This is a genomic window from Pseudomonas sp. BW7P1, assembly GCF_024981055.1.
In the GTDB taxonomy this organism is placed as follows: domain Bacteria; phylum Pseudomonadota; class Gammaproteobacteria; order Pseudomonadales; family Pseudomonadaceae; genus Aquipseudomonas; species Aquipseudomonas bananamidigenes.
In genome coordinates, this window is sequence record NZ_CP103374.1 from 5,782,843 (window position 1) to 5,840,513 (window position 57,671).

Annotated in this window: 45 protein-coding genes and 1 pseudogene (2 of these 46 only partly in view); 26 read left to right on the top strand and 20 right to left on the bottom strand. The window is 61.5% G+C overall.

Translation table 11 applies throughout. The annotated features are described in order from the left end of the window. The 5 genes from NWV16_RS26160 to NWV16_RS26180 all read right to left on the bottom strand — a co-directional run. Window positions 1-2,030: the 5' portion of a sarcosine oxidase subunit alpha gene (locus tag NWV16_RS26160; RefSeq protein WP_260521290.1), read on the bottom strand. Its footprint begins 988 nt before the window's first position; only the first 2,030 of its 3,018 coding nucleotides appear in the window; the start codon lies at window positions 2,028-2,030; its stop codon lies beyond the left edge, outside the window. After that, entirely contained in the window at window positions 2,027-2,356 is a 330-nt protein-coding gene (locus NWV16_RS26165; RefSeq protein WP_085709160.1) for a sarcosine oxidase subunit delta, read from the bottom strand. Before NWV16_RS26165 ends, NWV16_RS26160 begins: the two co-directional genes overlap by 4 nt. A gap of 15 nt (window positions 2,357-2,371) precedes the next feature. Beyond that, window positions 2,372-3,622 carry a sarcosine oxidase subunit beta gene (locus NWV16_RS26170; protein WP_260521291.1) on the bottom strand — a complete coding sequence of 417 codons (1,251 nt, stop codon included), beginning with the start codon at window positions 3,620-3,622 and terminating at the stop codon, window positions 2,372-2,374. Between the two features lie 20 nt (window positions 3,623-3,642). Then, a complete protein-coding gene (gene glyA / locus NWV16_RS26175; RefSeq protein ID WP_260521292.1) occupies window positions 3,643-4,896 on the bottom strand; it encodes a serine hydroxymethyltransferase in 1,254 nt (417 codons plus the stop codon). Between the two features lie 159 nt (window positions 4,897-5,055). Continuing rightward, window positions 5,056-5,766: a conjugal transfer protein TraX gene (locus NWV16_RS26180; protein ID WP_260521293.1), complete on the bottom strand. Its 711-nt coding sequence runs from the start codon at window positions 5,764-5,766 to the stop codon at window positions 5,056-5,058. Window positions 5,767-5,893: 127 nt separating this feature from the next. On the opposite strand from NWV16_RS26180, the gene NWV16_RS26185 reads away from it, so the two are divergent. The 5 genes from NWV16_RS26185 to NWV16_RS26205 all read left to right on the top strand — a co-directional run bounded on the left by NWV16_RS26185 (window position 5,894) and on the right by NWV16_RS26205 (window position 10,286). Then, a complete protein-coding gene (locus tag NWV16_RS26185; RefSeq protein ID WP_260521294.1) occupies window positions 5,894-6,934 on the top strand; it encodes a low specificity L-threonine aldolase in 1,041 nt (346 codons plus the stop codon). 123 nt (window positions 6,935-7,057) lie between these two features. Beyond that, window positions 7,058-7,882: an NAD(P)-dependent oxidoreductase gene (locus NWV16_RS26190; RefSeq protein WP_260521295.1), complete on the top strand. Its 825-nt coding sequence runs from the start codon at window positions 7,058-7,060 to the stop codon at window positions 7,880-7,882. Window positions 7,883-7,972: 90 nt separating this feature from the next. Beyond that, entirely contained in the window at window positions 7,973-8,458 is a 486-nt protein-coding gene (locus NWV16_RS26195) for an Hcp family type VI secretion system effector (RefSeq protein WP_260521296.1), read from the top strand. A 26-nt stretch (window positions 8,459-8,484) separates the two neighbouring features. Then, window positions 8,485-9,903: a hypothetical protein gene (locus NWV16_RS26200; RefSeq protein WP_260521297.1), complete on the top strand. Its 1,419-nt coding sequence runs from the start codon at window positions 8,485-8,487 to the stop codon at window positions 9,901-9,903. Then, window positions 9,900-10,286: a hypothetical protein gene (locus tag NWV16_RS26205; protein ID WP_260521298.1), complete on the top strand. Its 387-nt coding sequence runs from the start codon at window positions 9,900-9,902 to the stop codon at window positions 10,284-10,286. Before NWV16_RS26200 ends, NWV16_RS26205 begins: the two co-directional genes overlap by 4 nt. Window positions 10,287-10,352: 66 nt before the next feature. On the opposite strand, the gene gbcB is transcribed toward NWV16_RS26205, so the two are convergent. Continuing rightward, on the bottom strand, window positions 10,353-11,453 hold the full coding sequence (gbcB, locus tag NWV16_RS26210; RefSeq protein ID WP_065260212.1) for a glycine-betaine demethylase subunit GbcB: 1,101 nt from the start codon (window positions 11,451-11,453) through the stop codon (window positions 10,353-10,355). A gap of 280 nt (window positions 11,454-11,733) precedes the next feature. Here gbcB and gbcA point away from each other — a divergent pair, with 280 nt between their 5' ends. Next, on the top strand, window positions 11,734-13,026 hold the full coding sequence (gene gbcA, locus NWV16_RS26215) for a glycine-betaine demethylase subunit GbcA (protein ID WP_065260211.1): 1,293 nt from the start codon (window positions 11,734-11,736) through the stop codon (window positions 13,024-13,026). A gap of 110 nt (window positions 13,027-13,136) precedes the next feature. On the opposite strand, the gene NWV16_RS26220 is transcribed toward gbcA, so the two are convergent. The 9 genes from NWV16_RS26220 to NWV16_RS26260 all read right to left on the bottom strand — a co-directional run bounded on the left by NWV16_RS26220 (window position 13,137) and on the right by NWV16_RS26260 (window position 28,658). Next, complete coding sequence (locus tag NWV16_RS26220) at window positions 13,137-14,381, bottom strand: metallophosphoesterase (RefSeq protein ID WP_260521299.1); 1,245 nt, start codon at window positions 14,379-14,381, stop codon at window positions 13,137-13,139. A gap of 25 nt (window positions 14,382-14,406) precedes the next feature. Beyond that, window positions 14,407-16,275 (bottom strand): hypothetical protein, encoded by a 1,869-nt coding sequence (locus NWV16_RS26225; protein ID WP_260521300.1) that lies wholly within the window; start codon window positions 16,273-16,275, stop codon window positions 14,407-14,409. A 162-nt stretch (window positions 16,276-16,437) separates the two neighbouring features. Continuing rightward, window positions 16,438-19,890, bottom strand: coding sequence for a GMC family oxidoreductase N-terminal domain-containing protein (locus tag NWV16_RS26230; RefSeq protein WP_260521301.1), 3,453 nt, complete (start codon window positions 19,888-19,890; stop codon window positions 16,438-16,440). A 986-nt stretch (window positions 19,891-20,876) separates the two neighbouring features. Further along, a complete protein-coding gene (locus NWV16_RS26235) occupies window positions 20,877-21,647 on the bottom strand; it encodes an electron transfer flavoprotein subunit beta (RefSeq protein WP_260521302.1) in 771 nt (256 codons plus the stop codon). A 9-nt stretch (window positions 21,648-21,656) separates the two neighbouring features. Beyond that, on the bottom strand, window positions 21,657-22,877 hold the full coding sequence (locus NWV16_RS26240) for an electron transfer flavoprotein subunit alpha/FixB family protein (protein WP_260521303.1): 1,221 nt from the start codon (window positions 22,875-22,877) through the stop codon (window positions 21,657-21,659). Next, window positions 22,877-24,841, bottom strand: a complete 1,965-nt coding sequence (gene dgcB, locus NWV16_RS26245) for a dimethylglycine demethylation protein DgcB (RefSeq protein WP_260521304.1) — start codon at window positions 24,839-24,841, stop codon at window positions 22,877-22,879. The genes NWV16_RS26240 and dgcB overlap by 1 nt, the downstream gene beginning before the upstream one ends. 155 nt (window positions 24,842-24,996) lie before the next feature. Beyond that, window positions 24,997-27,057, bottom strand: coding sequence for a dimethylglycine demethylation protein DgcA (gene dgcA / locus NWV16_RS26250; protein WP_260521305.1), 2,061 nt, complete (start codon window positions 27,055-27,057; stop codon window positions 24,997-24,999). Between the two features lie 15 nt (window positions 27,058-27,072). Then, complete coding sequence (locus NWV16_RS26255; protein ID WP_003228980.1) at window positions 27,073-27,603, bottom strand: DUF5943 domain-containing protein; 531 nt, start codon at window positions 27,601-27,603, stop codon at window positions 27,073-27,075. A gap of 77 nt (window positions 27,604-27,680) precedes the next feature. Beyond that, entirely contained in the window at window positions 27,681-28,658 is a 978-nt protein-coding gene (locus tag NWV16_RS26260; protein WP_123588985.1) for a dipeptidase, read from the bottom strand. Between the two features lie 234 nt (window positions 28,659-28,892). On the opposite strand from NWV16_RS26260, the gene NWV16_RS26265 reads away from it, so the two are divergent. The 3 genes and pseudogenes from NWV16_RS26265 (at window position 28,893) to NWV16_RS26275 (ending at window position 29,978) form a co-directional block, all read left to right on the top strand. After that, complete coding sequence (locus NWV16_RS26265; protein WP_260521306.1) at window positions 28,893-29,294, top strand: lysozyme inhibitor LprI family protein; 402 nt, start codon at window positions 28,893-28,895, stop codon at window positions 29,292-29,294. A 16-nt stretch (window positions 29,295-29,310) separates the two neighbouring features. Next, window positions 29,311-29,529 (top strand): annotated as a pseudogene (locus NWV16_RS26270) (helix-turn-helix domain-containing protein); the annotation flags it as partial. Between the two features lie 32 nt (window positions 29,530-29,561). Next, window positions 29,562-29,978 (top strand): DUF3010 family protein, encoded by a 417-nt coding sequence (locus tag NWV16_RS26275; protein WP_260521307.1) that lies wholly within the window; start codon window positions 29,562-29,564, stop codon window positions 29,976-29,978. Here the strand turns inward: NWV16_RS26275 and NWV16_RS26280 are convergent, their stop codons facing one another. Continuing rightward, complete coding sequence (locus NWV16_RS26280) at window positions 29,979-31,151, bottom strand: hypothetical protein (RefSeq protein ID WP_260521308.1); 1,173 nt, start codon at window positions 31,149-31,151, stop codon at window positions 29,979-29,981. A gap of 68 nt (window positions 31,152-31,219) precedes the next feature. Further along, a complete protein-coding gene (locus NWV16_RS26285; RefSeq protein ID WP_065260197.1) occupies window positions 31,220-32,164 on the bottom strand; it encodes a GlxA family transcriptional regulator in 945 nt (314 codons plus the stop codon). A gap of 192 nt (window positions 32,165-32,356) precedes the next feature. Here NWV16_RS26285 and choX point away from each other — a divergent pair, with 192 nt between their 5' ends. The 7 genes from choX to aac(6') all read left to right on the top strand — a co-directional run bounded on the left by choX (window position 32,357) and on the right by aac(6') (window position 38,221). Then, window positions 32,357-33,301, top strand: a complete 945-nt coding sequence (gene choX, locus NWV16_RS26290; protein ID WP_260521309.1) for a choline ABC transporter substrate-binding protein — start codon at window positions 32,357-32,359, stop codon at window positions 33,299-33,301. A gap of 107 nt (window positions 33,302-33,408) precedes the next feature. Next, entirely contained in the window at window positions 33,409-34,296 is an 888-nt protein-coding gene (locus NWV16_RS26295; RefSeq protein ID WP_085697783.1) for a 3-keto-5-aminohexanoate cleavage protein, read from the top strand. 141 nt (window positions 34,297-34,437) lie between these two features. Then, on the top strand, window positions 34,438-35,403 hold the full coding sequence (locus NWV16_RS26300; protein WP_260521310.1) for an L-carnitine dehydrogenase: 966 nt from the start codon (window positions 34,438-34,440) through the stop codon (window positions 35,401-35,403). A gap of 129 nt (window positions 35,404-35,532) precedes the next feature. After that, the gene (locus NWV16_RS26305) at window positions 35,533-36,009 is read left to right on the top strand and encodes a thioesterase family protein (RefSeq protein ID WP_102685739.1); all 477 of its coding nucleotides are present in this window, start codon (window positions 35,533-35,535) and stop codon (window positions 36,007-36,009) included. A gap of 24 nt (window positions 36,010-36,033) precedes the next feature. After that, window positions 36,034-37,197, top strand: coding sequence for a gamma-butyrobetaine dioxygenase (locus tag NWV16_RS26310; protein WP_260521311.1), 1,164 nt, complete (start codon window positions 36,034-36,036; stop codon window positions 37,195-37,197). A gap of 261 nt (window positions 37,198-37,458) precedes the next feature. After that, window positions 37,459-37,719, top strand: coding sequence for a hypothetical protein (locus tag NWV16_RS26315; RefSeq protein WP_085688602.1), 261 nt, complete (start codon window positions 37,459-37,461; stop codon window positions 37,717-37,719). Window positions 37,720-37,774: 55 nt separating this feature from the next. Further along, window positions 37,775-38,221, top strand: coding sequence for an aminoglycoside 6'-N-acetyltransferase (gene aac(6') / locus NWV16_RS26320; RefSeq protein WP_260521312.1), 447 nt, complete (start codon window positions 37,775-37,777; stop codon window positions 38,219-38,221). Here aac(6') and NWV16_RS26325 read toward each other — a convergent pair whose 3' ends face one another. Then, complete coding sequence (locus tag NWV16_RS26325; RefSeq protein WP_065260190.1) at window positions 38,222-39,325, bottom strand: GlxA family transcriptional regulator; 1,104 nt, start codon at window positions 39,323-39,325, stop codon at window positions 38,222-38,224. Window positions 39,326-39,882: 557 nt separating this feature from the next. Continuing rightward, window positions 39,883-41,259: an L-serine ammonia-lyase gene (locus NWV16_RS26330; RefSeq protein WP_260521313.1), complete on the bottom strand. Its 1,377-nt coding sequence runs from the start codon at window positions 41,257-41,259 to the stop codon at window positions 39,883-39,885. A gap of 434 nt (window positions 41,260-41,693) precedes the next feature. Here NWV16_RS26330 and NWV16_RS26335 point away from each other — a divergent pair, with 434 nt between their 5' ends. From NWV16_RS26335 to choV, 3 genes are all read left to right on the top strand, one after another. Beyond that, complete coding sequence (locus NWV16_RS26335) at window positions 41,694-42,638, top strand: choline ABC transporter substrate-binding protein (RefSeq protein WP_260521314.1); 945 nt, start codon at window positions 41,694-41,696, stop codon at window positions 42,636-42,638. Window positions 42,639-42,704: 66 nt separating this feature from the next. Further along, window positions 42,705-43,550 (top strand): choline ABC transporter permease subunit, encoded by an 846-nt coding sequence (gene choW / locus NWV16_RS26340; RefSeq protein WP_065260187.1) that lies wholly within the window; start codon window positions 42,705-42,707, stop codon window positions 43,548-43,550. Then, entirely contained in the window at window positions 43,547-44,725 is a 1,179-nt protein-coding gene (gene choV / locus NWV16_RS26345) for a choline ABC transporter ATP-binding protein (protein ID WP_260521315.1), read from the top strand. The genes choW and choV overlap by 4 nt, the downstream gene beginning before the upstream one ends. A 193-nt stretch (window positions 44,726-44,918) precedes the next feature. Here the strand turns inward: choV and betT are convergent, their stop codons facing one another. After that, window positions 44,919-46,916: a choline BCCT transporter BetT gene (gene betT / locus NWV16_RS26350; protein WP_065261011.1), complete on the bottom strand. Its 1,998-nt coding sequence runs from the start codon at window positions 46,914-46,916 to the stop codon at window positions 44,919-44,921. 425 nt (window positions 46,917-47,341) lie between these two features. Between betT and betI the strand changes: the two genes are divergently transcribed. The 7 genes from betI to dbpA form a co-directional block, all read left to right on the top strand. Continuing rightward, window positions 47,342-47,944: a transcriptional regulator BetI gene (gene betI / locus NWV16_RS26355; protein WP_065261010.1), complete on the top strand. Its 603-nt coding sequence runs from the start codon at window positions 47,342-47,344 to the stop codon at window positions 47,942-47,944. A gap of 79 nt (window positions 47,945-48,023) precedes the next feature. Then, window positions 48,024-49,496 carry a betaine-aldehyde dehydrogenase gene (gene betB / locus NWV16_RS26360; RefSeq protein ID WP_065261009.1) on the top strand — a complete coding sequence of 491 codons (1,473 nt, stop codon included), beginning with the start codon at window positions 48,024-48,026 and terminating at the stop codon, window positions 49,494-49,496. A 210-nt stretch (window positions 49,497-49,706) separates the two neighbouring features. Next, complete coding sequence (betA, locus tag NWV16_RS26365) at window positions 49,707-51,410, top strand: choline dehydrogenase (protein ID WP_260521316.1); 1,704 nt, start codon at window positions 49,707-49,709, stop codon at window positions 51,408-51,410. Between the two features lie 282 nt (window positions 51,411-51,692). Beyond that, entirely contained in the window at window positions 51,693-53,135 is a 1,443-nt protein-coding gene (locus NWV16_RS26370; RefSeq protein WP_260521317.1) for a TldD/PmbA family protein, read from the top strand. Next, window positions 53,135-54,472 (top strand): TldD/PmbA family protein, encoded by a 1,338-nt coding sequence (locus NWV16_RS26375; protein ID WP_260521318.1) that lies wholly within the window; start codon window positions 53,135-53,137, stop codon window positions 54,470-54,472. Before NWV16_RS26370 ends, NWV16_RS26375 begins: the two co-directional genes overlap by 1 nt. A gap of 200 nt (window positions 54,473-54,672) precedes the next feature. Continuing rightward, window positions 54,673-56,100 (top strand): multidrug transporter subunit MdtD, encoded by a 1,428-nt coding sequence (gene mdtD / locus NWV16_RS26380; RefSeq protein ID WP_260521319.1) that lies wholly within the window; start codon window positions 54,673-54,675, stop codon window positions 56,098-56,100. A 280-nt stretch (window positions 56,101-56,380) separates the two neighbouring features. Then, window positions 56,381-57,671, top strand: the 5' portion of a protein-coding gene (dbpA, locus tag NWV16_RS26385) for an ATP-dependent RNA helicase DbpA (protein WP_260523587.1). Its footprint extends 47 nt past the window's final position; only the first 1,291 of its 1,338 coding nucleotides appear in the window; it begins with the start codon at window positions 56,381-56,383; the stop codon falls past the right edge of the window.

Genomic DNA, 57,671 nt, shown 5'->3' on the forward strand with positions numbered 1-57,671 from the left:
TCGATCTTGCCCAGGGTCGAAGCGTCCAGCAGACCGACGCTGTCGCGCACGGCCTTGCACTCGCGCTTGATGGCGGCATGCATGTCTTCGCCGTTTTTCGGGAAGTACCACGGACGTTTCCACTGGCCGACGTCTTCGAACTCGGCGCCGTTTTTCAGGTGCCACTGATGCAGCGCGGTGTAACGCACAGGCTCGAAGATGTGCCCACAATGACGACCCGCCACCGCACCGAACGTCACCGGCGTGTAGTTCGGACGGAACATCGTGGTGCCCATCTGCGGGATGGTCACGTTCAGCGAACGGGCGGCAATCGCCAGGCCGTTGACGTTGCCGAGCTTGCCCTGATCGGTGCCAAAGCCCAGCGCGGTGTAGCGTTTGACGTGCTCGACCGACTCGAAACCTTCGCGCGTTGCCAGCTCGATGGCGGCGGCGGTCACGTCGTTCTGCAGGTCGACGAACTGTTTCGGCGCCCGGGAAGTCCCCTTCTCGTGCGGCACCTGGAACAGCGCCAGCGTCGGTTCTTCGTGGCGGCTCAGGGCTTTCGGCAACACACCTTCCACGGTCTGGAAACCGGCTTCTGCTGCGGCGCGTACGCCACCTTCAAAACCGTCGGCCAGGGAATCGCCTAGACCGTAGACACCGTTGACGCCACCGACGCACACGCGTTTCTGTGGTGCTTCCCCCGGTACAAAACCGAGGATGTCTTCGCGCCAGATCGGTTTGCCGCCGAGGTGCGAAGCCAGGTGCACCACCGGGCTGTAGCCGCCGGAGCTGGCGATCACGTCGCAGTCCAGCCACTCGCCGGGACTGGTCACGGCATGGCCTTTCACATCGATGGCCGCCACCCGGGCAGCGGTCACGCGCTTGCTGCCACGGGCCTCGATCACGGCGCTGCCGGTGAGGATACGAATGCCTTTGGCACGCGCTTCTTCCACCAGCGCACCCCGTGGATTGCTGCGGGCGTCCGCGATGGCCACCACTTGCAGGCTGGCGTCGAGCCAGTCCAGCGCCACGCGGTAGGCGTGATCATTGTTGGTGGTCAGCACCAGCTTTTTACCCGGTGCCACGCCGTAACGGCGCACGTAAGTCGAGACTGCACCGGCCAGCATGTTGCCCGGCACGTCGTTGTTGCCGTAGACCAGCGGACGCTCGTGGGCACCGGTGGCCAGCACCACACGCTTGGCGCGGACGCGGTGGATGCGCTGGCGCACCTGGCCGATCGGCGCGCGGTCGCCGAGGTGATCGGTGAGGCGCTCATGAATGGTCAGGAAGTTGTGGTCGTGGTAACCGTTGACCGTGGCGCGCGGCAACAGCAGCACGTCCGGAGTGTTCTTCAGCTCGGCCACCACACTGGCGACCCACTCCACGGCAGGCTTGCCGTCGAGGCTTTCGCGGGAGTCGAGCAGACTGCCGCCGAACTCTTCCTGTTCATCGGCGACGATCACCCGCGCGCCGCTGCGCGCAGCGGCCAGGGCAGCGGCCAGACCGGCCGGGCCGGCGCCGACGATCAGCACGTCGCAGTGCTGGTTCATGTAGTCGTAGGTGTCCGGATCGACTTCGGTCGGCGAACGGCCCAGACCGGCAGCCTTGCGAATGTACTTCTCGTACGTCATCCAGAACGATTGCGGGTACATGAAGGTTTTGTAGTAGAAACCCGGCGGCATCAGCTTGCCGCCGACCTTGCCGAGAATCCCCATCATGTCGTTGTTGACGCTCGGCCAGCCGTTGGTGCTGGTGGCGACCAGGCCCTGATACAGCGCTTGCTGCGTGGCGCGCACGTTAGGGATCTGGGTGGCTTCGGTGGCACCGATCTGCAGCACGGCGTTCGGTTCTTCGGCACCGGCGGCGAAGATGCCGCGAGGACGCGAATACTTGAAGCTGCGGCCGATGATATCAACGCCGTTGGCGATCAGCGCCGAGGCCAGCGAGTCACCCTCGAAGCCTTTGTAGCTCTGACCGTTGAAGGTGAAGCTCAGCACTTTGTTGCGGTCGATCCGTCCACCGTTGGACAGGCGATTGGTCTGGCTCATACCTTCTCTCCCAGCGCCGGCGTGGCTGTTTTCGCAGGGTCAGCCTTGTCGGTGAATTGCGGCTTGGTGCCGATCTTGTAGGTTTCGAGAATCTCGTAGGTCACGGTGTCGCGGGTGACGTTGAAGTACTGGCGGCAACCGGCGACGTGATCCCACAACTCGTGATGCAGACCGCGCGGGTTGTCGCGGAAGAACATGTAGTCGCCCCACTCCTCGTCGGTACAGCTGTTCGGATCCAGCGGGCGCGGGATGTGCGCCTGGCCGGAGGCGTGGAATTCCTCTTCGGAGCGCAGTTCGCCGCAGTGAGGACAGAAGATATGCAACATGGGAAATTTCTCCTGTTAGTGGGCGACAGCCGCAGCGCCGTGTTCGTCGATCAACGCACCGCTGTGGAAGCGATCGATGGAAAAAGGAGCGGCCAGCGGGTGCATTTCACCCTTGGCCAGGCTCGCGGCAAACACGTTGCCCGAGCCCGGTGTGGCCTTGAAGCCGCCGGTGCCCCAGCCGCAGTTGAAGAACATGTTCGGTACCGGGGTTTTCGAGATGATCGGGCAGGCGTCCGGCGTGGTGTCGACGATGCCGCCCCACTGACGGTTCATGCGCACCCGCGACAGCACCGGGAACATCTCGACGATGGCCTGGATAGTGTGCTCGATCACCGGGTACGAACCGCGCTGGCCGTAGCCGTTGTAGCCATCGATCCCGGCGCCGATCACCAGGTCGCCCTTGTCGGACTGGCTGATGTAACCGTGCACGGCGTTGGACATGATCACGCTGTCGATAATCGGTTTGATCGGCTCGGACACCAGCGCTTGCAGCGGGTGGGATTCGAGCGGCAGGCGGAAGCCGGCGAGTTTGGCCATGTGCCCGGAGTTACCGGCGGTGACCACACCGACGCGCTTGGCGCCGATGAAGCCCTTGTTGGTTTCAACGCCGATGCACACGCCGTTTTCCTTGCGGAAACCGATCACTTCGGTCTGCTGGATCAGGTCCACGCCGAGGGCGTCGGCGGCACGGGCAAAGCCCCACGCCACGGCATCGTGACGGGCCACGCCGCCGCGACGCTGGACGGTGGCGCCCATCACCGGGTAACGGGTGTTTTTCGAGCAGTCGAGGTACGGGATCTCGTCCGCGACCTGCTTGGCGTTGAGCAGTTCGCCATCGACGCCGTTGAGGCGGTTGGCGCTGACCCGACGCTCGGAATCACGGATGTCCTGCAGGGTGTGGCACAGGTTGTAGACGCCGCGCTGGGAGAACATCACGTTGTAGTTCAGGTCCTGAGACAGGCCTTCCCACAGTTTCATCGCGTGTTCGTACAGGTGCGCCGACTCGTCCCACAGGTAGTTGGAGCGAACGATGGTGGTGTTGCGCGCGGTGTTGCCACCGCCCAGCCAGCCCTTCTCGACCACGGCCACGTTGGTGATGCCGTGTTCCTTGGCCAGATAGTAGGCCGTCGCCAGACCGTGCCCGCCGCCGCCGACGATGACCACGTCGTAGACCTTTTTCGGGGTCGGCGTGCGCCACATGCGCTGCCAGTTTTCGTGGTGGCTGAGGGAGTGCTTGAAGAGGCCGAAGCCCGAATAGCGTTGCATAGTCATTTACTCCAGAACGCTCAGCGATAAACCGGGAAGTCTGCGCACAGGGCCGCAACCTGCTGGGCGACATTGGCCTCGACATCGGCATCGCCGAGGTTGTCGAGGATGTCGCAGATCCAGCCGGCCAGCGTCACGCACTGCGCCACCTTGAAGCCGCGCGTGGTCACCGCCGGGGTGCCGATGCGCAGGCCGGAAGTGACGAACGGTGACTGCGGGTCGTTCGGTACGGCGTTCTTGTTGACGGTGATGTGAGCGCGACCGAGAGCGGCGTCTGCATCCTTGCCGGTGAGGCCCTGACGGATCAGGCTGACCAGGAACAGGTGGTTGTCGGTGCCGCCGGACACTACATCGTAGCCACGTTTGATAAAGACGCTCGCCATCGCCTGGGCGTTGTCGATCACTTGTCGCTGATAGGCCTTGAAGCCTGGCTCCAGCGCTTCCTTGAAGCACACGGCCTTGGCGGCGATGACGTGCATCAGCGGGCCACCCTGGGCGCCGGGGAAGACCGCCGCGTTGAGCTTCTTCTCGATTTCTTCGTTGGCCTTGGCCAGGATCAGGCCGCCACGGGGACCGCGCAGGGTCTTGTGGGTGGTGGTGGTGACCACGTCGGCGTACGGCAGCGGGTTCGGGTACAGACCGGCGGCCACCAGACCGGCGACATGGGCCATGTCGACGAACAGCAGCGCACCGACCTTGTCGGCGATCTGACGGAAGCGCGGGAAGTCGAGGGTTTTCGAGTAGGCCGAGAAACCGGCGACGATCATCTTCGGTTTGTGCTCGACGGCCAGACGCTCGACTTCGTCGTAATCGATCAGACCGGTGCTGGTGTCAATGCCGTACTGCACGGCGTTGTACAGCTTGCCCGAGGACGACACCTTGGCGCCGTGAGTCAGGTGACCGCCGTGGGCCAGGCTCATGCCGAGAATGGTGTCGCCCGCCTGCAGCAGGGCCAGGTACACGGCGCTGTTGGCCGAGGAGCCGGAGTGCGGCTGGACGTTGGCGTAATCGGCGCCGAACAGTTGCTTGGCGCGCTCGATGGCCAGCGCTTCAACCTTGTCGACGTGCTCGCAGCCACCGTAATAGCGCTTGCCCGGATAACCTTCGGCGTACTTGTTGGTCAGGCCGCTGCCTTGGGCTTCCATCACGCGTTTGCTGGTGTAGTTCTCCGACGCGATCAGCTCGATGTGATCTTCCTGACGTTGCTCCTCGGCATTCATCGCCGCCAGCAGTGCATCGTCGTAACCCTGGATCCGGTCTTGCTTGCTGAACATCGCGTCTCTCCCAGCGGCATCTGTGCGCCATTCGTCTCGGTAAGGCACTGGCAATGATGGCAGTGCCCTTTGATGCCGATGGTATGGCCGGCGCAGGCAGCTCAAATGCCTACGGACGCCACGCAAAGGTGCGTTTACGACATGGCGACAACGACGGACTCAAACAAAGAGCTGACGCAAGGCCAGGAGCACAAGGAAATGCGCGGGATAGAGCGCATACGCCCAGCGACGCAGGGGTGGCGCGCGGAGGAAAGTGGCATGTCGCAACAGGAACATTCCGCACAGCGGCGCGATCAGGCAGGCCGCAATGCCCAGGGTCGCCACACGATTGCCGGACTGCGCGGATTCGAAGAGCACCTGCCACTGATTCGCCGCCAGACACACAAGACCCGGCAACAGGCCAAAGGCCCAGTGCCGACGAAACACCAGCAGCAGCGCCAGCGGCAACAGAACACCGAACAGACCGAACATCAGCCACTGCGGGAAGAAACCCGCCACCAGCAAGGCGCCGACGCCCAGCAGCCGTGAAAGCGGCGCCCGATCCTGCCAGCCCCGCGCTACCAGCAGGCCCAGCGCCAGCGTGGGCATCACGTTCAAGGTGTCGGGATCGGGGACGTACAAACGGTAGGGAATCTCGCTGAGCAGACTGAACAGCAGCAAGCGGCACAGATAGCGCCATTCGGTCCTGACGGCGCCGACACGGGCCAGGTTAGCCGCCATCGCCAGGCAGAACCACGGAAACGCCAGCCGCCCCGGTACATACAGCCAATCGGCGCTGATCCCGACATATCGCAGGTGATCGAGCAGCATGCTCAGCAGCGCCAGCCACTTGAGCAGATCGAGTGCGCCGTCGCGCCGGCTCAGGTGCATAATCGGCTCGCATCCTTGTAAAGTTCTGACAGCGACATCCCGTGTGCTCCCCGGATGATCTTCGGTAAAGTGCGCACCATCATTGACCAACGAAGCGCCACAAGCGCCTCGATCACGGAAGCCGGCCATGACCGACAAGAGCCAACAATTCGCCAGCGACAACTACTCCGGTATCTGCCCTGAAGCCTGGGCTGCCATGGAACAGGCCAACCACGGCCACCAGCGCGCCTATGGCGACGATGAATGGACAGCACGCGCCTCCGATTATTTCCGCAAGCTGTTCGAGACCGACTGCGAAGTGTTCTTCGCCTTCAACGGCACCGCCGCCAACTCCCTGGCCCTGTCGTCGCTGTGCCAGAGTTACCACAGCGTGATCTGCTCGGAAACCGCCCACGTCGAAACCGACGAATGCGGCGCGCCGGAGTTCTTCTCCAACGGCTCGAAACTGCTGATCGCCGGTACCGAGAACGGCAAGATCACCCCGGCCTCGATCCTCGAAGTCGCCCTCAAGCGTCAGGACATCCACTACCCCAAACCCCGCGTCGTGACCCTGACCCAGGCCACCGAAGTCGGCAGCGTCTACACCCCGGAAGAAGTCCGCGCCATCAGCGACACCTGCAAGGAACTGGGCCTGAACCTGCACATGGACGGCGCGCGATTCTCCAACGCCTGTGCATTCCTCGGCTGCTCGCCGGCGGACCTGACCTGGAAGGCCGGTGTCGATGTGCTGTGCTTTGGCGGCACGAAAAACGGCATGGCGGTGGGTGAGGCAATCCTGTTCTTCAACCACAAACTGGCGGAAGACTTCGACTACCGCTGCAAACAGGCCGGGCAGCTTGCGTCAAAGATGCGCTTCCTGTCGGCCCCGTGGGTCGGCATTCTGGAAAACGACGCCTGGCTCAAATACGCCCGCCACGCCAACCACTGCGCGCAACTGCTGGCGGAACTGGTCAGCGACATTCCGGGCGTGGAGCTGATGTTCCCGGTCCAGGCCAACGGCGTGTTCCTGCAACTCTCGGAACCGGCCATCGCCGCCCTGACCGCACGCGGCTGGCGCTTCTACACCTTCATCGGCAAGGGCGGCGCACGCTTCATGTGCTCGTGGGACACCGAAGAAGAACGCGTACGCGAACTGGCCCGCGACATTCGTGAAGTCATGTCGGCCTGATCGCCTCCCTGTGGCGCGGGGGCCTGCTCCCCGCCACAGCCTGCCTCTCCTTCCCGCTTCAGCTCCATCGTCTACATTGTCTGTCGAGCCTTCGCTCACATAACAACAAGCAGGAGCTTGCGCATGTCGCTAAAAGGCAAAACCTTGTTCATCACTGGCGCCAGCCGTGGCATCGGGCGCGAGATTGCGCTGCGGGCTGCGCGGGACGGGGCCAACATCGTGATCGCCGCCAAGAGCGCCGAACCCCACGCCAAGCTGCCCGGCACCATTCATAGCGTCGCTGCGGAAGTTGAAGCGGCCGGTGGCAAGGCGCTTGCGCTGCAACTGGATGTTCGCGATGAAGAGGCGGTGTGTCTGGCACTGGCCCGGGCCAACGAGCATTTCGGCGGGATCGATGCACTGGTGAACAACGCCGGGGCGATCAAGTTGACCGGTGTGCAGCACATCGAACTCAAGCGTTTCGACCTGATGCATCAGATCAACACCCGTGCGGTGTTGCTGTGCAGCCAGGCGGCGTTGCCCTATTTGAAGAAATCCTCTGGACACATTCTCAACCTGTCACCGCCGCTGAACATGGCCAGCAAATGGTTCGCCCAATACAGCCCCTACACCGTGACCAAGTACGGCATGAGCATGCTGACGGTGGGCATGAGCGAGGAATTCGCCAATTACGGAATCAGCGTCAATTCGCTGTGGCCGCAGACCATGATCGCCACGGCGGCGATCGAGTTTCAGCTGGGCAATCGCGAGTCGTTCAAGCATGCGCGCACGCCGGCGATCATGGCGGACGCGGCACATGTGATTCTGAACAGCAGCGGCCGGCAGATTACCGGTCGGTTGTTGATTGATGAAGAAATCTTGCGGGAAAGCGGCGTGACCGAGTTCGATCATTACCGCTTTGAACCGGGGAGTGATGCGAAGTTGATGACAGACCTGTTTATCGACTGAGCATTTTCAGAAACGACCTACACCAAGGCCTACATAAACCAAACAAGCCTCGCCATAGACTGCCGACTCCATTTTCGAGGAGTGCAGACTATGGCGAACCCTGCCTACATGACCATCACCGGCAAGACCCAAGGCCTTATTTCAGCCGGATGTTCGACGCCGGAATCGGTCGGCAACAAATACCAGACGGCCCATACCGATGAAATCATGGTGTTCGCCCTGAGCCATGAAATTCGCCGCGACGCCAACCTCGGCAAACCCGTCCACCGGCCGGTCATCATCACCAAAGCGGTCGACAAATCTTCCCCATTGCTGGCTCAGGCGCATTCGAACAGCGAAGAGCTGGACTGCACGATCAGCCTCTACCGCACTTCGCCCCAGGGGCAGCAGGAGAAATTCTATTCGATCACCCTCGACGGGGCGGTTCTCGCTGAACTGTCGCAGGAGGTGCCCCACGTGATCCTGCAAAACGATGCCCAGCCTCAAGAACAACTGGCCATTCGTTACCGCGGCATCAGTTGGGTACACCACATTGCAGGCACCACCGGCTATACCTCGTGGGGCGAAGCGGGTTGAGTTCACGGCAGCATGATCTGTGCGATGTGCAGGACGCCGCCGGCAACCTTCTTGGACAGGCACTGACCATCGGAAACCGTCATCTGGCGTATGGCATTGCACGGGTGCAGTTCCATCAACAAGTCGCGTACTTCGCCAAGCGAATTACCGAAGAGGTAGCGGTCGGACGCCTGACGCCGCAGCAAGGGATCAATGCCCTTGCGCAGGAACAACGAAACCTGTTGAACCAGTCCCGAACCCTGCAGCAAAACAGGCACGGTACGCTCACCGGCGCGGCCAGGACACCACGCTTGTCGATGCTTCCACAGGCCGCAGCGAAGCCCGACCCGCACCGTTTACTGCGGGCCGTTCACCAGCAAAACCTGAAAGTGACGCGCCTGAACTCAGCCCCGCTCTCATCTGCGCATCCGGTCAACGACTTGCGATTTTTCCCCCGCGAACACTGGCCCCAGGAATTGCCGGCACCGGAGGAGCCAGGCTTCTACATCGTGCCGAAAAGCCTGCCCGCCGAGAAACTCCAGGCGCAACTGTTTCCGTCGCCCAACCCGAATGTCATCGCCAGATTCAAAAGCCTCAATCCGCTGGAAGCCATGGTGAAAGCCGGAACGCTGATTGTCCTGAGCGACCCGGACAATCAGCAATGCACCTATGAAGAATCACTGCTGATGGAAACCGCGCACATCGTCAGCATGGCGCTGGCGCCGTTGACGCTGGAAGAGGCGGACTTTTTTGCTCAGCACTATGAGGTCATCAGAAGGACGCTTTCAGATGGCTCGAAAGTTATTGGGGTCGGGACTGCCATGGCGGCTAATCATCTGGACGGCATAAAAGCCGCCTTGAACGACATTGAGGCTTTGCATAACAACACTATGAAGGCCAATGGCAGCCTGAATTCAAAGGCATTCAAAAAGCGGCGCGCCGAATTACTTCAACGGCTGGACGGACAACTCACTGGATTGACGAAGAAAGTCATTGGCCTCCCTGATCACCCAAACCTCAAGATCGCTCTAGGGATCGAGCATCCGCACCTGGTGCACCGCTGGAGGAAGGCTGGCGGCATCGGCCAGGCACCCGGATACGCCAGTCACATTCAAGGCGTGGTGAAAGCCTCGCAATACGTGAAATATGGAGGATGGATTGGTACAGCCGTGGGTGGCGGAGCTTCGGCAATGAAGGTTCGGGATGTCTGCACAAACGGGAGCGCCGAGGCGTGCGAAAAGATTAAATTCACCGAAACCGGCAGTTTTCTGGGTGGAGCTTTCGGTTCTGCTGTAGGTGCAGGCACGGCCTCCACCATTTGCGTAGCACTCGGGGTATCGACCGCAGGAATCGCCGGGGTACTGTGTGGAGTACTGGTTGCGGGAGCCGGATCCTTTACGGTCGGCTATATGGGCGAAAAAGGCGGCGAAATCGCCGGTGAATTGATTTACGAGAAAACCCGATGAGTTATGAAGCTGCAAGAGATGCTTTTATCATTCTAAACATCATAAACTTCGCCGCACTCATAATAATTAACTGCATCGTTTTATATATCGCAAAAACAAAAATAGAACTAATAATGAACAGCCTTCAAAACAGTTCGATCGCCGGAGGCCTTATGATGCTATGGCATGGAGGCGTGCGGGGGCGGATCTACATGATGGGGGAAATTTTTAGCTTCCTGAAACGCCCAGAAATCTACCTTTATCAAGGGAAACTGAGCGCAAAAGATATTAAAAATTTTCCGCCAGACTTCAAACGCACGCTACTTACACTATATAAATATCAGAGAATTTCCGGCTTGACTTTTTTGCTCTTTGGACTTCTCGCCGCATTAGAATTTATTTAAAACAGCAACTGATGACTTCATACGATCTCCCCTATGAGAGACCGCCCCCAAGCCTGCAAACTGAATTCAATATTCGATCCGAACATCCCCCTTCGGCACACTGCAGCAAGAAAGAATGTACCCCTCGGCCTCGTCGTCCTCGGTAATCCCGCCGTTGTGATCCATCTCCACTTCGCCACCGAGCTTGAGTACCTTGCAGGTCCCGCAGATCCCCATGCCGCAGGCTTTCGGGATCATCAGGCCGACCTTGGCCGCCGCCGCATGCACGGTCTCGCCCGGGGCCACGCGGATGCTCTTGTCCGATGAGGTGAATTCCACCAGATGCAGATCCGCCGCCGGGATTTCCGGTGCTTCGGCGGCCTGTTCGGCCTGTTCCACTGCGTCGGCGCGGGCTTCCGGTGGCGTGGCGCCGAAGGATTCCTCGTGGTAGCGCTTCATGTCGTAGCCGGCGTTTTCCAGCAGGCGTTTGACCGCGTTCATGTAAGGCGTCGGGCCGCAGCAGAACACTTCGCGTTCCAGGAAGTCCGGCACCATCAGTTCCAGCATCTTGTGATTCAGGTAACCGCGATACCCGGCCCACGGTTCGCCCAGGCCGTGTTTCTCGCAGATCAGGTGCAGGCTGAAGTTGTCGATCCGCGACGCCATGTGTTCCAGCTCGCGGTGGTAAATGATGTCTTTGGGCGAGCGGGCGCTGTGGATGAACGTCATGTCGACGTTGCCGTTGGTGTCGTAGAACCAGCGCGCCATGGACATCACCGGAGTGATGCCGACGCCACCGCTGAGGTACAGCACTTTCGGGCTCGGGAAATCGATGGCGTTGAACAGCCCGACCGGGCCGTGCACCGCCAGTTCCTGGCCTTCGTGCAACGTGTCGTGCAGCCAGTTGGACACCTTGCCTCCCGGCACCCGCTTGATGGTGACCGAAAAGCTGTAGGGCACCGACGGCGAACTGGAGATGGTGTACGAGCGCATGATCGGCTGGCCTTCGATTTCCAGCTCCAGGGTGACGAACTGCCCGGGCTTGAAGAAGAACAGGATCGGCTGGTCGGCCATGAAGCAGAAGGTGCGCACATCCCAGGTTTCCTGGATGACTTTGACGCAACGGACGATGTGTCGGCCATTGGCCCAGGTCTGGGTGGTGACCGGATTCAGGAAGCTGTTCGACATGCTGTTCTCCACGGCCGACTGTCGGCCTTCATGTGGCGATTCTGCGTATAGCTTGAACGCCCCGTTTACCTATCCGCGACATTCACATACTTATCGCGACCAGCCTTCAGGCACCGGGGGTTGCGCGTCGGGAACAGATTGCACCATGTCGCCCATGGATAAGGTTCGCGCCTGCGCCGGCCCCACACTCGCCCCAACACAAACGGTTTCTTTACACCTTGCGCTGCAACCCTGATCAGCCACTTTCGCGGCCACGCAGATGGCCTTGAGGAATTCATCGATGGACACCGCAAAAATCAGCCTGGGCGACCCGCTGGAACCCGCACGCAAGGCCACCGCACAAATGCTGCAGGAGCGCGAACGCACCTTCTCGCTGCCGCAACCGTTCTACAGTGACGAGCGCCTGTTCGATATCGACATGCAGGAGATCTTCCAGAAGGAATGGTTGATCGCCGGCATGACCTGCGAAATCCCGGCCAAGGGCAACTACCTGACCCTGCAGATCGGCAAGAACCCGATCATCGTCATTCGCGGCGCCGAAGGCGTGGTGCATGCCTTCCACAACGTCTGCCGTCACCGTGGCTCGCGCCTGTGCACCAGCGACAAGGGCAAGGTCGCCAAACTGGTCTGCCACTACCACCAGTGGACCTATGAACTGGACGGCCGCCTGCTGTTCGCCGGTACCGAGATGGGCGCCGATTTCGACATGAATCAGTACGGCCTCAAACCGGTGAACGTGAAGACCGCCGGCGGCTACATCTTCGTCAGCCTGGCGGAAAACCCGCCAGCCATCGATGACTTCCTGTCGACCCTGAACCACTACATGGAACCCTACGACATGGAGAACACCAAGGTGGCGGTGCAAACCACCTTGATGGAAAAGGCCAACTGGAAACTGGTGCTGGAAAACAACCGCGAGTGCTACCACTGCAACGGTTCGCACCCGGAGTTGCTGAAAACCCTGCTGGAGTGGGACGACGTTACCGACCCGCGCGCCGACCAGGCGTTCAAGGATCACGTCGCCGCCTCTGCTGCTGCCTGGGAAGCCGAGAAAATCCCTTATGCCCACGCCAGTTTCGGTCTGCGCAACCGCATCGTGCGCATGCCGCTGCTCAAGGGCACCGTGTCGATGACCATGGACGGTAAACAGGGCTGCGCCAAACTGATGGGCCGGATCAAGAACCCGGATCTGGGCTCGATGCGCATCCTGCACCTGCCGCACTCGTGGAACCACTGCATGGGCGACCACATCATCGTGTTCACCGTGTGGCCGATCAGTGCTCAGGAAACCATGGTCACCACCAAGTGGATCGTGCACAAGGATGCCGTGGAAGGCGTGGACTACGACGTCGAGCGCATGCGCAAGGTGTGGGATGCGACCAACGACCAGGACCGTCGCCTGGCCGAAGAAAACCAGCGCGGGATCAACTCCACCGCGTACCAGCCCGGGCCATACTCCAAGACCTATGAGTTTGGCGTGGTCAACTTCGTCGACTGGTACAGCGAGCGGATGCTGAGCAACCTGGGGGCCGAGCCTGCGCCGTACCTCAAGGGTGTTCCGGTTCAGGGCTAAAATCAAAAAGCTTCGTCCGATCGCCGCCCGGACCAAGCCCGCGACCACAGGGAAACGCGTTCCACTGTGGGAGCGGGCTTGCCCGCGATGGCGTCCTTACAGACACCGCCTCATTGCGATGACCACCTCACCGATCCATCTTCCCCGATAAACTCCTCGAAAATCTCTTCCCCCACCAACCTGATCTTCGCGTACCCGTTCAACACCCGCAGCGGATAGTCCGGATCCTTCGCATCCTGCGTCTCGGAAAACAGTATCCGCGAATGCCCGTTCAGCTCGCTGGTGGTGCCATAGGGAATTGCGCCGTGTCCGGCGCAGCGCGCATGCAACCCGCCCTGGGTGGCATAGACGATGCCGTTGTGCAGATGCCCCCAGTACCAGTAATCCGGCTCGCGCCCCAGTGCATCGCACACGGGTTGATACAGGGCGGTCTTGTTGTGCCCGGTAATATCGAGGCCCTGATGATGGCTGAGCACCATGAGTTTCTTGCGTTTGGGCAAGCCCTTCATCCAGGCGATCTGCGGCTCGTTCAACGTGCCGTCCATGTACAGGTTCATCACGTCCGAGGCATACGCCGTGTCCAGCCCGACGATCAGCCAGTCATCGTTGATCAAGGCAAAGTAGCTGGTGCCCTGCTGTCCCGGAAAACGCGCGGCCAGTTCCTTGAAATAACCGTGGGCGCCGCTGTACATCTCATGGTTGGAATTGAGGGTGAACGAGCCGTGGGTGCCCATCGGCCAACCGGACATGTCGGTGTCTTCCTGGGAATGGGTACCGGCGTAATAGACATCCCCCAGGTGAATGGTGAAGTCGGCGTTGGCCAGTTGCATCTGGTTGGCGACTGAAACCGCTGGCGCATGGCTGTTGAACGGCCCGGTGCCCCAGTCGCCGGCAATCGCCAGCGTCACTTCACGCCCCATGGTCACCATGGCCGGATCGGTGCCGAAGGTGGCGTGGTGCCGCAGGTTTTCGATCCATTTGAGCAGCGCTTCGCTCCACAACAGATCCAGCAGCTCCCATTTGCGACAGCCCAGCAGCGTGCCGTCCTTGAGCACCCGGGTCTGCAGTTGATCGGGCGATTGCGGCAACGGCGTCGCATTGCCGATACGCAGAATCGACAAACCGTGGGACAACTCCCAGGGCACCGCGGGTTCATCGGCCGGCAACTCGCCGTTTTTCAGCACGTACTGCGCCTGATCGTGACCGCGCTGCAGCAGCTTGATGATGGCCTGGAACTCTTCGGGTTCCAGTTCGCTGATGAGCTTCATCCAGGCCATTTCGATGCGCGTGAGCAAACCGTGCAGACGAACCTTGACCTTGTCGTACTCGTGTTTCAGATGACCGACCGCTGACATGGCGTAATCCTCTATCCGTAGGGGTTCACAGGGTTTTCATGAATTCGATCAGCGCACGTTTGTCGTCGTCCGACAGCGTCGTGCCATACAGGTGACCGCTGTTGTGATTGCCCTCCAGGCGGGTGTCGTACTTGAAGTCCGCCGAGGCTTTCGCCTGGGCGCCGCTGGTGACGAAACCGACGTTGACCGGGTCGTAGATATCGGAGCCGGTGATGAACACCTGCGGACGTTTTTCCGGTGGTTGCAGCAGGTCCCACAGGGTCGGCACCGAACCGTTGTGCAGATACGGTGCGCGCAGCCAGATGCCGTCGGTGGGCGTGTTGCTGTAGCTCTGGGTCTTGCGGTAAGCGCCGAAATCGAACGGCGGTTTCTTGAAGGTGTGGAACGCCGCCACCAACCCGGTGGTGAACGAATCCAGACGATGCGGATCGGTGCCGAGCTGGTCGATGTTGGTGGTGACCTGCCCGGTGTCGGCACGCCCGAAGTCGTGGCAACCGGCGCAATTGGCTTCCCAGATCGGTTTGCCCCGGGCGACTTTGGCCTGATCCAGTGCCCACGGCCAGGCCGGAGCCTTGTGCCCGAGCAGCCAGTTGGTCACGCGGTTGAAGCTCGGCGGCAGCACCGATTCCGGCGTCGCCCCCACCGCCATGGCGGCGGCGTAGTTGCGCTCGTGGATCTTGTTGTTATTGCCGTCCCAGTGCAGGTACATCGATTCCCGGGGTTTCTGGTTCCACACTTGCGGCAGGTCGACGGTGCCGATGGTCGAGTCATCCGGGAAGCCGAACACCACCATTTTCGTCGGGTTGAACGTGTCGGTACGCCCCGGCCCCTGCGGCGGGCGCAGTTTCTGCCAGGCATAGGCCTGCTTCTGTTTGAGCAGCGCAGTCTTGGCCATCGGGATGATCAGGTAGCGGTTATAGAGCCGCTCGAAAAAGCCGAGCTGGAACTTGCCGTTGATCGCCGCCATCACCGCGTCGGTGGTGAATTTAGGGTCGCTGGCGCAATCGTAGGCGAACCACTGGAAGGCTTGCAGTTGCAGGGTATTGGCCGGTGCGCTCGGCACATTGACCGCCACGTCGCTGGCATTGGCCCGGTACGAGCCGGTGTGGCACAGCGCGCAGTTCGGCTCCACCGTCGGGTAACCGATCTGCCGCTTGGCCATACCGATCGGCAGGTCCTTGCCGTTCTCGAACAGAAAGCCGAAGACTTCCCAGCCGCCAGGTTTCGGCAGTTTTTCCGGGCACATCTGCGGCAGCACGGAAAACAGGTAATACGGGATTCGTGCTTCGATGCCGAGGCCGATCGCGGCGTACTTGTAGTGATCTTCGTCAGAGGCATACTCCTGCTCCGGCACCACCCGCAGCATTTGATACCAGGTCTGGTAGCCGATGAATGCCAGCAGCGCGACCACCACCAGCGTGCCGACCTTGAATGCGTGGTTCTGCCAGTGCCGCGCCCACGCCGCCCGCCATTCACGCCAGCCGTCACAGAGCAGCGCCAGGGGTCGATTCTCAGGAGTGGTACCGAGGTACAGCAGAATCCCGAGGATCAGGAAAAAGCTCAGGTCACCCATCAACATCGGCACGAACACCGAGCCCTGACTGCTGGTGTCGATCAGGTAGATCCAGAACGCCACGGCGATCAGCCGCGTCAGTACGCACAGCCAGGAATGCACCACGTAGCGCGGCGCGTTGAAGCCCGACGGCATATAGAACACGCTGATACCCACCAGCAGCATTCCGGCGTTTTCCAGCCACGGGTCGGAGAGTTGTGGCGGCAGGCCGACCACCGATGTCAGCAACCCCGGCGCGAACAGCGCCGGGATCGCGAACACCATGTTCATCGCAATGCCGAGCCAGATGAAGCGTTGAAACCAGCGGATGTAGCTGTCCATGTCATCCATTTCCTTGTGCAACCCGAGAGATGTAGTGCCTGACCTGTCGCCTTCGCGGGCAAGCCCGCTCCCACATTGGACTGGGGTGTCTGCTGATTTTGTGACCGGCACAAAACCCTGTGGGAGCTGGCTTGCCAGCGATGCAGTCGACTCGGTCCGAGATCAACCGAGGGCGGTTTTCTCCAGGTGCTCAAGGATGATCGGATACACATCGACCACCGCGTTCTTGCCGAACATGCAGTCGATGTGGCCGTAACCCGGCACCACATGCCGGCTGTAACGCTCCGGTCCGTGTTTCTCGCAGACCCGCTGATAGGTCTTGAGCGTGCTTTCCGGCAGGTAGCACTGATTTTCCGCACCGCTGATGAAGCAGATCGGCATGGTCAGCCGGTCGAAGTGCGGCATGTACACATCGTTGCCCTTGAAATCCACCAGGTGCCCTTTGCGCACGATCAGCGCCAGGTGCTCGAAGGTCTCGATGTTCGACTCGCCGAACAGTTCATGCAGGTTGTCGTGCAGCGTCTCGTTGAGGGTGTCGTGGCGATACAGCGAGGCGTACATGAAGGTGATGCGGTGGCACACCGGGTTGGTGCAGTAACCCTGGGCTTCGATCCGTGCGTAGCCGTTGAGTGCCTTGTCGTAGAGGCGGTTGAACCAGTTCTCCTTGCTGTCGGCATACGCCGTCATCGATTTGATGCCGATGGCGTCGAGCATCCCCGGCAAGTGCAGGCCGGCCTTGAGCCCTGTTGCTGTCGCGACCACCGTGTCGGCGGCGATCTGCGAGCAGACCACCGAACGCACGCCCTGCAACCCGGCCAGCAACGACATGAAGAACGTGGTCGCGCCGTAGCAATGCACCACGCATTGCACGTCCTTCGCGCCGGTCTTCTGCTGGATCTGTGCGATGGCGGCCTTGAAGTCGTACCGGGCGATCTGGTCGCCGTTCCATTCCTTCTTGCTCGCCGGCAGCAGGATGCTCACCCGGAAGTCCAGCAGCCACACGTCGTAGTCGTGCTTGCAGAGAAACTCCAGCAGGTTGGTCTGGATCGTATCGGTCGAGAAGATATTCGAGCCCACACCCAATCCGTGCACCAACATCACCGGCCCTTTGCTGCCGGCCTGATAGCGGCTCAGGCGCAGTTCCACCCCGTCCTCGGTGGGGAAGAAATGCACATCCGGCGTCGGCGCATCCAGCGGCCGTTTCAAGCGTGGCGGTGCGTCGGGGTTGAAGTATTTGTCGCCGGCGAACACCCCGCCGTAACTCTCCCAGAGGATCCCGGCGAAGAACTTGCCGAACCGCGCCAGCCCTTCGATGCGCTCACGCTCGTTGCGCGCATTGAGCACTTTCATGGTGGTCATCTGCTTGGCGAAATCCGCCGGTTTGATGTGCATCACACCCGAGCCGATCACCTCGCCGGACTTGTCCGGACCGCGATACAAGGTCACGTACAGCGTGCTGGTGTCGTGCCAGATATTCAGCACGCCGTTGTCTTCCGGCACGGTTTTGAACGCGCTGAAGAAATAGTCGTTGCCGTCCTCGGCGGTCAGTTTCATGTCGTATTTCATGTGGCGCGTGTCGACCTGTTGCTCGAATTGCTCGAACAGGTTGAACACGCCGTTGCTTGCAGTCAGCGGCTGCGGCGACAGCGCCGGCGCGTTCACCGTGCCGACGATGGTTGCCGCATGCTCCGGCTCCTTGATCATCCGGTTGAGGTCGCTGGCGGTGATGGTCAGGGTGAAGTCGATCGGCGAATTGTCCGCTTCGCCGCGTTTGGCCGCCGCCTCGTAGACCTTCAGATCCGTGCTCTGCGCAGCGGTGAAGGCCCGGGAGAAGTAGCCTTTCATGGTCTCGGTGAACTGCACGCCGAGCGTCGGTGGCACCGGTTGTTTGCGCGGCGCCGAAGGCAGTGTGTAATCGATCTTCCAGCCACGGTCGGCGGCCAGCAGTCCCATGTTGCGTTCGCTGACGGCGGAGATGGTCAGCAGCGGGTTGACCGCCAATGAAGTCGGAATCACCGCACCGTCGGTCACGTACAGGTTGGCGTAGACATCGGTGCCGCTGGCACCGCTGAACACCTGGCCCTTGTGGTTGACCACACCTTGCGTAGCGTCTTCGCCCATCACGCAACCGCCCAGCGGATGCACCGAGACGATGCTGTGCCTGAGCAGTTTGGTCCAGATCGGGTTCTCGACCCAGATCCCGCCCAGTGCCTTGGTACTCTGGTGCAGCCGCTCATTGCCGATCCTGAAGTTTTCCTGTTCGCCAACGCCCGGCCAGTCGATGCGCAATTGATCCTTGTCGTCGAGGACCATGCGCCCCTGGCCGCTGTCGTGACTCATGATCAGGTACGTCTGCATGTTGTGCAGCGCGCCGTAGTAGGGGCCGCGCAGAAAGCTTTCGGCTTCGCGCTCCTTGTACTTCACCTTGCCGCTGAAGCTGTCGTCGGTGGCCACGCCGATCAGTTCGGCGAACCCGGCCATTGCCGGCACCATCGGCCGCCCAAGAGCGCCCGGGATCGAGCCTTCCTCGATAACCATCTGGCTGCTTCTGTCACCTTCGGTGCGCATGTCGATGATCGACGTGATGCACGGGCCGACCGGTTTCATCTCCTTGGCCGAATGGGTGCCGAAACCGATGCCGTTGATGGTCTGGGCGCAATTGTGGCCGAAGCCGAGAATATCGCCGTTGCCGCTCATGTTCTCGCCGAGCTGCCCGGACATCACCAGGCCCTTGTCCCGGGAACGCAGGAGAATTTCGGTGGAGCCCAGGGTACCGGCAGACACCACGACAATGTCGGCCTTCACGAACAGCGTCGGTGCGTCGAACTTCTCGCGGCCACTGTCCAGATACTGAAAGTGCACGATCCAGCCATCGCCATCGCGCTCCAGATGCCGCACCTGGGCCTGACAGAAAATCTCCGCACCGTGATTGGTAGCGTCCGGCAGATAGTTCATCAGCGTGGTGTTCTTGGCTTTGTTGTTGCAGCCCGAAACGCAGTCGCCGCAGTGGTTGCAGGGCAGTTGCTCGACACCGACGTGATTGAGGTTGTTCGGCAGTTTGTCGAAGGTCACGTTGATCGGCGGCTTGTAGAAATGCGCGCTTTGCTGGAGGAAGTCCGCGGATTTTTTGTTGGCATCGAGCTTGGGCAGATCCGGCGCGGTGTCCGGGTAAGGGTTGGGTTTGAGCATCTCTCGGGCTTTTTCGTAACCCGCCTTGAGCAAACCATCCTGGTCCTCGCGCACCGCCAACGGCCAGCGTGGATCCTTGAATACATCGGCTGTCGGTTCCAGCGAAACGTTGGCATTGATCAGCGACGTGCCGCCGAGGCCACAGCCGACCACCACGTTTTGCTGCGCGTTGACGTGCAGATCGAACAGCCCGGTGCGCGAGCCGATATGGCCGTCAGGATCGTGCACCTGCAACTCCTCGGTTGCGGCGATCATGGTGTTGGGGTATTCGCCGGGCTGGATTTCCCGGCCGCGCTCCAGCAGGCACACCCGTTTTCCGGCCCGGGACAGGCGCGACGCGGCAATGCCGCCGCCGTATCCGGAGCCGATGACGATCACGTCGTAGTGTTCCTTGATGTCGCTGATGGGGGTTGCGATCCGTGTCATGAGGGGATTCCTCTCTCAGGCAGATGGGGCAACTCTGCGGTTGCCTGCGATCGATGGACGAACGGGCATCTGGCCTCCGGGCACGCCCGGCGGCAGTACAACGGTGAAGGCAGTTTTCAGGCGCTACAGACGGGCGTGCTGATTGGCGGCACGACGCAATGTGCGCGTGCGCGGCTTCTGGGCTGACAGCAAGCGGGGATTGAGGGATGAGCGATGTGGCTGGGTATCCATCACGCGTTCTCCCTGAACCGGATGTGGATAAGTGACGGCGATCCTTGTGCAATTGCAGTGAAGACAGCGGCCGGTTTGAAGTCAAGGCAGGCCCTTAGAACTGTATGAAATCTGATCAATTGCCATTTGGACTATAGCCGCCGGGGCTTGCAGAGATTGGCGAACAAGTTATCCACACAGGCACCCACAGCAAATGGGGACAACTGTGGATGACGCGGAAAAATAGCGGGGCTTTTGTGAAGAAAAACCGTGACTTATCCAGAAGCAGGGTTTCCGGCGATGATTGTCTATTTTTTGATCAACACCCTGAAGAGCACGGAATACTTGGACTACAGAGGATGGCGAACACCTTATCCACAGAAGCGCCAACAGAGTTCGGGGGTAACTTGGCGGGTGTTGTGGAAAAACGCTGGAGGACTTGATAAATCGGGGTTTACGTGAAGATGATTGTTTCAAAAGGTCGAATTGATCATTTTTCGATCAACCCATCGTAAGCCACGGTTTATATGGCTTGCAGCGGATAGCGAACATCTTATCCACAGAAGGGCCAACAGAGATTGGGGGCAACTTGAGAAGTTATCCTTGGGAAAAAGCCCGAAAAAACCGCAAGTTAGGCTGATCGTTTTTTGACCTGAGGGCTGGAAGGCTTGATGGGCGTGGGGTTCAGGGAGGGGCGAACACGTTATCCACAGATCCGCCAACAGGGATTGTGGGTAAACGCCCCTCTTCCGACAGAAGAGGGGCCGGACAGGCATTCAGCGGACAACACCTTCTTCGATCAGCAGCTTGAGAATGGCTTCAGCACCCGCTTGCGCCGTCACGCCTTTTAGCACCTGCCCCCCACCCCCACTGGCCTTGGCCGTGGCCGCCTTCATCCGGTCCGCCCCGCTCTTGGCCTTGATCACCTTCAAGCGTTTCGGCCGCGGCCTGGCCGGTTGCAGGGTCGCGAGCGCAAGCAGTTCGTCATCCACCACTTCCACATCTTTTGCCTGAAGAACGCCGCGCTGCGCCGGACCATAAGCGCTTTGCCGCGGCTTGGGCGCGGCGTTATCCACAGTCGCGAGAAACGGCAGGCGCACCTTCAGCCGACGCCGTTGCCCTCGCGGCAAAGCCTGCAGCACCAGCGCCGAACCATCGTTGATCGATTCGACCTGCGCCAATCCCACCACCAGCGGCCATCCCAGCCCTTCGGCCAGCAGGAACGGCAGCATGCCCGAACCTTCACCGGTTTCCGCCTGACTGCCGGTCAGCACGACCTGGGCACCGGCATCACGCAGGTAGTCGGTCAACGCCGGTAACGCATCCGCACCGGCCGGTTGTTCCAGCACATGCATCTGATCCAGGCCCATGCCCAGATAGGCGCGCAGTGCAGGCTCCGCTACGTCGCCGGCATGCAGCACTTGCAGGCTGTCACCCGCCAGTTGCAGGCCCAGCTCCACCGCCCGTGCATCCTGTTCGGCGCGTCGTGGCCGACCGGAAGTCGGGTGTGCGCCGATTGAAACCAGACTGATGATCTTTGTGCTCATAACCGTTCCTTAAGCCGCATCGCGCTTGGCTTCGTTGCGGTAAGCCTCTACCGCCGCGATCAAGGCCTGAAGAATTTCCGCGCTTTCGCCGATCACCGACAGGTCGGCACGCTTGATCATGTCGCAACCCGGATCGAGGTTGATCGCCACCACCTTGTCGCAGGCACCGATGCCCTGCAGGTGCTGGATCGCCCCGGAAATCCCCACCGCCACGTAAACCCGTGCGGTGACCCAGGTGCCGGACGCGCCGACCTGACGGTCGCGGGTCATGAAGCCGTCATCCACGGCCACTCGCGAGGCGCCTTCGGTGGCACCCAGTGCAGCAGCGGTCCTGTGGAAAAGCTCCCAGTCCTTGACACCGTTGCCGCCGGAGAAAATGAACTCGGCTTCGGCCATCGGGATCGCCGCCGGGTCTACCGCCACTGCGCCCAGATCCTCGATTCGCGACAGGCTGCGCGCAACAGGTGTGGATAACTCCACCGGCAGCGCTTCGTGACGGGTTTCGCTGACCGGCTCGGCGCATTCGGCCGAGGCCAGAATCAGCCGTGCAATCGGACGGGCAAGATCCTGCAAGCCTGCACCGGCGCGGCCAATGCATGCCTGGTCCTTGACCTGCCACACCCTCGTGGCCGGGCGTTCGCCCAGTGCCGCAGCAAAGCGCCGACCGAGTTCGCCGCCACCGCTGCGGCTGTCCGGCAGCAACCAGTGACGCGGGTTGAACTGGTTATCCACAGCCCGCAGGCCCTGAATCCGCTGCTCCGGTGCATAACCGTTGAATTGTTCACCGTCCAGTACCAGCAAGCGATCAACACCGGCGGTGGCAAACGCGTTTTCCTTGTGCTCGCCGAACACCACCGCCAGCACGGCGCCGTCGCTGCCCGCCAGCTGATGAGCGAGGCCGAGCAGGTCGCGGTCGTGGCTGCTCAAGCGCCCGCCGACCATGTCCGGCACCACGCTGATGTAGAACGCCGGGACCGGTACCTGGTGCAGCGGCAATTGCACTTCCACCGCTGCCGAACGTTTGACCGCCCCGCCCTGCTGGGCGCCGCTGCGGTCAATGCGCTTGATGCCGTTCGGCCCGATAAAGCCGATGCCGTGCAGGTTCTTGCGGATGATCCCGTTGGGGCCCATCCAGCTGTGTTGCGCCGGCTGCATGGCCGCGTGCAGCGGGTGCAGGCGGTTGCGTGCGATCCATTCGGCGCGGGGATCGCGGCGGATAATGTCGCTCATCAGTGGGCCTCCGCAGGTTCACGTCTGGCCGGGGTGGCCGACTTGTTCGGCGCGGCGTCTTCGAGCAGCGCGTCGGCCACCAGTTCGGCAATGTCCTTGATCAGCGGACGCGGTTCGACCACGCCTTCGAGCATCGCCGTGCACTGTGGACAACCCACGGCCACCAGTTCGGCACCGGTTTCGCGGATGTCTTCCATGCGCATGTCGGGAATCCGCTGCTTGCCCGGAATGTCGGTGATCGGCGCTCCGCCACCGCCGCCGCAGCAGCGCGAACGGAAGCCGGAACGTTGCATCTCTTTCACTTCGATACCGAGGGCGCGCAGCACTTCCCGGGGCGCCTCGTATTCGCCGTTGTAGCGGCCGAGGTAGCACGGATCGTGATAGGTCACGCTGTTGCCTTTGTGCTGACCGAGGTTCAGCGCGCCGGCCTGAATGATTTCCGCCATGTAGGTGCTGTGGTGCTGCACCAGGTAGTTGCCGTCGAAGGCGCCGTACTCGTTTTTCAACACATGGAAGCTGTGCGGGTCGCAGGTGACGATACGGTTGAAGCGATATTTGGCCAGGGTCTGGATGTTGCGTCTGGCGAGCAACTGGAACGTTGCTTCGTCGCCCAGACGGCGAGCCACGTCGCCGCTGTCACGCTCTTCCAGGCCGAGCACCGCGAAATCGACCCTGGCCGCTTTCAGCACTTTGACGAAAGCGCGCAAGGTGCGCTGATTGCGCATGTCGAAGGCGCCGTCGCCGACCCAGAACAGCACGTCGGTGGACTGCTTCTCGCTGAGCAGGTCGAGGTTCAGGTCCGCCGCCCAGTTCATCCGCCCGCCCGGGGCGAAACCGCCAGGGTTGTCGGTAGCAATCAGGTTCTCCAGGACTTCGGCGCCCTTGTTCGGGGTCGCGCCTTTTTCCAGGGTCAGGTGACGGCGCATGTCGACGATGGCATCGACGTGCTCGATCATCATCGGGCATTCCTCGACGCAGGCACGGCAGGTGGTGCACGACCAAAGGGTTTCGGCGTCCACCAGACCGTTGACGATCGGCTGATGCGGATTACCGCTGTGTTCGCCCACCGGCTTGCCCGGATAAGGGCTGCCGGCGAACCGGGCATCGGTGCCGCCGGCGAGGCCGACAACCATGTCCTGAATCAGCTTTTTCGGGTTCAGCGGCTGGCCGGCGGCGAACGCCGGGCACGCCGCTTCGCACTTGCCGCACTGCACGCAGGCGTCGAAACCGAGCAACTGGTTCCAGGTGAAATCCTTGGGTTTTTCCACACCCAGCGGCGCGGTTGGGTCATTCAGGTCCAGCGGTTTCAAACCGGTGGAACGACCGCCGCGCCCGTCTTTTCTAGAGAACCGCTCGGGGCGACGGTGCCAGGCCAGATGCAGGGCCCCGGCGAAGGCGTGCTTCATCGGGCCACCCCAGGTCATGCCGAAGAACAGTTCCGACACGCCCCACAACACACCGATGCCGAGAATGGCCGCCAGCAGCCAACCGCCGAAGTTTTCCGGCAGGATCCCGGCCACCGGCAAGGTCACCAGGAAGAACGAGGCCGAGAATGCCAGCAGGCTTTTCGGCAGGCGCATCCACGGCCCTTTCGACAACCGCGACGGCGGATTGAGCCGACGCCGATAAACGAAGATCGCCCCGACGAACATCACCGCCGTCATCAGCAGCAACGCATAGCCGAGAATGCGGTTATGCAGGCCGAAACCGTGCACCAGAATCGCCAGCACGATCGACGCCACCGCCCCGCCCGCCGTGGCGACGTGGGTGTTGGCGATGTATTTGTCCCGCGCCACCACGTGGTGCAGATCGACCATGTAACGCTTGGGCATGGCGAACAGGCCGCCGATCAGATCGACCTTCGAGGCCCGGCCCCGACGCCACATGGCCACCCGCCGCCACGCGCCGATGACACCAAGGCCCAGGGCAGCGAACAACAGGATTGGAAGAAGGGTGTTCAACATGGTGAAGCTCCCACCAGTACAGCCTGGAGAAACACGTTCGGCGTGTTCCTGTGGGAGCGGGCTTGCTCGCGAAAGCGCCGGGTCAGTCGATGCACAGGTGACTGACAGAATGCATTCGCGGGCAAGCCCGCTCCCACAGGGTCATGTGCAAATCTTTAGAAGTCTTTGCACAACCGCAGGGCGTCGTAGATCGCGGCGTGGGTATTACGCTGCGCCACGCAGTCACCGATGCGGAACAGCAGGTAACCGTCGCCATGGCTGCTCAACGAAGGTTGCGGCTGGATCGCGAACAGCGCCTCGACATCGATCTGGCCCTTGTTGCGCGAGCCATCCTTGAGGGCGTAGTAGATGGCTTCGTCAGGGCGCACGCCGTTCTCGACGACCACCTGATCCACCACCCGCTCCTCTTTGGCGCCGGTGTATTCGTTCTCCAGCACGGCGACGAGTTTGTCGCCTTCGCGGTAGACCTTCTCCAGCATCATGTCGCCGGTCATGATCACTTCTTTCGGGTACATGCTGCGGTAGTAGGTCGGGAACGACGTACCGCCGATGGCCACGCCCGGCTTGATGTCATCGGTGACGATCTCGACCTGGCTGCCCTTGTCGGCGAGGAAGTCGGCAACCGACATCCCGGTGAACTCGCAGATGGTGTCGTAGACCAGCACGTTCTTGCCCGGCGCGACCTTGCCGTCGAGCACGTCCCAGCTGCTGACCACCAGCCCTTCAGCCGCTCCCCAGTGTTCATTCTGTTCCAGGTATGGATGCCCGCCGACGGCCAGCACCACGATGTCCGGACGCAGGTCCAGGATGGTGTCGGCATCCGCCGCCGTGCCCAGGCGCAGATCGACTTTCAGCCGCGCCAGCTCCAGCTGGAACCAGCGGGTGATGCCGGCGATCTGGTCACGCTGCGGCGCCTTGGCTGCCGTGGTGATCTGGCCGCCGATGAATTCTTTCTTCTCGAACAGCGTCACGTCGTGACCACGTTCGGCTGCCACCCGGGCCGCTTCCATCCCCGCCGGGCCGGCACCGACGATCACCACCTTGCGTTTCGGCCCGGTGGATTTCTCGATGATGTGCGGCACGCCCATGTATTCACGGGAAGTCGCGGCGTTCTGGATGCACAGCACGTCCAGACCCTGATACTGACGGTCGATGCAGTAGTTGGCGCCGACGCACTGTTTGATCTGGTCGACCTGGCCCATCTTGATCTTGGCGATCAGGTGCGGGTCGGCAATGTGGGCGCGGGTCATGCCGACCATGTCGACGTAACCGCCCTCCAGAATCCGCGTGGCCTGGTTCGGGTCCTTGATGTTCTGCGCATGCAGCACCGGAACCTTGACCACTTCCTTGATCCCGGCCGCCAGGTGCAGGAACGGCTCCGGTGGATAACTCATGTTCGGAATCACGTTGGCCAGGGTGTTGTGGGTGTCGCAACCCGAGCCGACGACGCCGATGAAATCGAGCATGCCGGTGTCGTCGTAATACTTGGCGATCTGCTTCATGTCTTCGTGGGACAGACCGTCCGGGTGGAACTCGTCACCGCAGATGCGCATGCCGACGCAGAAATCGTCACCGACTTCGGCACGCACGGCTTTCAGGACCTCCAGACCGAACTTCATCCGGCCTTCGAAGGTGCCGCCCCATTCGTCGGTACGCTTGTTGACCCGAGGGCTCCAGAACTGGTCGATCATGTGCTGGTGCACCGCCGACAGTTCGACGCCGTCCAGGCCACCGGCCTTGGCGCGGCGCGCCGCTTGCGCGTAGTTGCCGATCACCCGCCAGATCTCTTCCGGCTCGATGGTCTTGCAGGTGGCGCGGTGCACCGGTTCGCGGATGCCCGACGGCGACATCAGGGTCGGCCAGTTGTAGCCGTCCCAACGAGAGCGACGGCCCATGTGGGTAATCTGGATCATGATCTTGGCGCCGTGCTTGTGCATGGCGTCAGCGAGATTCTGGAAGTGCGGAATGATCCGGTCGGTGGACAGGTTCACCGAACTCCACCATTGCTGCGGGCTGTCGATCGCCACCACGGACGAACCGCCACAGATCGCCAGGCCGATGCCGCCCTTGGCTTTCTCTTCGTAATATTTGACGTACCGTTCGGTGGTCATGCCGCCGTCGGTCGCGTAGACCTCGGCGTGCGCGGTGCTGAGCACGCGGTTGCGGATGGTCAGTTTGCCGATCTGGATCGGCTGGAACATTGCTTCGAAAGCCATGGCGGGTTCCTCGACTTACAACGGCTTGACGGTGAACAGGCCGTCGTCGTGGCCTTCTTCGGAGCCACCGTAGACCTGCTCGGCCACGGTGCGGATCTTGCTGCCGCGTGCGGCGAGGATCTGATCCATGGCACCGGCAAACCAGCCGGTGAACATGTAGTCGACCTTGCGCCCGACCTTGCCGTAGACATAGACGAACGCCGAGTGTTCGAGCTTGACGCTGGCGGTGCCTTTGTCGAGGTCGATGTCCTGGATCTTGAACAGGCCCCAGCCGCGCTGCGACAGGCGCTTCATGTAGTGCTCGAACACCGCGACACCTTCCAGGCCGTGGCACTCGGCTTCTTTTTCACACCAGTGCCAGGCGGATTTGTAGCCGGCCTTGTAGAGGATTTCGGCATAGGCTTCGGCGCCCAGCACTTCCTCGATGCCCATGTGGTTGTTGACGAAGAAATGCCGCGGCACGTACAGCATCGGCAGGGCGTCGGAGGTCCAGACACCGGTCTCGCTGTCGACTTCGATTGGCAATTGCGGGGCGATCTTGGCCATGGAAACTTAACTCCAGAAAAATTTTGGTGTTGCCCCCGGCGCGGACGGCCGGGGGAAAGTATTCGGGAAGCGTCGGCTTATTCGCCCCAGACGTCTTTCAAGACGTTGACCCAGTTTTCGCCCATGATCTTGCGCACCACACGTTCGGAGTGGCCACGCTTGAGCAGGGTTTCGGTCAGGTTCGGGAACTCGCCGACGGTGCGGATGCCCAGCGGGTTGATGATCTTGCCGAAGTTGGTCAGACGGCGGGCATAGCCCTTGTCGTGGGTCAGGTATTCGAAGAAGTCCTGACCGTGACCCTGGGTGAAGTCGGTGCCGATGCCGATGGCGTCTTCGCCGACGATGTTCATGGTGTATTCAATGGCTTCGGCGTAGTCGTCGATGGTCGAATCGATGCCTTTGGCGAGGAACGGCGCGAACATGGTCACGCCGACGAAACCGCCGTGGTCGGCAATGAACTTCAGTTCCTCATCGGACTTGTTGCGCGGGTGCTCTTTCAGCCCCGACGGCAGGCAGTGGGAGTAGCAGACCGGTTTTTTCGATTCGAGGATGACTTCTTCGGAAGTCTTGGAACCGACGTGGGACAGGTCGCACATCACGCCGACACGGTTCATCTCGGCGACGATTTCGCGACCGAAGCCCGACAGGCCACCGTCGCGTTCGTAGCAACCGGTGCCCACCAGGTTCTGGGTGTTGTAGCACATCTGCACGATGCCGACGCCGAGCTGCTTGAACACTTCGACGTAGCCAATCTGATCTTCGAACGCGTGGGCATTCTGAAAGCCGAAGAGGATGCCGGTCTTGCCCTGCTCCTTGGCCCTGCGGATGTCGGCGGTGGTGCGGACCGGCATCACCAGGTCACTGTTTTCGCGAATCAGTTTCTGGCTGGCAGCGATGTTGTTGACCGTGGCCTGAAAGCCTTCCCACACCGACACGGTGCAGTTGGCCGCCGTCAGACCGCCCTTGCGCATGTCTTCGAACAGCTCGCGGTTCCATTTGGCAATGATCAGACCGTCGATAACGATGCTGTCGGCGTGTAATTCGGCTGGGCTCATCAGGCGTCCCCTTATTGGCGATTCATGCGCCGAATCGTCTGCCGGCGCTTTGGGGCCAGCATATGCCTCGGTGCGCGACCAGCCGGGTGCAAAAACGACAGGGGAATTGCCGAAAGCGTCAATCCGCGACAAAGCGTCGCCAGGCGGTCCGACCAGCCACCTGTTCAAGCCTGCGAGCTTGAGCCAGAATCTGCCGCATCCCGGAAACACCACTGGATTAGAGCGGCGACATCAATGAAATCGATCTTCCTGGCCTTGGCACTGATTGCGACCGGCGTACACGCCGCCGAAGAGTCCGACAACAACCCGTGCGACGCGGTGGAAAACGACGTCCAGACCCTGGAATGCTCGACCTACAGCCGCACCACCGCCGAAGACCTGCTCAAGGACAACTACAAAAGCCTGAACGAGCGCATGCAGGCGACCTACGGCAAGAACCCGGCACAGCTGGCCGACATCAGCGCAAAACTCAAGAACGCCCAGCAACAATGGCTGAAAACCCGCGACGCCGACTGCGCCGTCGAAGCCTTCCCGGCAACGGAAGGCAGCAAGGCGTTCAAGATTGCGCAGAATGACTGCGTGGCGCGGATGAGTGACGAGCGGTCGGAGTTTTTGGAGTCGATAGGCCAGGAGTGAGTCAAAGATGGAAAGCATGATTCCCCACGAAGTCGTTAGCCGCATCGTTGATGGCGCCCTCCCGGTTCGCGCCTGGCGCGAACATCTCAACCTGACTCAGGAAGAAGTGGCGAAACGAATGGGCATTTCGCAACCAGCCTTCGCCCAGCAAGAAACCGTTGCAAAGCCGCGCAAGGCCACTCGCGAGAAGATTGCAGCGGCGTTTGGTATCACTGCCAACCAGCTTGAGCTGTAAGCTGCACCTCTTCAGCCAATCAAGGGATTCACATGAACATCTGCGGTATCGAAATCAAAGGCAGTGAAGCGATCATCGCCGTGGCGTCCCTCGACGGCTCGGTATTGAGCCATGTCGCTCTGAGCACGAAGAAAATTGCCCTGGACGATGACGACGATGCGGCGAACGTGAAGCTGTTCGCCGCGCAAGTGGCATCGTTCGTTCGAGAGAATTCGATTGATCGCATCGCAATCAAGAAACGCAGCAAGAAAGGCGAGTTTGCCGGCGGGCCGACCACGTTCAAGATCGAGGGCGTGTTTCAATTGCTGGACGGTTGCGAGGTGACGCTGCTGTCGCCGCAGACGATCAATGCCCAGGCCAAAAAGCACAATTTCCCGCTGCCGGGCACGTTGAACAAGTATCAGCATGAAGCCTACAAGACAGCGTGCTCGGCATTGCTGAAAAAGTGACTAGCCCGCTTTGCGCGCACTGAGCCAGTCGCCAAAGGACTTGTCCTCCAGCGCATAGCCACCACGGCTCGACTTCCACACCAGCTCCTTGTCGCGCAGGGCATCGATGCAGGCCTGAATGGTCTGGGTACCCGGCACCACGTCGCTGCCCATGTTTTCCAGTGCCTTGCTGACCGCCGTGAGCGTGCTGTCGGTGAACGGCGCAAAAGGCTCGTTGTTTCGCGAGCGCTCAACCATCACCTCCAGCACGGCGCGCTGAGGGATTGTCAGAGCGTTCCAGGCGCTTTCGAACTCGGTCCAGACACCGGCGCGCAACAATTCGGCCCGGCTTTGCAGCAACCGCCCCAGATTGCTGGCCTCGCCCAGTTCCAGCGCGACCTCGCCAATGATGGTGCGCAACATTTCCGGGCGCCGGCCCACCAACTCAAAGGCGTCGTCGATATCGGCCGCATTGAACTGGTTGGTCTCGGCCAGATGGGCATTGAGATGCAAGGTGTACGCCTGGGTGAACTCTTTCCCCAACAACGGAAAGGGTGTAATGCTCGAACCGAAGAACGGTTGACTTTTGCCCAGCACCAGATGGGCGAGCTTGTCGCGATTGGAACCGGTGAATACCAGATGCAACCCGCGGCCCTCGCCTTCACGTCCCTGGTTGAGCTGATCCCGTGCGGCCTTCAGGGCAAACATCGCATTGATGCCGGCAGCGGTGGTGAGCGCATGCTGGGCTTCATCGATCACCAGCACGATGGATTTTTCGGCGACGTTGTGCAGCAGTTCCAGCGCTTGAGTCAGAGTCGCACCGGCCGGCAGTTGCGGCTTGGTGAAATCCCAGGACAAGGTGCGCAGAAAGCTGAGTTTTTCGATGCCGATACTCTTTGCCAGTTTGCGAATGCCCTTTTCAAAGGGTACCAACGCACCTGCAATCGCACTGGCGATCAGGTCGGCAGGGTCTTTCTCCTTGTCGGCCCACAGGTCGACGTAAACCGTCAGCCAGCCCCGCGCCTGGCATTCCGGGATCAGATCCTCCCGCAGGAAGGTACTTTTGCCTGTGCGACGGGGCGCGGCCAGAAAAAGGCCGGAGGTGAAATCCTGCAGGCCCGCACCCACAAGGCCATCGGCAACGCTGCGTGCCAGAGCGGGGCGGCGAAAGACGAAGCCGTTGTTGCTGGACATGACTTTATACTCAATTATTGCGACAGCTATAATTTATACCAAAAACCATAATTGACTGTAATTGTCCGTCAAACGGTCTCCCGCCGGCGATCCTCACGCGGACACCGGGCGAACTTCGCCCGGTAGCTGCGGGTGAAATACGACGGTGATTCAAACCCGCAGGCGATGCTGACTTCCAGCACGCTCATGTCGGTCTGGCGCAACAGTTGCCGGGCTTTCTCAAGGCGCAGGCGCAGATAGAAATTGCTCGGCGTGTCGTTCAGGTGCAATCGGAACAGGCGCTCCAGTTGCCGCCGCGTCACCTTGATCGATTCCGCCAGCTCCAGGGTGGTCAGCGGCGGTTCGCTGTGCTGCTCCATCTCGCCGATCACATGCACCAGTTTCTTGTTGCTGATGCCGTAACGCGTGGCGACTTCCATGCGCTGGTGGTCCTTGCGCGGACGAATCCGCCCCAATACGAATTGCTCGCTGACCTGGATCGCCAGCTGCGGGCCGTGGGCCTGGGCGATCAGGTCGAGCATCAGGTCGATGGACGCGGTACCGCCGGCGGACGTGATGCGCCGGCGGTCGATCTCGAACAGTTCCTGCGTGACGCTCAGTTGTGGATAGGACTCCTTGAACGCGTCGATGGCTTCCCAGTGCAGGGTCAGGCGATGACCGTCGAGCAGGCCGGCCTCGGCGAGGACGAAGCTGCCGGTGTCGATGGCGCCGAGGGTCACACCTTCGTTGTCCAGCCGTCGCAGCCAGTGCTCCAGCGCGGGAGTGGCAAACTTCAGCGGTTCAAAACCGGCAACCACCAGCAACGTCGCCCCTTTTTTCAGTGGCTCCAGCGCCGCATCGGCGTTGACCGACATGCCATTGCTCGCCAGCACCGCCCCGCCATCGGCACTCAGCACATGCCAGCGATACAGCTCGCCGCGAAAGCGGTTGGCCACCCGCAGCGGTTCGATCGCGGAGATGAAACCGATGGCGGAAAAACCCGGCATCAACAGAAAGTAGAAATCCTGGGACATGGCGCGCACTCGGTCAGCGGGTAGCGTGCAACGTTGATACGCCAGTTGTCGGCGGCATTCAAGAGGACAGGTCGCTGCAGTGCAAGAGCTGGTCGCCGCAGTGCGTTTTTACGGGGGCATTGCTGCGTAATTTGGCATCACCGGCGCGACAGACGCCGGAACCCACAATAACGACCTGCCGAGGAACCCGACATGAAACGACTGATCAGCAGCTGTGTTCTCGCACTCAGCGGTACCGCGTTTTTAAGCGCCAGCGCCATGGCGGCCGATTCCGCATCCTGTCAGAACGTGCGCATGGGTGTGGTGAACTGGACCGACGTGATCGCCACCAGTGCCATGGCCCAGGTCCTGCTCGACGGCCTCGGCTACAGCACCAAACAGACCAGCGCGTCCCAACAGATCGTTTTCGCCGGGATCCGTGATCAGCGTCTGGATCTGTTCCTCGGCTACTGGAACCCGCTGATGACCCAGACCATCACCCCGTTTGTCGAGGCCAACCAGGTCAAGGTACTTGAAGCACCCAGCCTCAAGGACGCCCGCGCCACCCTCGCCGTGCCGACCTATCTGGCGGACAAGGGCCTGAAAACCTTCGCCGACATCGCCAAATTCGAGAAAGAACTGGGCGGCAAGATCTACGGCATCGAGCCAGGCTCGGGTGCCAACACCCAGATCAAGGCGATGATCGCCAAAAACCAGTTCGGCCTCGGCAAGTTCCAGCTCGTGGAGTCCAGCGAAGCGGGCATGCTCGCCGCCGTTGACCGCGCCGTGCGCCGCAAGGAGGCCGTGGTGTTCTTCGGCTGGGCGCCGCACCCGATGAACGTCAACGTGCAGATGACCTATCTGACCGGCAGCGACGACGCCCTCGGCCCGAACGAGGGCATGGCCACCGTGTGGACCGTCACCGCACCGAAATACGCCGAACAATGCCCGAACGTCAGCCGCCTGCTGAGCAACCTGACGTTCACCGCCGAAGACGAGAGCCGGATGATGCAGCCGCTGCTCGATCACAAGGACGCCTTCGAATCGGCCAGGCAATGGCTCAAGGATCACCCGCAGGACAAACAGCGCTGGCTCGAAGGCGTGACCACCTTCGATGGCAAGCCGGCAGCGGAAAACCTCCAGCTCACCAGCAAATAAATCCCGATTGAAAAGCCCCTCTCCCCGAAGGGAGAGGGAACCGACCGACGTTTCGCAACCCGCCACGGGCTGCGGACAGCCCCATCACGCCTGAAGGAAAACGCACCATGAACCACGACGTCATCATCACCTGCGCACTCACCGGTGCTGGCGACACGACCGCCAAGAGCCCTCACGTGCCGGTCACCCCGAAACAGATCGCCGCAGCCGCGGTGGAAGCAGCCAAGGCCGGCGCCACGGTCGTGCACTGCCACGTCCGTGACCCGCAGACCGGCAAGTTCAGCCGCGACGTGGCGCTGTACCGCGAAGTCATGGAGCGCATCCGCGAAGCCGACGTCGACATCATCGTCAACCTCACCGCCGGCATGGGTGGCGACCTGGAGATCGGCCCGGGCGAGCGCCCGATGGAGTTCGGCCCGAACACCGATCTGGTCGGCCCGCTGACCCGGCTGGCTCACGTCGAAGAACTGTTGCCGGAAATCTGCACCCTGGATTGCGGCACCCTGAACTTCGGCGACGGCGACACCATTTATGTCTCTACCCCTGCACAACTGCGTGCCGGTGCCAAGCGCATCACCGAGCTGGGCGTGAAGGCGGAACTGGAGATTTTCGACACCGGTCACCTGTGGTTCGCCAAGCAGATGATCAAGGAAGGCCTGCTCGACAACCCGCTGTTCCAGCTGTGCCTGGGCATCCCGTGGGGCGCACCGGCCGACACCACCACCATGAAAGCCATGGTCGACAACCTGCCGGCCGACGCCGTGTGGGCCGGCTTCGGCATCGGCCGGATGCAGATGCCGATGGCTGCGCAAGCGGTGCTGCTCGGCGGCAACGTGCGGGTCGGTCTTGAGGACAACCTGTGGCTGGACAAAGGCGTACTGGCGACCAACGGCCAACTGGTCGAACGCGCCACCGAGATCCTCAGCCGCCTCGGCGCCCGGGTACTGACCCCGGCGGAAGGTCGCAAGAAGATGGGCCTGACCCAGCGCGGCTGATTCGAATTCACCTCTGACCCTGTGGGAGCGGGCTGGCCCGCGATGAGGGTGTTTCTACCGACAGATTTTTTTCGGTAGTACCGGCGCTATCGCGGGCAAGCCCGCTCCCACAGGGTTCTGCTAACCATTCAGGAAGTGACCATGAGCTTTATCACCGAAATCAAAACCTTCGCAGCACTGGGCAGCGGCGTCATCGGCAGCGGCTGGGTCGCCCGCGCCCTTGCCCATGGCCTCGATGTGGTGGCCTGGGACCCGGCGCCGGGCGCCGAAGCGGCGCTGCGCAAACGCGTGGCCAATGCCTGGGGCGCGCTGGAGAAAAACGGACTGGCACCGGGTGCTTCACAGGATCGTCTGCGCTTTGTGGCGACCATTGAAGAATGCGTCCGCGATGCGGATTTCATCCAGGAAAGTGCCCCGGAACGCCTCGAGCTGAAACTGGAGTTGCACAGCAAGATCAGCGCAGCGGCCAAGCCGAATGCGCTGATCGGTTCCAGCACCTCCGGCCTGTTGCCCAGCGAGTTCTACGAGAGTTCGACCCACCCGGAACGCTGCGTGGTCGGTCACCCGTTCAACCCGGTTTACCTGCTGCCGCTGGTGGAAGTGGTCGGCGGCAAGAACACCGCGCCGCAAGCGGTTCAAGCGGCGATGAAAGTCTACGAATCCCTCGGCATGCGCCCGCTGCATGTGCGCAAGGAGGTGCCGGGCTTCATCGCCGACCGCCTGCTCGAAGCGCTGTGGCGCGAGGCGCTGCACCTGGTCAACGACGGTGTGGCGACCACCGGTGAAATCGATGATGCGATCCGCTTTGGCGCCGGGCTGCGCTGGTCGTTCATGGGCACGTTTTTGACTTATACCCTGGCCGGTGGCGACGCCGGCATGCGCCACTTCATGTCGCAGTTCGGCCCGGCATTGCAGTTGCCATGGACGTACTTGCCGGCACCGGAACTGACCGACAAGTTGATCGACGATGTGGTGGAGGGCACCAGCGATCAACTGGGTCGGCACAGTATCTCGGCGCTGGAACGCTATCGAGATGATTGTCTGCTGGCAGTGCTTGAGGCGGTGAAGACCACCAAAGAAAAACACGGGATGAGCTTCAGCGAATAATCCTTGCGCCAGCAATACCGGCCTCTTCGCGAGCAGGATCGCTCCCACAGTTGAAATGCAATCCTCTGTGAGAGCGAGCCTGCTCGCGAAGACTGCAGCCCAGACACCCTCAATGGCGGAACAGAGACCATGCCCACCCTCACCACCTACCAGACCCGCATCATTCCCGACTGGGTCGACTACAACGGCCACCTGCGCGACGCCTTCTACCTGCTGATCTTCAGCTACGCCACCGACGCCCTGATGGATCGCCTCGGCATGGACAGCAACAATCGCGAAGCCAGCGGCCACTCGCTGTTCACCCTCGAACTGCACCTCAACTATCTGCACGAAGTGAAGCTCGACGCCGAAGTTGAAGTGCGCACGCAGATCATCGGCCACGACCAGAAACGCCTGCACCTCTATCACAGCCTGCACCTGGCCGGCGGTGACAAGGAACTGGCCGGCAACGAACAGATGCTGCTGCACGTCGACCTCGCCGGGCCGCGTTCGGCACCCTTTACCCCGGACACCCTGAGCCGTCTGCAAGCCATTGTCGCCGAGCAGGCCGACCTGCCCGCCCCGGCGTACATCGGCCGGGTCATTGCCCTGCCACCAGCCCGGTAAATCCATCCATTGCAAGGAGCCGTCATGCAAACCGCCGCCGCTGTTGCCGATTACCGTACCTATCCGTTGATCAGCGCGCTGGACGGCGCGCAGAACCTGACGGATCGCGTCCTCATCGATTGGGCCGACGGGCGCACCAGCCCGTTCCACCACGTGTGGCTGCGGGACAATTGCCCGTGTCCGCAATGCGTCTACAGCGTGACCCGCGAGCAGGTGTTCGAGATCGTCGATGCGGCGCAAGACCTGTCGCCCTCCACTGTGCAGATCGACACCGACGGCTGCCTGCGCGTCGACTGGCAGGACGGCCACCTCAGCCGCTTCGATGCCGGCTGGCTGCGGGCCCATGCTTATGACGACGCGTCCCGCGCCGAACGCCTGGCCGCCAGGCCGAAAGCCTTTTTGTGGCACAGCGATTTACAGGTGCCGGTGTTCGACCACACGGCTCTGATGAACGACAACGCCGCGCTGTTGCAATGGTTGCTGGCGGTACGCGACATTGGCCTGACGCTGGTGCGCGGCGTGCCCACCGAGTCCGGCTCGCTGAAGCTGATCGCCCAGCGCATTTCGTTCATCCGCGAGAGTAATTTCGGTGTGCTGTTCAACGTGCAATCCAGGGCCGATGCCGACAGCAATGCCTACACCGCTTTCAACCTGCCATTGCATACCGACCTGCCGACCCGCGAGCTGCAACCGGGGCTGCAATTTCTGCATTGCCTGGTGAATGACGCCGAGGGTGGCGAGAGCATTTTCGTCGATGGGTTTGCGATTGCCGAAGCGTTGCGTCAGGAAGATCCATCATCGTTTCAGGCGCTGTGCGAGATCCCGGTGGAGTTTCGCAACAAGGATCGCCACAGCGACTATCGCTGCCTGGCGCCGATCATCGCTCTGGATGCGTCGGGTCGGGTCGCGGAAATCCGCATGGCCAACTTTCTGCGCGGTGCGTTCGACACGTCCGTGGAGCAAATGCCGCTGCTGTACCGGGCTTACCGGCGCTTTATCGCCATGACCCGCGAACCACGCTTCCGGGTGATGCAGCGGCTCAATCCGGGCGAACTGTGGTGCTTCGACAACCGCCGCACCTTGCATGCGCGCAATGCCTTCGACCCGTCCACCGGAGCCCGGCATTTTCAGGGCTGTTATATCGACAGGGATGAATTGTTGTCGCGGATACTGGTGTTGCAGCGCTGAGAAAGCATCGACAAAAAAAGCCCCGATACAAGCCGTGACAGGATCGGGGCAAGGGTACTGTTGAGGAGCTGCCGCGGCGAGGGTGACCAAACCTTCGTGAAGCAAGCTGAGGCCAGTGTGCCCACTCCTCGGGGCCGCAAGTTAGCCGAAAACGACCTGTTCATAGTCGTCGCGGCCACTGCGACAAATCGCCCTTGCCGTGCCTGTCCGGGCCTACCAGAATCGAGTCACGACCTCCGTTGCCGAAGAAGGATTCGCCTCATGATGTATGCCGATTTGATCGATCAGGAAGACCTGTTGGGCCAACTCAAGTCGTTGGGATTCGAAGTACCGTCCGGCTCGACGGCCCAGCAGGCCTGTGAGTGCGCGGTAAGGGGGCTGGACGATGTGCGGGCCAACACGCTGCGCACCATGGTCAAACAGATGTACACCAGTAGCGCAAGCATCCAGCCGATCGTGCGCGAAGCCATCGACAAGCAGTTGTTGCCGGCCCTGGCGCAGTATCAGCAGACCCGCGCCTGACCTCTGCGGCGTTTGCTAGAGTGACGGCCCTGAAGGCCATCATGAGCGAACGCCGATGTTCCATATCCAGATCTGCCAGTCCAGCGAACAACCGGGCTGGCTGCTCCTGCGCCAGGCCCTCTGGCCCGATGCTTCGGAACACGAGCATCGTGATGAAACCGAGCAGCAACTGAATGCGCCGCAGCGCTATATCAACTTCATCGCCTACGACATACAGCACCACCCAGTCGGCTTCGCCGAAGCCTCACTACGCACCGATTACGTCAATGGCACCGACAGTTCACCGGTGGTGTACCTGGAAGGTATCTACGTGATACCGCAACAACGCCGTCAAGGCGTGGCGGCCCGATTGATCGAGCACGTCGCGCAGTGGGGACGGGAAAACGGCTGTGTGGAAATGGCGTCCGACACCGGCGTCGACAACCTGACCAGTCAAGCGACACACAAGGCGCTCGGCTTCGAGGAAACCGAGCGCGTCGTGTACTTCAAACGAGCGCTCTGATCAGAGACGCACGCTGGCGAAGGTCGACTCGTTGCGCGCCTGGCTCAGCGCCGACATCGGCCCGGACAGCGGCGACATCACGATGGCCTGCGGCAGCGGCAGCATCGCCACCTGCTGGGTGGTGTTGGAACCGACCCGCTCGTCACGCGGCGGAATGCCGAAGTATTCGCGGTAGCACTTGGAGAAGTGCGGCGTCGACACGAAACCACACACCGACGCCACTTCGATGATCGACATCGGCGTCTGCTTGAGCAGTTGTCGGGCGCGGATCAGGCGCAGCTTGAGGTAGTAACGCGACGGCGAGCAGTGCAGGTATTTCTGGAACAGGCGCTCGAGCTGACGACGGGAGACGGCGACGTACACTGCCAGTTCGTCGAGGTCGATCGGCTCTTCCAGGTTGGCTTCCATCAGCGCAACGATTTCCTGCAGTTTCGGCTGATTGGTGCCGAGCATGTGCTTGAGCGGCACGCGCTGGTGATCCTGCTCGTTGCGGATACGCTCGTAGACGAACATCTCGGAGATCGCGGCGGACAGTTCACGGCCGTGATCGCGGCTGATCAGGTGCAGCATCATGTCCAGCGGTGCGGTGCCGCCGGAGCTGGTGAAACGGTTGCGGTCGAGCGTGAACAGACGGGTACTCATCGCCACGCGCGGAAAGGCTTCCTGCATCGCCGCCAGACATTCCCAGTGCACGCTGCAATCGAAGCCATCGAGCAGACCGGCGCAGGCCAGGGCCCAACTGCCGGTGCACACGGCGCCGAGGCGACGGGACTGGCGCGCCTGGCTTTGCAGCCACGAGACGTGTTCACGGGTAACGGTGCGTTGAATGCCGATCCCGCCGCACACGATGATGGTGTCGAGGGCCGGGGCTTTGTGCATGGAGGCGTCGGGGGTGATCTGCAGGCCGTCACTGGCCCAGACCTGGCCACCATCGACGGTGAGGGTGGTCCAGCGATACAGCTCGCGACCGGACAACTGGTTGGCCATGCGCAGCGGTTCGACTGCGGAAGCCAGGGAAATCAGCGTGAAATTGTCCAGCAGCAGAAAGCCGATGGATTGAGGCGCACGGTTCTGGGGTTGAGCCCCGGAGTTGAACGACGTCATCGCGGTATCTCCTCACACAAAGCGGGTGATGGCCTCAGGCGGAGGCTCTTGTTATTGCCAACGTTCTCTTGCGTGAGACGGGGCTTTGTTATGACAGAGCAATTGCCATGCCTGAAATTGAATGGCTGTTCAATAACTCCTGAAAACGACGTCGCGACGCGTCTATACAAGCGGTCCGACGAGAGGTTATTCGAAGTGTCATCAGTGGCGGGGAGTGCCCTGCCCCGGCGTGCGTGAGCAGATCGGTAGCACTTGTGGGAACAGGGCTGCGGGGGATTGTCCTGCAGTGTCACCGATGGCACGGATGACGAACGGCAGGCTGAGCGGAGCCCGCCATGGAAGTGGGAAACGCTCTTATCTGATTGCGACGCGCCAAAAGGTGGCGCGCTTTATTGCCGATGCTCACTTGGTGCGCAGTTTTGACTGGTCTGGCCTCATCGCTGGCAAGCCAGCTCCCACAGTTTGTTTGGTGTTGCTGCTGTTTTGGTAACACCTCAAAACCCTGTGGGAGCTGCGGTGCGACGGTTCGACTTGCCAGCGATTGGGGCGACTCGGTATCAGCACTCGACCGCGCTGACCGCCAACCCGCCTCGCGAAGTCTCTTTGTATTTGTCATGCATGTCGGCGCCGGTATCGCGCATGGTGCGGATTACCCGATCCAGCGAAATAAAGTGCTGACCGTCGCCGCGCAAAGCCATCTGCGCCGCATTGATCGCCTTCACCGCCGCAATCGCGTTGCGCTCGATACACGGTACCTGGACCAGGCCGCCCACCGGATCGCAAGTCAGACCGAGGTTATGTTCCAGGCCGATTTCCGCCGCGTTGCACAACTGTTCCGGCGTGGCACCGAGCACTTCCGCCAGCCCCGCCGCTGCCATGGCGCAGGCCGAGCCGACTTCACCCTGGCAACCGACCTCGGCGCCGGAGATCGAAGCGTTTTTCTTGCACAGGATGCCCACCGCCGCCGCGCCAAGGAAAAAGTCGACCACGTTGGCGTCGGTCACCGCTTCGCTGAACCTCATGAAGTAGTGCAACACCGCCGGAATGATCCCCGCCGCACCATTGGTCGGAGCCGTGACCATGCGCCCGCCGGCCGCGTTCTCTTCATTGACCGCCAGGGCGAACAGGTTGACCCACTCCATGGCGCTGAGGGTCGAGCCGATCACATTGGGCTTGTTCAACTCCTGAAGACTGCGGTGCAGCTTCGCCGCCCGCCGACGCACGTTCAGGCCGCCGGGCAGGATCCCTTCGTGCTTGAGGCCCTGCTCGACGCAATCCTGCATCGCCTGCCAGAGCTTCATGAGCCCGGCGCGGATTTCCTCTTCGCTGCGCCAGACCTTCTCGTTGGCCATCATCAGTTCGGCCACGCGCAGGTTGTTCTTCTTGCACAGGTCCAGCAATTCGACGGCGCTGGAGAAGTCATAAGGTAATTCGGTGCGATCCAGATCTACTACACCACTGGAGGCCTGCGCCTCATCGACGACAAAACCGCCGCCGACCGAATAGTAGGTGTCGCGATGAATCTCGCCGTGATCGCCTTCGGCAACCAGGGTCATGGCGTTGGGGTGGAACGGAAGGTTCTCGTCGATCAGACGCATGTCCCTGGCCCATATGAAAGGCACCGACAAACGACCGTCCAGCAAAAGGGTGTGGGTTTCACGCAGGGCCTGGATGCGCGGGCCGATCTGCGACGGATCGATTGCGTCCGGCCACTCGCCCATCAGGCCCATGATCACCGCGTTGTCGCTGCCGTGACCGACGCCGGTGGCCGACAGCGAACCGTACAACTGCACTTCGATCCGCCGCACCTGCTCCAGCAGGTGCTTGTCGCGCAATGACTCGACGAACAGCGCCGCGGCGCGCATCGGCCCCACGGTGTGAGAACTGGAGGGACCAATGCCGATTTTGAACAGGTCGAAAACGCTGATAGCCATTGATGCAGAGCTCCTGAGAGTGCCGGTCCGGGGCGTGAAGCGCCCGCTGGCGGAGCTGCTACGCTCAAGCTGCGATCCGCCGGAATGCCCGCATCATCGGACTTTTCCCGGGTCGTGCGGCGTCTGACACCGACGCACTCATGCCCACGAACGCCGTGCCGGTTTCGCCCCGTGTTTTCGCCGTTTTTATGCGGTTCAGATGGCCAAAAAGGGCTGAAAAAAGCTGTAAGCGACGTCACCGACACTGGATGCGACCATCCCTGTACTGGATACGACGCACCCTGTAGGCGTCAGTTTTTCACTGGTACATGATCGTATCGACTCGATTGCAAGGCGCCGTGACAGAGCTGTCTCCAGAACGCCACCCAACCGCAACCTATAAGTGCGGTGGTCCAGTCGGAACACTGCCAAAAAAAACACCAAGGAGTCCATCCATGAAAGGTTCCCCGTCGTTGTTGTTGGCCGCCATGCTGAGTCTGCCGTTGCTGGCTCAAGCCGCAGAACCGGCGCAGTGCAGTACCGTTAACTTCTCCGATGTCGGCTGGACCGACATCACTGCAACAACCGCCACCACCAGCGTGGTGCTCGAAGCCCTCGGCTACAAGACCAAGACCACCATGATCTCCGTACCCGTGACCTACAAGTCGCTGGCCGACGGCAAGAACATGGACGTGTTCCTCGGCAACTGGATGCCGACCATGGAAAACGACATCAAGGCCTATCGTGATGCCGGCACCGTGGAAGTGGTGCGCACCAACCTCAAGGGCGCCAAATACACCCTGGCCGTTCCGCAGGCGCTGTACGACAAGGGCCTGCATGACTTCGCCGACATCGCCAAGTTCAAGAAGGAACTCGACGGCAAGATCTACGGCATCGAGCCTGGCAACGACGGCAACCGCCTGATCCAGAGCATGATCGACAAGAATGCCTTCGGCCTGAAGGACGCCGGCTTCAAGGTCGTCGAGTCGTCCGAAGCCGGCATGCTTTCGCAGGTCGATCGCGCACAGAAACGCGACACCGCCGTGGTCTTCCTCGGCTGGGCGCCGCACCCGATGAACAAGCGCTTCAAGATTCAATACCTGACCGGCGGCGACGACTTCTTCGGCCCGGATTTCGGCGCCGCCACTGTCGCGACCAACACCCGCAAGGGCTACGTCGAGGAATGCAGCAATGTCGGCCAGTTGCTGAAAAACCTGGAGTTCACCGTCGACATGGAAAGCACCCTGATGGGCAACATCCTCGACGACAAGATGAAGCCTGAAGCGGCCGCCAAGGCCTGGCTGAAAAAGAATCCACAGGTGCTCGATACCTGGCTCGCTGGCGTGACCACCATTGACGGTAAACCTGGCCTGGAGGCCGTGAAAGCCAAACTGCAGTAATCGTTTATGCCGGACGGCTCCGGCCGTCCGGGCTGTTTATTTCCTTGCATGCGGACGTTCACTACCATGCTGATTGATCAGAAAATCCCTTTAGGCCAGTACATCGCGGGCTTCGTCGAATGGTTGACGCAACACGGCGCCAGCACCTTCGACGCAATCGCCGTGACCCTGGAAACGATGATCCACGGCGTGACGTTTGCGCTGACCTGGTTCAACCCGCTGGTGTTGATCGGTCTCATCGCCCTGCTCGCGCACTTCATTCAACGCAAATGGGGCCTGACCGCGTTCGTGGTCGCCTCCTTTCTGCTGATCCTCAATCTGGGGTACTGGCAGGAAACCATGGAAACCCTCGCCCAGGTCATGTTCGCGACCCTGGTCTGCGTGGTCATCGGCGTGCCGCTGGGCATCGTCGCCGCGCACAAACCGATGTTCTACACGCTGATGAGGCCGGTGCTCGATCTGATGCAGACCGTACCGACCTTCGTTTACCTCATTCCTACCCTGACCCTCTTCGGGCTGGGCGTGGTCCCGGGCCTGATCTCCACGGTGGTGTTCGCCATCGCTGCGCCGATCCGCCTGACCTACCTGGGCATCCGCGATGTCCCGGAAGAACTGATGGACGCCGGCAAGGCCTTCGGCTGCTCGCGTCGCCAACTGCTTTCACGGATCGAACTGCCTCACGCCATGCCGAGCATCGCGGCCGGCATCACCCAGTGCATCATGCTGTCGCTGTCGATGGTGGTGATCGCGGCACTGGTGGGCGCCGACGGACTCGGCAAACCGGTGGTCAACGCACTGAACACTGCTGATATCGCCCTGGGCTTCGAAGCAGGCCTGGCGATCGTACTGCTGGCGATCATGCTCGACCGTATCTGCAAACAACCCGATGCCAAAGCAGGGGGTGACGCATGAGCATTATTCGCTTCGATAACGTCGACGTTATCTTCGCCAAGGATCCACGTGAAGCGCTCAAGCTGCTGGATCAAGGCATGACCCGCAATGAAATCCTGAAAAAGACCGGACAGATCGTCGGTGTCGAAAAGGCCAGCCTGGATATCAAGAAAGGCGAAATCTGCGTACTGATGGGGCTGTCCGGTTCGGGCAAATCCAGCCTGTTGCGCTGCATCAACGGCCTCAACACCGTGAGTCGCGGCAAGCTGTTCGTCGAGCACGAAGGCAAGCAGATCGACATCGCCTCCTGCAGCCCTGCCGAACTGAAAATGATGCGCACCAAGCGCATTGCCATGGTGTTCCAGAAGTTCGCCCTGATGCCCTGGCTGACCGTGCGCGAGAACATCAGCTTCGGTCTGGAAATGCAGGGCCGTCCCGAAAAGGAACGGCGCAAACTGGTGGACGACAAGCTTGAGCTGGTGGGCCTGACCCAGTGGCGCAACAAGAAGCCCAACGAGCTGTCCGGCGGCATGCAGCAGCGCGTGGGCCTGGCCCGTGCGCTGGCGATGGACGCCGACATCCTGCTGATGGACGAACCGTTCTCGGCGCTCGACCCGCTGATCCGTCAGGGCCTGCAGGATGAACTGCTGGAACTGCAACGCAAGCTGAGCAAGACCATCGTATTCGTCAGCCACGACCTCGACGAGGCGCTGAAACTCGGCAGCCGCATCGCGATCATGAAAGACGGCCGGATCATCCAGTACAGCAAGCCTGAAGAAATCGTGCTCAACCCTGCGGACGATTACGTGCGAACCTTCGTCGCCCACACCAACCCGCTGAACGTGCTGTGCGGTCGCAGCCTGATGCGCACCCTGGACAACTGCAAACGCATCAACGGTTCGGTGTGCCTGGATCCGGGCGCCGACTCCTGGCTGGATCTGGCCGAAGGCAACACCATCAAGGGCGCCCGCAAGAACGGCTCGGTACTCGACCTGCAGAACTGGGTGCCGGGGCAAGCGGTGGAAGGCCTCGAACGTCGTCCGACACTGGTGGACTCGAACATCGGCATGCGTGACGCGTTGCAGATTCGCTATCAGACCGGCAACAAGCTGGTGCTGCACGACAACAACCATGTGGTGGGGATTCTCGGCGACAGCGAGCTGTATCACGCGCTGCTCGGCAAGAACCTGGGGTAAAGAGAGCAGACACAAAAACGCCGCGAGAGGATCGCGGCGTTTTTGTTTTGGGGCATCGGCTAAATCATCTGTGCATCCGATGGCCCCTTCGCGGGCAAGCCCGCTCCCACAGGGGAACGCATTCCAATGTGGGAGCGGGCTTGCCCGCAATGAAGGCGACGCGGTTTCACTGAAACACCGCGTCGCTTACAACTCAGCTGTACACCCGGCCAAGGAGCTGCCGATGGCTTTCAAACTGATCGAGCACATCGCGTGTGATCTGATCCTGCGTGAAGCCCATCAGGTCGTAATCCTGGCTGCCGTTGTGCAGGTACACCTCGGCGCGGTAGTAACGCTGGCGCGCTTCATCGGACTGGGCCGATTCGGTCGGGGTCGCCAGATAGCCGTCCAGGCTCACTTCGTAGACAAAAGGGTTGCCCTCTTCCATTTCGACCCGCACGCCCATGCAGCGCTTGGATTTACCCAGCAACGTCTGCACTTCCAGACCCTGGGCACGCAGCTGCGCCGCCGCATCGTCCAGCGCCGGAGTCACGTGTTTGTCCATGAAACGCTGCACCACCGACTGGCTCGGTTGCAGGTCCAGTTGAGTCAGACGCTCGCTGAAACCACGACGACCGCGTTCAGCCAGTTGCGCTTGCTCCTGTTCGATCTGCGTATCCTGACGCATCGCCTTGTGCAGGCCGAACATGAAGAACACCAGCACCACCGAGAACGGCAGACCGGCCAGCACCACCATGGTCTGCATGGCTTCGAAGTTACCGGCGAACAGCAGGCCGATGGTCACCAGGGTGATCACGACCGACCAGAAGATGCGCAGCCAGTGCGGCGCGTCTTCGTCGACGGTGCCGCCCTTGCAGGAAAGGTTGGCCATCATCACCGCGCCGGAGTCGGCGGGCGTCAGGAACAGCACGAAACCCACGAAGATCGACACACCGATCACGACTTTCGACGCCGGGTAGTGTTCCAGCAACTGATAGATCGCCATCGACGGCTGTTCCAGCGCCGTCTTGCCGAGTTCGACTGCGCCCTGGTTCATCACCAGATCCAGCGCCGAGTTACCGAAAATCGACAGCCACGCCAGGGTGAAGCCCAGCGGAATCAGCAGCACGCCGGCCACCAGTTCACGCACGGTACGGCCACGGGAAATACGCGCGATGAACATGCCTACGAATGGCGCCCAGGAAATCCACCAGGCCCAGTAGAACAGAGTCCACAGGCCCAGCCAGCGGTCGGACTTGGCGCTGTCGCCTTCATAGACGTACAGGTCGAAGGTCTTCATGACCACGCCGTTGAGGTAGTCGCCGATGTTCTGCACGAAGCCGTTGAGCAGGTGCAGGGTCGGGCCGAACAGCAGCACGAAAATCAGCAGGCCGCTGAACAGAATGATGTTGAGGTTGGACAGACGACGGATGCCGTTTTCCACGCCGGACACGGCAGCGATGGTCGCCACGGTGCTCATCACGATGATCACGATCAGCAGGTTGGTGTTGCTGTGCTCCATGCCGAACAGGTTTTCCAGGCCGGAGGACACCTGCAGCGAACCGATCCCCAGGTTGGTCACCAGACCCAGCAGGGTCACGAACATGCCGAAGCCGTCCACCGCATGACCGGCAGCGCCCTTGACCCAACGCTCGCCCGCCAGCGGGTACAGCGCCGAACGCAGCGCCAGCGGCTGATTGTGACGGTAGGCGAAATAGGCAACGGCCAGACCGACCAGTGCGTAGATCGCCCAGCCGTGCAGACCCCAGTGCAGGAAGGTCAGCTGAACAGCCTGACGCGCCGCCAGGTTAGTGGCCGAAGCACCTTCCGGCGGGTTGAAGTAATGATCCAGCGGTTCGGATGCGCCGAAGTACAGCAGCGAAATACCGATACCCGACGAGAACAGCATCCCCGCCCAGGCGCCGTAACTGAAATCAGGGGTATCGTCCTTGCCACCCAGTTTGAGTTTGCCGTAGGAGGAAAACGCCAGGCCCACCACAAACACCAGGTAAGCGGCGATCACCACCATGTAGTACCAGCCGAAGCTGCGGGACAACCAGGCCTGAGCCACTCCCAGCATTCTGCCGGCCTCTTGCGGGGCGATGATCAGAATGGCGGTCAACAACAGAATCAGCACGGTCGAGGTGTAGAACACCCAACCGTTGACCGTCACCTTCTCGGGCGGGGTCTTTATAAGCGAGGCAGAACTCATGGCACAAATGCTCCAGGCAGTGCGAGAGAAGAACACAAGGCAACACGGAACCCGACCAATCGGTTAGTTGGCAGCCGACCGGCGGGTGATATAAAGACACCCCGAAAAAAGCCCGAACCTGCAGAGATGGCATCGCGAATCGCCGTCGTGGCCGGGGCCCGGACGTTCATCCGAAACCTGGCCGTGAGCGTCTTGCCCATTCAACACGTCCATCGAACGTCGAACCGCGCCTTGCCCCGCGCAGGTTTCGAGCATTTTCGGATGTCGGTTTATCGCCACTTACTCGTAGGAAAAATCTGTAGGCAGCGACGATTTGTCGCAGATCTTATTCTTTGTTGATTGAACGTTCAATCAAAACAAAATAGACTGGCCCTCGATCCGATCGGCGTTCATCGCCCGTCGGAAGGCCTAAGGAGATGTGCAAGATGCCCAAGGTCGGTATGCAACCCATCCGCCGCCAACAACTGATCGAAGCCACTTTGCAGGCCGTCGATCAGGTCGGAATGGGGGACGCCAGCATTGCGCTGATCGCCCGTCTGGCCGGTGTCTCGAATGGCATCATCAGTCACTATTTTCAGGACAAGAACGGCCTGATCGCCGCCACGATGCGGTATCTGATGAGCGTCCTCAGCGAGAACGTCACCCTGCGCCGTCAGGCGCTGGCAGACAGCAGCCCCCGGGCGCATCTGCAGGTGATCATCGAAGGCAACTTCGACGCCAGCCAGGTCAATGGCCCGGCAATGAAAACCTGGCTGGCCTTCTGGGCCACCAGCATGCACCAGCCGTCTTTGCACAGGTTGCAGCGGATCAACGATCACCGTCTGTATTCCAACCTGTGCTGCGAGTTCCGGCGTGTACTGCCGCTCGAAGACGCGCGCAGCGCCGCCCGTGGACTGGCAGCTCTGATTGACGGCTTGTGGTTGCGCGGCGCGCTGTCGGGAGACGCTTTCGACACTGCGCAGGCGCAACAGATCGCTTACGAATACATGGATTTCCAATTGGCCAAGAAGGTGAGCCAGAGCACATAGAAAACGCTCGGCCCCTGAACGCCGCCGCAGCCTGATCGCGGTGGCCAAGGCCAACCACTTATGCACTTGCGAGGACACTATGGCCCGTTTCGAACTGCAAAAACTCTACATCGATGGCGCGTACTCCGACGCCGGCAGCGATGCCACCTTCGAAGCCATCAACCCGGCTAACGGTGAAGTCCTCGCACACGTGCAACGTGCGACCAAGGAAGACGTCGAGCGCGCTGTGGTCAGCGCCGAAAAGGGCCAGAAAATCTGGGCCGCGATGACCGCCATGGAGCGTTCGCGCATCCTGCGTCGCGCCGTCGACATCCTGCGCGAGCGCAACGATGAACTGGCCGCCCTGGAAACCCTGGACACCGGTAAAGCCTTCTCCGAAACCAAATACGTCGACATCGTCACCGGCGCCGACGTGCTGGAATACTACGCAGGCCTGGTACCCGCCATCGAAGGCGAACAGATCCCGCTGCGTGATACCTCTTTCGTCTACACCCGTCGCGAGCCGCTGGGCGTCGTCGCCGGCATCGGCGCGTGGAACTACCCGATCCAGATCGCCCTGTGGAAATCCGCGCCAGCCCTGGCGGCCGGTAACGCGATGATCTTCAAGCCAAGCGAAGTCACCTCGCTGACCACCCTGAAACTGGCCGAGATCTACACCGAAGCAGGCCTGCCGAACGGCGTGTTCAACGTCCTGACCGGCAGCGGCCGTGAAGTCGGCACCTGGCTGACCGAGCACCCGCGCATCGAGAAAATCTCCTTCACCGGCGGCACCGATACCGGCAAGAAGGTCATGGCCAGCGCTTCGGCCTCGTCGCTCAAAGACGTGACCATGGAGCTGGGCGGCAAGTCCCCGCTGATCATCTGCGACGACGCCGATCTGGATCGCGCCGCCGACACCGCGATGATGGCCAACTTCTACAGCTCCGGTCAGGTCTGCACCAACGGCACTCGCGTGTTCGTGCCGAGCCACCTGAAAGCCGCTTTCGAAGCCAAGATCGTCGAGCGCGTCGCCCGCATCCGCGTTGGCAACCCGGAAAACGAAAACACCAACTTCGGCCCGCTGGTCAGCTTCGCGCACATGGAAAACGTGCTGGGCTACATCGCCAAGGGTAAAGAAGAAGGCGCCCGCGTTCTGTGCGGCGGCGAGCGCATGACCGACGGCGAATTCGCCAAGGGCGCGTTCGTGGCACCGACCGTGTTCACCGACTGCACCGACGACATGACCATCGTCCGTGAAGAAATCTTCGGCCCGGTCATGTCGATCCTGACCTACGAAACCGAAGAAGAAGTGATCCGTCGCGCCAACGACACCGACTTCGGCCTGGCCGCCGGTATCGTCACCCGCGACCTGAACCGCGCCCACCGCATCATCCATCAGCTGGAAGCCGGTATCTGCTGGATCAACGCCTGGGGCGAGTCCGACGCAAAAATGCCGGTTGGTGGTTACAAGCAGTCGGGCGTCGGTCGTGAGAACGGCATCAGCTCGCTGAACAACTTCACTCGCATCAAATCGGTACAGGTCGAGCTGGGCGATTACGTCTCGGTGTTCTGATCCGACGCAACGTTGAAGTCGGGGCCTTTGTGGCGAGGGAGCTTGCTCCCGCCAGGTTGCGAAGCGGCCCCGACTCCAGACATCGCGTTTATCCAGACAGAGCACGGTCGCAGATTTTGCGACTGCTGCGCAGCCGAGCGGGAGCAAGCTCCCTCGCCACAATAAGTGGCTATTCGGCGACCTGACCAACTTTCAAAGAGGGTGCATTCAATGTCCCATGAATTCGATTACATCATTGTGGGTGCCGGCTCTGCCGGGAACACCCTGGCGACCCGCCTGACTGAAGACGAAGGCGTCACCGTGCTGCTGCTTGAAGCCGGCGGCCCGGACTACCGTTTCGACTTCCGCACGCAAATGCCGGCCGCTCTGGCCTTCCCGCTGCAAGGTCGTCGCTACAACTGGGCGTACGAAACCGATCCGGAGCCGCACATGGACGGTCGCCGGATGGAATGCGGTCGCGGCAAGGGTCTCGGCGGTTCCTCGCTGATCAACGGCATGTGCTACATCCGTGGCAACGCGATGGACTACGACGGCTGGGCGAAACTGCCAGGCCTGGAAGACTGGACCTACCTCGACTGCCTGCCGTATTTCCGCAAGGCGGAAACCCGCGACATCGGCCCGAACGACTACCACGGTGGCGACGGCCCGGTCAGCGTGACCACGCCGAAAGCGGGCAACAACCCGCTGTTCAACGCCATGGTCGAAGCCGGCGTCCAAGCCGGTTACCCGCGCACCGAAGACTTGAACGGTTATCAGCAGGAAGGCTTCGGCCCGATGGACCGCACCGTGACGCCGAAAGGCCGTCGTGCTTCCACCGCCCGTGGTTATCTGGACATCGCCAAGAAGCGCTCGACCCTGACCATCGTCACTCACGCCCTGGCCGACAAGGTGCTGTTCGAAGGCAAGCGCGCCATTGGTGTGCGTTATCTGGTCGGCGCTGCCGAAGAGCGCGTTGAAGCCCGCGCCCGCAAGGAAGTCATCGTCTGCTCCGGCGCGATCGCATCGCCACAACTGCTGCAACGCTCCGGCGTCGGCCCGGCAAAACTGCTGGAAAGCCTCGACATCCCGGTCGTTCACGATCTGCCGGGCGTCGGCGAAAACCTGCAGGACCACCTCGAGCTGTACCTGCAATACGCTTGTACCCAACCGGTCTCGCTGTACCCGTCGCTGCTCTGGTACAACCAGCCGGCCATCGGTGCCGAGTGGCTGTTCAACGGCACCGGCATCGGCGCCAGCAACCAGTTCGAAGCCGGCGGTTTCATCCGTACCCGTCCGGAATTCGAATGGCCGAACATCCAGTACCACTTCCTGCCGGTGGCGATTAACTACAACGGCAGCAACGGCGTACAGGAACACGGCTTCCAGGCGCACATGGGTTCCATGCGTTCGCCGAGCCGTGGTCGCATCCAGTTGAAATCCAAGGATCCGCGTCAGCACCCGAGCATCCTGTTCAACTACATGGCCACCGAGCAGGACTGGCAGGAATTTCGCGACGGCATCCGCCTGACCCGTGAAATCATGCAACAGCCTGCGCTGGACGCCTTCCGCGGCCGTGAAATCAGCCCGGGTATCGAAGTGCAAACCGATGAGCAACTGGACAAGTTCATCCGCGAGCACGCCGAAACCGCGTTCCACCCATCCTGCTCGTGCAAGATGGGCACCGACGAAATGGCGGTCGTGGACGGCCAGGGCCGCGTGCATGGCATGCAGGGTCTGCGTGTGGTCGACGCCTCGATCATGCCGATCATCACCACCGGTAACCTGAACGCACCGACGATCATGATGGCCGAGAAAATCGCCGACAAGATCCGTGGCCGTCAGCCGTTGCCCCGCAGCAAGGCGCCGTACTACGTCGCCGGCGATGCGCCGGTGAAAGGCAAGGCGCTGCGTGAAGTGAGTGCTGTAGCCCAGTAAGTCGTAATACCGCGTCACGGCTAATCGCTGGCAAGCCAGCTCCCACAAGTTTTTGCGTCGTTCACAGATTCTGTAACTACCAAAAAACCTGTGGGAGCGGGCTTGCCCGCGATGAGGCCATGCGATTCACTGCAAACTCCCCTGTTTCACAGTAAATCCTCCTACACCCCCTCTTCACTTGATCCTACCTCCACGCAGGCCTACTCTAGTCCTCGCGCAACCGTTTCACCCCTCCCCGCCGAATCCGCTTCGCCGCTACTCCCATAACAAGGAGGTTCCCTGATGTTCGATTTCCACCCCCGGCTCAAGCAGCGCTTCGCTGCCTTGCGCACGGGCGCCGAGTTTTTTTCCTTGCGGTATGTACGCGAATCCGGCCAGTACCTGTCAGTGCGCAAGAACGTCGCCGAACCACCGAGCCTGAGCCGCGATGAAGGCGCGATGCTCACCGTCCGAGTCAACGGCGTCGAAGCCTACGCAGCGACCAATGATCTGTCGCAACAAGGTCTGCAAGCCGCCCTCGAACGCGCCGAGCAGCAGGCCCGGCGAATCAAGCCCCACGCCCTGCTCGACCTGAGCCACCAGCCGGTGTCCGGCGACCGCGCCGATTACTTTTCACCCAATCTTCAACAACCCTTTGCGTCCCTGAGCGAATGCTTCGAGCTGCTCGGCGCGGAATCCGCCTCGGTGCCCAAGGATGAGCGCCTGGTGAACTGGGAAGTGAGCCTCGGCATCACCCACGTCGAACAGATCTACCTCAGCAGCGCCGGGGCCGAATTGCGCCAGGCCCAGCGCTTCGTCTATCCGGGCCTGGACGTCACCGCCTACGACGGCAGCGACAGCCAGACCCGCAGCCTCGGTCGCGAAAACTTCGGCCAGCAGGGCGGTGCCGACGTGATCAGCCGCTGCGGCCTTATCGGCGCCGGCCCGCAAGTCGCCGATCAGGCGCTGCAACTGCTGCTCGCGCCGAACACCCCGCAAGGCCCCCGCGATCTGCTGCTGATGCCCGACCAGATGATGCTGCAGATCCACGAATCCATCGGCCACCCGCTGGAACTGGACCGGATCCTCGGCGACGAGCGCAATTACGCCGGCACCAGTTTCGTCAAAGCCTCGGATTTCGGCAGCCTGCAATACGGCTCGAAACTGCTCAACGTGACCTTCGATCCGGACATCCCCGAAGAGCTGGCCAGTTACGGCCACGATGACGACGGCTCCAGGGCCAGCAAACAGTTCCTGATTCGCGAGGGCCTGCTGGTACGGCCGTTGGGCGGAGCGCTTTCACAGTTCCGCACCGGTCTCGACGGCGTCGCCAACAGCCGCGCCTGCGGCTGGAACCGACCGCCGATCGACCGCATGGCCAACCTCAACATCGAGCCGGGTGATCAGTCTCTGGAGCAACTGATCGGCGGTATCGAAAACGGCATCCTGATGAGCACCAACCGTTCGTGGTCGATCGACGACGCACGCAACAAATTCCAGTTCGGTTGCGAATGGGGCCAGCTGATCGAAAACGGTGAACTCAAGGGTGTGGTGAAGAATCCGAACTACCGGGGCATTTCCGCGCACTTCTGGAAGAGCCTGCGCGCCGTGGGCAACGCCGGCACCACCCGGGTGCTGGGCACGCCGAACTGCGGCAAGGGCGAACCGAACCAGGTGATCCGCGTCGGCCACGCTTCACCGGCCTGCGTGTTCAGCAATGTTGATGTGTTTGGGGGAGACGCCTGATGAGTATTTCCAAAAGCCAGGTCGAGACCTTCAAGGTGCTGGTCAACTGGCTGCGCGATGCCGTGCGCGAGCCGGAACAGTTCACCCTGAGTTACGACGCCGAATCGTCGGCCTTCGTACGCTTCAACCACGCCAAAGTGCGTCAGGCCGGACAAGTCCAGCAGGCGACCATCGGCCTGAAACTGATCGACGACGGTCGCCATGCCGACCTGCACATCACCCTCTCCGGCGAGCAGTCCACCGACCTGCAACGGCTGGCCGAGGGCCTGCAACAACTGCGCGAAACCCTGCCGCTGCTGCCACAGGATCCCTACCTGCTGCTCAACCACGACGGCTGGCAGAGCCAGAATGTGCAGGAATATCCGCTGCCGGACACCGAGCAGGTGGTCGCTGAAATCGCTCAGGCAGCCGAAGGCCTGGACCTGGTCGGCTTCTATGCCGCCGGTCCCATCAGCCGCGGCTTCGCCAGTTCTTCCGGCGCATTCGGCTGGCATCAGGCCAACAGCTTCAACTTCGACTTCAGCCTGTTTCACGAAAACGGCGAAGCGGTGAAAGCCAGCTACGCCGGGCACGCGTGGAGCAGCGAAGGTTTCGCCGCACGTTTCCGGCAGGCACGCGAGCAGCTCGAATTTCTCGCACGACCGTTGCGCACCTTGCCGCCCGGCCAATACCGCGCCTATCTGGCACCGGCAGCGCTGGAAGAAATCATGGGCATGTTGTGCTGGGGCGGCTTCTCGGCGCAGTCGATTGCCAGCAAGAGCAGTCCGCTGCAAAAGCTGTATGCCGGCGATCAGGCGTTCAGCCCGCTGGTGACGCTCGACGAAAAAGTCAGCGGCTCACTGAGCCCGGCGTTTTCCGGTGAAGGTTATCCGCGCAGCGATCTGCGGTTGATCATCGAAGGCAAAGCGGGCGATCAGTTGGTGGGGTCACGCAGCGCCGCCGAATACGGTCTGACGGCCAACGGCGCCAGCGGCGGAGAATCACCCAGCGCCTTGAACATGGCGGCGGGCGATCTGCCGCAAGCCGAGATTCTCAAGCAGTTGGGCACCGGTCTGTACATCAGCAATCTGTGGTACCTGAACTTCTCCGATCAACCGGCAGCGCGCCTGACCGGCATGACCCGGTTTGCCACGTTCTGGGTAGAAAACGGTGAGATCCAGGCGCCGGTCAGCACCATGCGTTTCGACGACAGCGCCTACAGCCTGCTGGGTTCGCAGCTGGAAGCGTTGACCGCCGAGCGGGAGTTGCTGCTGTCGCCGGGTACCTACAGCCAGCGCAACACCTCATCGGCGTTGCTGCCGGGGGCGCTGGTAAGCCGTCTGACCCTGACCCTGTAAAAGCAGCACGCAACAACTGTGGCGAGGGAGCTTGCTCCCGCCGGGCTGCTCAGCAGCCCCAATACCTGCCGATGCGACTTTCCAGCAATACCGCACAGGCAGGATTTACGACGGCTTCACCGTCGAGCGGGAGCAAGCTCCCTCGCCACAGACTTTAAGGTTCAGTCATGCATTCGGACTAACAAGCCACCAGAGGTTCCATGCCCAACCGCCCGCCGCTCGACGCCATTACCGCCCGCTGGTTGCCGTGGGTCGTCGCCATCGCGTTCTTCATGCAATCCCTCGACGGGACCATTCTCAATACCGCGCTGCCGGCCATGGCCAGGGACCTGGCCGAAGACCCGCTGCGGATGCAGGGCGTGGTCATTGCCTACATGCTCACCGTCGCGTTGCTGATTCCGGCCTCGGGCTGGATCGCCGACCGCTTCGGCACCAAGAAAATCTTCTTCGGTGCGATCCTGCTGTTCAGCCTCGGCTCGCTGCTCTGCGCCCTGTCGAGCAGCCTGACCATGCTGGTCGGCGCCCGGGTGATCCAGGGCCTGGGCGGGGCACTGATGCTGCCGGTCGGACGACTGGTGGTGCTGCGCGCCTACCCGCGCTCGGAGTTGGTGCGGATCATGGGCTTCATCACCATTCCCGGCCTGCTCGGCCCGCTGATCGGCCCGACCATGGGCGGCTGGATGGTGCAGTACCTGACGTGGCACTGGATCTTCCTGATCAACCTGCCGGTCGGCGTCATCGGTTGCTACGCGGTGTGGAAGTTCATTCCCGACCTGCGCGGCACCGAGCGCACGCGCTTCGATAGCCTGGGTTTCCTGCTGTTCGGCGCGGCGATGATTCTGATCACCATCGCCATGGAAGGTCTCGGCGAATTGCACCTGCCGCACCTGCGGGTGATGTTGCTGCTGTTTGGTGGCATGGCCTGTCTGGCGGCGTACTGGCTGCGCGCCGGACGTGTGGAGAATCCGTTGTTCGCGCCTTCGCTGTTCAAGACACGGACATTCGCGGTGGGGATTATCGGCAACCTGTTCGCCCGCCTGGGCAGCGGTGCCTTGCCGTTTCTGGTGCCGTTGCTGCTGCAGGTGGCGCTGGGTTATTCACCGTCCCAGGCCGGGATGAGCATGCTGCCACTGGCCGCTGCCGCGATGTTTGCCAAGTGGATGGCGCGACCGCTGATCGAGCGCCTCGGCTATCGCATCGTGCTCACCGGCAACACGCTGGCGTTGGGGATCATGCTGGCGAGCATGGGCCTGGTCAGTGAGCAGACGCCCTATTGGCTGCTGCTGTGTCTGCTGGCGATTCTCGGCGCGATCAACTCGCTGCAATTCACCGCGATGAACACCGTAACCCTGATCGACCTCGACGACGCCAGCGCCAGCAGCGGCAACAGCCTGTTGTCGGTGGTCGCGCAGTTGTCGCTGAGTCTCGGCGTGGCCTGCGCCGGTGCCCTGCTCGGCGGCTTCACATCGCAGATCGGCAATGATGGCGTTGAAACCGTGCTGGGCGCGTTTCAACTGACATTCGTGACCGTGGGTGTCATGGCCATGCTGGCGGCGACTATCTTTTCGCAACTCTCGAAAGAGGACGGGCGACGCGCGAAACGGCCGGAAGAACACATCGAACATTGATCTGTGGGGAGCGGCTTCTGTGGCGAGGGAGCTTGCTCCCGCTGGACTGCGCAGCAGTCCCCTGCTTTTTCAGTAGAAAAGCGAGGGCCGCTTCGCGCCCCGACGGGAGCAAGCTCCCTCGCCACGGACAAGTCCTGTCACCTGGGTTTTCGTCGCTGTTCGTCCAGAACTTTCGAGGAAAGTGGCACGGGGCTGCTACACTGCGCGACATTTTGTTTTGCAGGCCAGTCCCGTGACCACCATCGCCACCGCTTTTAATACTTTGCCGCTGTCCGCCGCCATGCTGGCTAACCTCGAATCCCTCGGTTACGCCCAGATGACGCCGATCCAGGCGCAGAGCTTGCCGGTGATCCTCAAGGGGATGGACCTGATCGCCCAGGCCAAGACCGGCAGCGGCAAGACCGCTGCGTTCGGCATCGGCCTGCTGAACCCGATCAATCCGCGCTACTTCGGTTGCCAGGCACTGGTCATTTGCCCGACCCGCGAGCTGGCCGACCAGGTCGCCAAGGAAATCCGCCGTCTGGCCCGCGCCGAAGACAACATCAAGGTCCTGACCCTGTGCGGCGGCGTACCGTTCGGCCCGCAGATCGGTTCGCTGGAGCACGGCGCGCACGTCATCGTCGGCACTCCGGGGCGTATCCAGCAGCACCTGCGCAAGGGTTCGCTGGCGCTCGACGGCCTCAACACGCTGGTCCTCGACGAAGCCGACCGCATGCTCGACATGGGTTTTTACGACGCCATCGAAGACATCATCCAGCAGACCCCGGAACGTCGTCAGACCCTGTTGTTCTCGGCGACCTACCCGGTGGGCATCAAGCAATTGGCGTCGAAATTCATGCGTGATCCGCAAACGGTGAAGGCCGAAGCGTTTCACGACGACACCCAGATCGAGCAGCGCTTCTACGAGATTTCCCCGGAAGAGCGCATGAGCGCGGTCACCAAAGTCCTTTATCACTTCCGTCCGGCATCCTGTGTCGCCTTCTGCTTCACCAAGCAGCAAGTGCAGGAAACCGTCGATCACCTGACCGCCAAGGGCATTTCCGCCGTCGGCCTGCACGGCGATCTGGAGCAGCGTGACCGCGATCAGGTACTGGCGATGTTCGCCAACCGCAGTACGTCGGTGCTGGTGGCCACCGACGTCGCGGCCCGTGGCCTGGACATCGATTCGCTGGACATGGTGATCAACGTCGAGCTGGCCCGGGATTCGGAAATCCACATTCACCGCGTCGGCCGTACCGGTCGGGCCGGGGAGAAAGGCATCGCGGTCAGCCTCGTTGCGCCATCGGAAGCGCATCGCGCGCAAGCCATCGAACAACTGCAGAAAACCCCGCTGAACTGGGATCAGGTGGACAACCTGAAATCCCAGGGCGGTGCCCCGCTGCAACCACCGATGAGCACGCTGTGCATCGCTGGCGGGCGCAAGGACAAGGTACGTCCGGGCGACATTCTGGGTGCACTGACCGGGGAAGCCGGCATTCCGGGCGCGAAGGTCGGCAAGATCGCGATCTTCGACTTCCAGTCCTACGTGGCGGTGGAGCGCACCGTGGTCATGCAGGCACTGCAGCGTTTGA

Bases quoted from the DNA above. Each gene is read 5' to 3' on its own strand.
- dgcA (WP_260521305.1), bottom strand. From the start codon at position 27,057: ATGGCTTTCGAAGCAATGTTCCAGCCGATCCAGATCGGCAAACTGACC.
- NWV16_RS26265 (WP_260521306.1), top strand. From the start codon at position 28,893: ATGAAATCGATCTTCCTGGCCTTGGCACTGATTGCGACCGGCGTACAC.
- NWV16_RS26180 (WP_260521293.1), bottom strand. From the start codon at position 5,766: ATGCACCTGAGCCGGCGCGACGGCGCACTCGATCTGCTCAAGTGGCTG.
- NWV16_RS26190 (WP_260521295.1), top strand. From the start codon at position 7,058: ATGTCGCTAAAAGGCAAAACCTTGTTCATCACTGGCGCCAGCCGTGGC.
- mdtD (WP_260521319.1), top strand. From the start codon at position 54,673: ATGCCCAACCGCCCGCCGCTCGACGCCATTACCGCCCGCTGGTTGCCG.
- NWV16_RS26305 (WP_102685739.1), top strand. From the start codon at position 35,533: ATGCCCACCCTCACCACCTACCAGACCCGCATCATTCCCGACTGGGTC.
- glyA (WP_260521292.1), bottom strand. From the start codon at position 4,896: ATGTTCAGCAAGCAAGACCGGATCCAGGGTTACGACGATGCACTGCTG.
- choW (WP_065260187.1), top strand. From the start codon at position 42,705: ATGCTGATTGATCAGAAAATCCCTTTAGGCCAGTACATCGCGGGCTTC.
- NWV16_RS26295 (WP_085697783.1), top strand. From the start codon at position 33,409: ATGAACCACGACGTCATCATCACCTGCGCACTCACCGGTGCTGGCGAC.
- NWV16_RS26170 (WP_260521291.1), bottom strand. From the start codon at position 3,622: ATGCAACGCTATTCGGGCTTCGGCCTCTTCAAGCACTCCCTCAGCCAC.
- NWV16_RS26330 (WP_260521313.1), bottom strand. From the start codon at position 41,259: ATGGCTATCAGCGTTTTCGACCTGTTCAAAATCGGCATTGGTCCCTCC.
- NWV16_RS26275 (WP_260521307.1), top strand. From the start codon at position 29,562: ATGAACATCTGCGGTATCGAAATCAAAGGCAGTGAAGCGATCATCGCC.
- NWV16_RS26285 (WP_065260197.1), bottom strand. From the start codon at position 32,164: ATGTCCCAGGATTTCTACTTTCTGTTGATGCCGGGTTTTTCCGCCATC.
- gbcA (WP_065260211.1), top strand. From the start codon at position 11,734: ATGGACACCGCAAAAATCAGCCTGGGCGACCCGCTGGAACCCGCACGC.
- NWV16_RS26240 (WP_260521303.1), bottom strand. From the start codon at position 22,877: ATGAGCGACATTATCCGCCGCGATCCCCGCGCCGAATGGATCGCACGC.
- NWV16_RS26235 (WP_260521302.1), bottom strand. From the start codon at position 21,647: ATGAGCACAAAGATCATCAGTCTGGTTTCAATCGGCGCACACCCGACT.
- gbcB (WP_065260212.1), bottom strand. From the start codon at position 11,453: ATGTCGAACAGCTTCCTGAATCCGGTCACCACCCAGACCTGGGCCAAT.
- betA (WP_260521316.1), top strand. From the start codon at position 49,707: ATGTCCCATGAATTCGATTACATCATTGTGGGTGCCGGCTCTGCCGGG.
- NWV16_RS26335 (WP_260521314.1), top strand. From the start codon at position 41,694: ATGAAAGGTTCCCCGTCGTTGTTGTTGGCCGCCATGCTGAGTCTGCCG.
- NWV16_RS26225 (WP_260521300.1), bottom strand. From the start codon at position 16,275: ATGGACAGCTACATCCGCTGGTTTCAACGCTTCATCTGGCTCGGCATT.
- NWV16_RS26300 (WP_260521310.1), top strand. From the start codon at position 34,438: ATGAGCTTTATCACCGAAATCAAAACCTTCGCAGCACTGGGCAGCGGC.
- NWV16_RS26185 (WP_260521294.1), top strand. From the start codon at position 5,894: ATGACCGACAAGAGCCAACAATTCGCCAGCGACAACTACTCCGGTATC.
- NWV16_RS26195 (WP_260521296.1), top strand. From the start codon at position 7,973: ATGGCGAACCCTGCCTACATGACCATCACCGGCAAGACCCAAGGCCTT.
- betT (WP_065261011.1), bottom strand. From the start codon at position 46,916: ATGAGTTCTGCCTCGCTTATAAAGACCCCGCCCGAGAAGGTGACGGTC.
- NWV16_RS26310 (WP_260521311.1), top strand. From the start codon at position 36,034: ATGCAAACCGCCGCCGCTGTTGCCGATTACCGTACCTATCCGTTGATC.
- NWV16_RS26260 (WP_123588985.1), bottom strand. From the start codon at position 28,658: ATGAGCCCAGCCGAATTACACGCCGACAGCATCGTTATCGACGGTCTG.
- betB (WP_065261009.1), top strand. From the start codon at position 48,024: ATGGCCCGTTTCGAACTGCAAAAACTCTACATCGATGGCGCGTACTCC.
- NWV16_RS26255 (WP_003228980.1), bottom strand. From the start codon at position 27,603: ATGGCCAAGATCGCCCCGCAATTGCCAATCGAAGTCGACAGCGAGACC.
- betI (WP_065261010.1), top strand. From the start codon at position 47,342: ATGCCCAAGGTCGGTATGCAACCCATCCGCCGCCAACAACTGATCGAA.
- dgcB (WP_260521304.1), bottom strand. From the start codon at position 24,841: ATGTTGAACACCCTTCTTCCAATCCTGTTGTTCGCTGCCCTGGGCCTT.
- NWV16_RS26230 (WP_260521301.1), bottom strand. From the start codon at position 19,890: ATGACACGGATCGCAACCCCCATCAGCGACATCAAGGAACACTACGAC.
- NWV16_RS26165 (WP_085709160.1), bottom strand. From the start codon at position 2,356: ATGTTGCATATCTTCTGTCCTCACTGCGGCGAACTGCGCTCCGAAGAG.
- choX (WP_260521309.1), top strand. From the start codon at position 32,357: ATGAAACGACTGATCAGCAGCTGTGTTCTCGCACTCAGCGGTACCGCG.
- NWV16_RS26325 (WP_065260190.1), bottom strand. From the start codon at position 39,325: ATGACGTCGTTCAACTCCGGGGCTCAACCCCAGAACCGTGCGCCTCAA.
- NWV16_RS26315 (WP_085688602.1), top strand. From the start codon at position 37,459: ATGATGTATGCCGATTTGATCGATCAGGAAGACCTGTTGGGCCAACTC.
- NWV16_RS26220 (WP_260521299.1), bottom strand. From the start codon at position 14,381: ATGTCAGCGGTCGGTCATCTGAAACACGAGTACGACAAGGTCAAGGTT.
- choV (WP_260521315.1), top strand. From the start codon at position 43,547: ATGAGCATTATTCGCTTCGATAACGTCGACGTTATCTTCGCCAAGGAT.
- NWV16_RS26280 (WP_260521308.1), bottom strand. From the start codon at position 31,151: ATGTCCAGCAACAACGGCTTCGTCTTTCGCCGCCCCGCTCTGGCACGC.
- NWV16_RS26370 (WP_260521317.1), top strand. From the start codon at position 51,693: ATGTTCGATTTCCACCCCCGGCTCAAGCAGCGCTTCGCTGCCTTGCGC.
- NWV16_RS26375 (WP_260521318.1), top strand. From the start codon at position 53,135: ATGAGTATTTCCAAAAGCCAGGTCGAGACCTTCAAGGTGCTGGTCAAC.
- NWV16_RS26205 (WP_260521298.1), top strand. From the start codon at position 9,900: ATGAGTTATGAAGCTGCAAGAGATGCTTTTATCATTCTAAACATCATA.